Origin of the sequence: Sphingopyxis sp., from assembly GCF_016704835.1 — a bacterium.
GTDB lineage: Bacteria > Pseudomonadota > Alphaproteobacteria > Sphingomonadales > Sphingomonadaceae > Sphingopyxis.
Genome location: NZ_JADIZJ010000021.1, coordinates 681,746 through 737,866, shown reverse-complemented (window position 1 = coordinate 737,866; position 56,121 = coordinate 681,746). Strand labels below are relative to the sequence as shown.

Annotated in this window: 54 protein-coding genes, 3 tRNA genes and 2 pseudogenes (2 of these 59 only partly in view); 30 read left to right on the top strand and 29 right to left on the bottom strand. The window is 62.6% G+C overall.

What is annotated here, in order from left to right; all coding sequences use genetic code 11:
• The 4 genes and pseudogenes from rpsA to aroA all read right to left on the bottom strand — a co-directional run.
• Positions 1–265, bottom strand: a pseudogene (gene rpsA / locus IPF76_RS18690) (30S ribosomal protein S1) (it extends 1,450 nt beyond the left edge of the window).
• Between the two features lie 275 nt (positions 266–540).
• Positions 541–1,170, bottom strand: a complete 630-nt coding sequence (locus IPF76_RS18685) for a d(CMP) kinase (RefSeq protein ID WP_293847030.1) — start codon at positions 1,168–1,170, stop codon at positions 541–543.
• The gene (locus IPF76_RS18680; protein ID WP_293847028.1) at positions 1,170–1,709 is read right to left on the bottom strand and encodes a hypothetical protein; all 540 of its coding nucleotides are present in this window, start codon (positions 1,707–1,709) and stop codon (positions 1,170–1,172) included. The genes IPF76_RS18685 and IPF76_RS18680 overlap by 1 nt, the downstream gene beginning before the upstream one ends.
• Positions 1,630–3,033 carry a 3-phosphoshikimate 1-carboxyvinyltransferase gene (aroA, locus tag IPF76_RS18675; protein WP_293847026.1) on the bottom strand — a complete coding sequence of 468 codons (1,404 nt, stop codon included), beginning with the start codon at positions 3,031–3,033 and terminating at the stop codon, positions 1,630–1,632. The genes IPF76_RS18680 and aroA overlap by 80 nt, the downstream gene beginning before the upstream one ends.
• 124 nt (positions 3,034–3,157) lie before the next feature.
• Between aroA and IPF76_RS18670 the strand changes: the two genes are divergently transcribed.
• A complete protein-coding gene (locus tag IPF76_RS18670; protein WP_293847024.1) occupies positions 3,158–3,481 on the top strand; it encodes a TIGR02300 family protein in 324 nt (107 codons plus the stop codon).
• A 128-nt stretch (positions 3,482–3,609) separates the two neighbouring features.
• Positions 3,610–3,685, top strand: a tRNA-Ala gene (locus IPF76_RS18665).
• Between the two features lie 5 nt (positions 3,686–3,690).
• Here the strand turns inward: IPF76_RS18665 and IPF76_RS18660 are convergent.
• Positions 3,691–4,290, bottom strand: a complete 600-nt coding sequence (locus tag IPF76_RS18660) for a hypothetical protein (protein ID WP_293847022.1) — start codon at positions 4,288–4,290, stop codon at positions 3,691–3,693.
• Between the two features lie 30 nt (positions 4,291–4,320).
• Positions 4,321–4,767 carry an Rrf2 family transcriptional regulator gene (locus tag IPF76_RS18655; protein WP_293847020.1) on the bottom strand — a complete coding sequence of 149 codons (447 nt, stop codon included), beginning with the start codon at positions 4,765–4,767 and terminating at the stop codon, positions 4,321–4,323.
• Between the two features lie 149 nt (positions 4,768–4,916).
• Between IPF76_RS18655 and IPF76_RS18650 the strand changes: the two genes are divergently transcribed.
• From IPF76_RS18650 to IPF76_RS18640, 3 genes are read left to right on the top strand one after another with little or no spacing between them, the layout of a single operon-like run.
• Positions 4,917–5,477, top strand: coding sequence for a hypothetical protein (locus tag IPF76_RS18650; protein ID WP_293847018.1), 561 nt, complete (start codon positions 4,917–4,919; stop codon positions 5,475–5,477).
• On the top strand, positions 5,461–6,177 hold the full coding sequence (locus tag IPF76_RS18645; RefSeq protein WP_293847016.1) for a hypothetical protein: 717 nt from the start codon (positions 5,461–5,463) through the stop codon (positions 6,175–6,177). The genes IPF76_RS18650 and IPF76_RS18645 overlap by 17 nt, the downstream gene beginning before the upstream one ends.
• Positions 6,178–6,210: 33 nt before the next feature.
• Positions 6,211–6,813, top strand: coding sequence for an HD domain-containing protein (locus tag IPF76_RS18640; RefSeq protein WP_293847014.1), 603 nt, complete (start codon positions 6,211–6,213; stop codon positions 6,811–6,813).
• A 108-nt stretch (positions 6,814–6,921) separates the two neighbouring features.
• Here IPF76_RS18640 and IPF76_RS18635 read toward each other — a convergent pair whose 3' ends face one another.
• The 3 genes from IPF76_RS18635 to IPF76_RS18625 form a co-directional block, all read right to left on the bottom strand.
• A complete protein-coding gene (locus IPF76_RS18635) occupies positions 6,922–7,725 on the bottom strand; it encodes an enoyl-CoA hydratase-related protein (protein ID WP_293847012.1) in 804 nt (267 codons plus the stop codon).
• A gap of 128 nt (positions 7,726–7,853) precedes the next feature.
• Positions 7,854–8,309 (bottom strand): hypothetical protein, encoded by a 456-nt coding sequence (locus tag IPF76_RS18630; protein ID WP_293847010.1) that lies wholly within the window; start codon positions 8,307–8,309, stop codon positions 7,854–7,856.
• A gap of 118 nt (positions 8,310–8,427) precedes the next feature.
• The gene (locus IPF76_RS18625; RefSeq protein ID WP_293847008.1) at positions 8,428–9,066 is read right to left on the bottom strand and encodes a hypothetical protein; all 639 of its coding nucleotides are present in this window, start codon (positions 9,064–9,066) and stop codon (positions 8,428–8,430) included.
• Between the two features lie 76 nt (positions 9,067–9,142).
• On the opposite strand from IPF76_RS18625, the gene IPF76_RS18620 reads away from it, so the two are divergent.
• The 3 genes from IPF76_RS18620 to IPF76_RS18610 all read left to right on the top strand — a co-directional run bounded on the left by IPF76_RS18620 (position 9,143) and on the right by IPF76_RS18610 (position 11,276).
• The gene (locus tag IPF76_RS18620) at positions 9,143–10,741 is read left to right on the top strand and encodes a peptide chain release factor 3 (RefSeq protein ID WP_293847405.1); all 1,599 of its coding nucleotides are present in this window, start codon (positions 9,143–9,145) and stop codon (positions 10,739–10,741) included.
• 70 nt (positions 10,742–10,811) lie between these two features.
• Positions 10,812–11,090 (top strand): hypothetical protein, encoded by a 279-nt coding sequence (locus IPF76_RS18615; protein ID WP_293847006.1) that lies wholly within the window; start codon positions 10,812–10,814, stop codon positions 11,088–11,090.
• Between the two features lie 48 nt (positions 11,091–11,138).
• Complete coding sequence (locus IPF76_RS18610) at positions 11,139–11,276, top strand: hypothetical protein (protein ID WP_293847004.1); 138 nt, start codon at positions 11,139–11,141, stop codon at positions 11,274–11,276.
• Here the strand turns inward: IPF76_RS18610 and dinB are convergent.
• Positions 11,269–12,402, bottom strand: coding sequence for a DNA polymerase IV (gene dinB / locus IPF76_RS18605; protein WP_293847002.1), 1,134 nt, complete (start codon positions 12,400–12,402; stop codon positions 11,269–11,271). The two genes, IPF76_RS18610 and dinB, sit on opposite strands and share 8 nt — an antisense overlap.
• A 99-nt stretch (positions 12,403–12,501) precedes the next feature.
• Here dinB and IPF76_RS18600 point away from each other — a divergent pair.
• Positions 12,502–12,575: transfer RNA gene (locus tag IPF76_RS18600), tRNA-Gly, on the top strand.
• 14 nt (positions 12,576–12,589) lie between these two features.
• On the opposite strand, the gene IPF76_RS18595 is transcribed toward IPF76_RS18600, so the two are convergent.
• A complete protein-coding gene (locus IPF76_RS18595) occupies positions 12,590–13,081 on the bottom strand; it encodes an FKBP-type peptidyl-prolyl cis-trans isomerase (protein ID WP_293847000.1) in 492 nt (163 codons plus the stop codon).
• A 191-nt stretch (positions 13,082–13,272) separates the two neighbouring features.
• On the opposite strand from IPF76_RS18595, the gene IPF76_RS18590 reads away from it, so the two are divergent.
• The 4 genes from IPF76_RS18590 to IPF76_RS18575 all read left to right on the top strand — a co-directional run bounded on the left by IPF76_RS18590 (position 13,273) and on the right by IPF76_RS18575 (position 16,550).
• Positions 13,273–13,494, top strand: coding sequence for a hypothetical protein (locus IPF76_RS18590; protein ID WP_293846998.1), 222 nt, complete (start codon positions 13,273–13,275; stop codon positions 13,492–13,494).
• 231 nt (positions 13,495–13,725) lie between these two features.
• Entirely contained in the window at positions 13,726–14,334 is a 609-nt protein-coding gene (locus tag IPF76_RS18585; protein WP_293846996.1) for a hypothetical protein, read from the top strand.
• Between the two features lie 135 nt (positions 14,335–14,469).
• On the top strand, positions 14,470–15,204 hold the full coding sequence (locus IPF76_RS18580) for a response regulator (RefSeq protein WP_293846994.1): 735 nt from the start codon (positions 14,470–14,472) through the stop codon (positions 15,202–15,204).
• Positions 15,201–16,550: a HAMP domain-containing sensor histidine kinase gene (locus tag IPF76_RS18575; RefSeq protein ID WP_293846992.1), complete on the top strand. Its 1,350-nt coding sequence runs from the start codon at positions 15,201–15,203 to the stop codon at positions 16,548–16,550. The genes IPF76_RS18580 and IPF76_RS18575 overlap by 4 nt, the downstream gene beginning before the upstream one ends.
• Here IPF76_RS18575 and IPF76_RS18570 read toward each other — a convergent pair.
• The 7 genes from IPF76_RS18570 to IPF76_RS18540 all read right to left on the bottom strand — a co-directional run bounded on the left by IPF76_RS18570 (position 16,547) and on the right by IPF76_RS18540 (position 21,479).
• Positions 16,547–17,347 carry a thioesterase family protein gene (locus IPF76_RS18570; protein ID WP_293846990.1) on the bottom strand — a complete coding sequence of 267 codons (801 nt, stop codon included), beginning with the start codon at positions 17,345–17,347 and terminating at the stop codon, positions 16,547–16,549. The two genes, IPF76_RS18575 and IPF76_RS18570, sit on opposite strands and share 4 nt — an antisense overlap.
• Before the next feature lie 7 nt (positions 17,348–17,354).
• Positions 17,355–18,524, bottom strand: coding sequence for a saccharopine dehydrogenase NADP-binding domain-containing protein (locus tag IPF76_RS18565; RefSeq protein WP_293846988.1), 1,170 nt, complete (start codon positions 18,522–18,524; stop codon positions 17,355–17,357).
• 69 nt (positions 18,525–18,593) lie between these two features.
• Positions 18,594–19,109 carry a DoxX family protein gene (locus IPF76_RS18560; RefSeq protein WP_293846986.1) on the bottom strand — a complete coding sequence of 172 codons (516 nt, stop codon included), beginning with the start codon at positions 19,107–19,109 and terminating at the stop codon, positions 18,594–18,596.
• An 89-nt stretch (positions 19,110–19,198) separates the two neighbouring features.
• A complete protein-coding gene (dcd, locus tag IPF76_RS18555) occupies positions 19,199–19,735 on the bottom strand; it encodes a dCTP deaminase (RefSeq protein WP_293846984.1) in 537 nt (178 codons plus the stop codon).
• 38 nt (positions 19,736–19,773) lie between these two features.
• Complete coding sequence (locus IPF76_RS18550) at positions 19,774–20,226, bottom strand: cytidine deaminase (protein WP_293846982.1); 453 nt, start codon at positions 20,224–20,226, stop codon at positions 19,774–19,776.
• The gene (locus IPF76_RS18545) at positions 20,223–20,978 is read right to left on the bottom strand and encodes a GH25 family lysozyme (protein WP_293846980.1); all 756 of its coding nucleotides are present in this window, start codon (positions 20,976–20,978) and stop codon (positions 20,223–20,225) included. The genes IPF76_RS18550 and IPF76_RS18545 overlap by 4 nt, the downstream gene beginning before the upstream one ends.
• 3 nt (positions 20,979–20,981) lie before the next feature.
• A complete protein-coding gene (locus IPF76_RS18540; RefSeq protein WP_293846978.1) occupies positions 20,982–21,479 on the bottom strand; it encodes a UPF0262 family protein in 498 nt (165 codons plus the stop codon).
• A gap of 127 nt (positions 21,480–21,606) precedes the next feature.
• Here IPF76_RS18540 and IPF76_RS18535 point away from each other — a divergent pair, with 127 nt between their 5' ends.
• A complete protein-coding gene (locus tag IPF76_RS18535; protein ID WP_293847404.1) occupies positions 21,607–23,118 on the top strand; it encodes a replicative DNA helicase in 1,512 nt (503 codons plus the stop codon).
• A gap of 119 nt (positions 23,119–23,237) precedes the next feature.
• On the opposite strand, the gene IPF76_RS18530 is transcribed toward IPF76_RS18535, so the two are convergent.
• From IPF76_RS18530 to astD, 6 genes are all read right to left on the bottom strand, one after another.
• Positions 23,238–24,041 carry a phosphoadenylyl-sulfate reductase gene (locus IPF76_RS18530; RefSeq protein ID WP_293846976.1) on the bottom strand — a complete coding sequence of 268 codons (804 nt, stop codon included), beginning with the start codon at positions 24,039–24,041 and terminating at the stop codon, positions 23,238–23,240.
• Positions 24,034–24,447 (bottom strand): DUF934 domain-containing protein, encoded by a 414-nt coding sequence (locus IPF76_RS18525; RefSeq protein ID WP_293846975.1) that lies wholly within the window; start codon positions 24,445–24,447, stop codon positions 24,034–24,036. Before IPF76_RS18525 ends, IPF76_RS18530 begins: the two co-directional genes overlap by 8 nt.
• Positions 24,440–26,071, bottom strand: a complete 1,632-nt coding sequence (locus tag IPF76_RS18520) for a nitrite/sulfite reductase (RefSeq protein WP_293846973.1) — start codon at positions 26,069–26,071, stop codon at positions 24,440–24,442. The genes IPF76_RS18525 and IPF76_RS18520 overlap by 8 nt, the downstream gene beginning before the upstream one ends.
• Position 26,072: 1 nt before the next feature.
• Positions 26,073–26,369 carry a DUF2849 domain-containing protein gene (locus IPF76_RS18515; RefSeq protein ID WP_293846971.1) on the bottom strand — a complete coding sequence of 99 codons (297 nt, stop codon included), beginning with the start codon at positions 26,367–26,369 and terminating at the stop codon, positions 26,073–26,075.
• Positions 26,366–27,154, bottom strand: a complete 789-nt coding sequence (gene cobA / locus IPF76_RS18510) for a uroporphyrinogen-III C-methyltransferase (protein WP_293846969.1) — start codon at positions 27,152–27,154, stop codon at positions 26,366–26,368. The genes IPF76_RS18515 and cobA overlap by 4 nt, the downstream gene beginning before the upstream one ends.
• A gap of 163 nt (positions 27,155–27,317) precedes the next feature.
• Positions 27,318–28,763 (bottom strand): succinylglutamate-semialdehyde dehydrogenase, encoded by a 1,446-nt coding sequence (gene astD / locus IPF76_RS18505; RefSeq protein WP_293846967.1) that lies wholly within the window; start codon positions 28,761–28,763, stop codon positions 27,318–27,320.
• A gap of 124 nt (positions 28,764–28,887) precedes the next feature.
• On the opposite strand from astD, the gene IPF76_RS18500 reads away from it, so the two are divergent.
• The 3 genes from IPF76_RS18500 to IPF76_RS18490 all read left to right on the top strand — a co-directional run bounded on the left by IPF76_RS18500 (position 28,888) and on the right by IPF76_RS18490 (position 32,468).
• Positions 28,888–29,823, top strand: coding sequence for an alpha/beta hydrolase (locus tag IPF76_RS18500; protein WP_293846966.1), 936 nt, complete (start codon positions 28,888–28,890; stop codon positions 29,821–29,823).
• Positions 29,820–30,962, top strand: a complete 1,143-nt coding sequence (locus IPF76_RS18495) for a glycosyltransferase family 4 protein (RefSeq protein ID WP_293846965.1) — start codon at positions 29,820–29,822, stop codon at positions 30,960–30,962. Before IPF76_RS18500 ends, IPF76_RS18495 begins: the two co-directional genes overlap by 4 nt.
• A 102-nt stretch (positions 30,963–31,064) precedes the next feature.
• Positions 31,065–32,468: a nitronate monooxygenase gene (locus IPF76_RS18490; protein ID WP_293846963.1), complete on the top strand. Its 1,404-nt coding sequence runs from the start codon at positions 31,065–31,067 to the stop codon at positions 32,466–32,468.
• Positions 32,469–32,566: 98 nt separating this feature from the next.
• Here the strand turns inward: IPF76_RS18490 and IPF76_RS18485 are convergent, their stop codons facing one another.
• A complete protein-coding gene (locus IPF76_RS18485; RefSeq protein ID WP_293846961.1) occupies positions 32,567–33,565 on the bottom strand; it encodes a D-glycerate dehydrogenase in 999 nt (332 codons plus the stop codon).
• A gap of 136 nt (positions 33,566–33,701) precedes the next feature.
• On the opposite strand from IPF76_RS18485, the gene IPF76_RS18480 reads away from it, so the two are divergent.
• On the top strand, positions 33,702–34,163 hold the full coding sequence (locus IPF76_RS18480; protein WP_293846959.1) for an SH3 domain-containing protein: 462 nt from the start codon (positions 33,702–33,704) through the stop codon (positions 34,161–34,163).
• Positions 34,164–34,197: 34 nt separating this feature from the next.
• Here the strand turns inward: IPF76_RS18480 and IPF76_RS18475 are convergent, their stop codons facing one another.
• The 3 genes from IPF76_RS18475 to IPF76_RS18465 all read right to left on the bottom strand — a co-directional run bounded on the left by IPF76_RS18475 (position 34,198) and on the right by IPF76_RS18465 (position 36,575).
• A complete protein-coding gene (locus IPF76_RS18475) occupies positions 34,198–34,593 on the bottom strand; it encodes a hypothetical protein (protein WP_293846957.1) in 396 nt (131 codons plus the stop codon).
• Positions 34,594–34,726: 133 nt separating this feature from the next.
• Positions 34,727–35,197 (bottom strand): DUF1090 family protein, encoded by a 471-nt coding sequence (locus IPF76_RS18470; RefSeq protein ID WP_293846955.1) that lies wholly within the window; start codon positions 35,195–35,197, stop codon positions 34,727–34,729.
• Between the two features lie 190 nt (positions 35,198–35,387).
• Entirely contained in the window at positions 35,388–36,575 is a 1,188-nt protein-coding gene (locus IPF76_RS18465) for an acetyl-CoA C-acyltransferase (RefSeq protein WP_293846953.1), read from the bottom strand.
• Between the two features lie 156 nt (positions 36,576–36,731).
• Between IPF76_RS18465 and IPF76_RS18460 the strand changes: the two genes are divergently transcribed.
• Positions 36,732–38,183, top strand: coding sequence for a coniferyl aldehyde dehydrogenase (locus IPF76_RS18460; protein WP_293846951.1), 1,452 nt, complete (start codon positions 36,732–36,734; stop codon positions 38,181–38,183).
• 64 nt (positions 38,184–38,247) lie between these two features.
• On the opposite strand, the gene IPF76_RS18455 is transcribed toward IPF76_RS18460, so the two are convergent.
• The gene (locus IPF76_RS18455; protein ID WP_293846949.1) at positions 38,248–39,360 is read right to left on the bottom strand and encodes an AI-2E family transporter; all 1,113 of its coding nucleotides are present in this window, start codon (positions 39,358–39,360) and stop codon (positions 38,248–38,250) included.
• 270 nt (positions 39,361–39,630) lie between these two features.
• On the opposite strand from IPF76_RS18455, the gene IPF76_RS18450 reads away from it, so the two are divergent.
• From IPF76_RS18450 to IPF76_RS18395, 11 genes and pseudogenes are all read left to right on the top strand, one after another.
• Complete coding sequence (locus IPF76_RS18450; RefSeq protein WP_293846947.1) at positions 39,631–40,917, top strand: site-specific integrase; 1,287 nt, start codon at positions 39,631–39,633, stop codon at positions 40,915–40,917.
• 61 nt (positions 40,918–40,978) lie between these two features.
• Positions 40,979–41,063, top strand: a tRNA-Leu gene (locus IPF76_RS18445).
• A gap of 254 nt (positions 41,064–41,317) precedes the next feature.
• Positions 41,318–41,986, top strand: coding sequence for a hypothetical protein (locus IPF76_RS18440; RefSeq protein WP_293846945.1), 669 nt, complete (start codon positions 41,318–41,320; stop codon positions 41,984–41,986).
• Positions 41,987–42,722: 736 nt separating this feature from the next.
• Positions 42,723–43,844, top strand: a complete 1,122-nt coding sequence (locus IPF76_RS18435) for a Fic family protein (RefSeq protein ID WP_293846943.1) — start codon at positions 42,723–42,725, stop codon at positions 43,842–43,844.
• 57 nt (positions 43,845–43,901) lie between these two features.
• Positions 43,902–44,555, top strand: a pseudogene (locus IPF76_RS21010) (type IIL restriction-modification enzyme MmeI); the annotation flags it as partial.
• A 78-nt stretch (positions 44,556–44,633) separates the two neighbouring features.
• A complete protein-coding gene (locus IPF76_RS18420; RefSeq protein ID WP_293846937.1) occupies positions 44,634–47,372 on the top strand; it encodes a DNA methyltransferase in 2,739 nt (912 codons plus the stop codon).
• Positions 47,369–52,786: an AAA domain-containing protein gene (locus IPF76_RS18415; RefSeq protein ID WP_293846935.1), complete on the top strand. Its 5,418-nt coding sequence runs from the start codon at positions 47,369–47,371 to the stop codon at positions 52,784–52,786. The genes IPF76_RS18420 and IPF76_RS18415 overlap by 4 nt, the downstream gene beginning before the upstream one ends.
• Positions 52,787–52,789: 3 nt before the next feature.
• On the top strand, positions 52,790–53,995 hold the full coding sequence (locus tag IPF76_RS18410) for a DUF262 domain-containing protein (RefSeq protein ID WP_293846933.1): 1,206 nt from the start codon (positions 52,790–52,792) through the stop codon (positions 53,993–53,995).
• On the top strand, positions 53,908–54,534 hold the full coding sequence (locus IPF76_RS18405; protein ID WP_293846931.1) for a hypothetical protein: 627 nt from the start codon (positions 53,908–53,910) through the stop codon (positions 54,532–54,534). The genes IPF76_RS18410 and IPF76_RS18405 overlap by 88 nt, the downstream gene beginning before the upstream one ends.
• A complete protein-coding gene (locus tag IPF76_RS18400) occupies positions 54,416–54,811 on the top strand; it encodes an ATP-binding protein (protein ID WP_366499743.1) in 396 nt (131 codons plus the stop codon). The genes IPF76_RS18405 and IPF76_RS18400 overlap by 119 nt, the downstream gene beginning before the upstream one ends.
• A gap of 557 nt (positions 54,812–55,368) precedes the next feature.
• On the top strand, positions 55,369–56,121 hold the 5' portion of the coding sequence (locus IPF76_RS18395; RefSeq protein ID WP_366499742.1) for an ArdC-like ssDNA-binding domain-containing protein. Its footprint extends 51 nt past the window's final position; only the first 753 of its 804 coding nucleotides appear in the window; the start codon lies at positions 55,369–55,371; its stop codon lies off the right edge, out of view.

Here is a 56,121-nt window from a genome sequence, read left to right as displayed (position 1 = left end):
CGCCATTGGCGTTTTCGACGCGGTCGACATAGACTTCGACTTCGTCACCGACCTTGATGTCGGCCTTCTGGCCCGGCATGGCGAATTCGCGCAGCGGCACGCGGCCTTCGCTCTTCAAACCAATGTCGATGACTGCCAGGTCGTTTTCGATCGCGGTGACGGTGCCCTTGACGACGCGGCCTTCAAAGCCGCCGTCAGCACCACCAAGCGATTCGTCGAGCATCGCGGCGAAATCGTCGCGCGTCGGGAAAGCCGTAGTGGCCATAGAGATAATTTCCTTACTTCATTTGTTCCGGCCAAGCGGTTGGTTCCGCTGGTCTTAATGGCCGATCTGTCCTGCGCGCCGGATGCGATGCAGAACATCCTTCGGACCAGTTCGGGCGGGGCAGGGGCAAAGCAGAAAGGGCGCGACGAGATTGCCTCGCCACGCCCGACGCCCGGTTGCGGGCGGCGGTTGTCCGTGCCTCGACCGGCTGAAAGGCCCGTCGGACCGGGCGCCTATAGTCGGCAAACCCCACAAACGCAAGGCGGAAAGCCCGTTCAGCTGCGGCGGTTTCGCCGCGCTTCGGCAAACGCAATCGCCGCGGCAATCGCGGCGTCGCGAGGCATGTCGCTGTTGTCGAGCAGCATCGCGTCGGGCGCGCGCAGCAGCGGCGCGTCGGCGCGGCCAGTGTCGCGGGCATCGCGAGCGTGGACGTCGGCAAGCACGGCGTCAAAGGTCACGTCGACGCCGCGCGACAGCATTTCGGCATGGCGGCGCTGCGCGCGCACGTCAGGACTGGCGGTGACGAACAACTTGGCGTCGGCGTGCGGCGCGATGACGGTGCCGATGTCGCGCCCATCAAGGATGGCGCCGCCAGGTTGGTTGGCAAAATCGACCTGCCGCTGAAACAGCGCGGCGCGGACCGACGGGTGGACCGACACCCGGCTGGCGAGACCGCCGGTTGTTTCGTAGCGGAGCGCGGGATCGTCGAGCAGGCTGTCCGGAAAATCGCAGGCGGCAAGGGCATCTGCCGCGTTGTCGGCATCGCCATGATTGAGCTGCGTCTGATAGCCGACGGCGCGGTACAGCAGCCCGGTGTCGAGGACGGGCAGGCCGAAATGATCGGCGAGCGCGCGGGCAATGGTGCCTTTTCCCGATGCGGTCGGGCCATCGACGGCGATAATCATCAGTTTATCTGAAACGCATCGTTGCGAGCGCTGGTCAGCCGATTGTCGGGTCCGAACAACAATTTGATCCAGCCACCGTTTTCGAACGAGCCGCCGCATGACGCGATGGCCTCGCCTTCGCCGGCCTGTCCGGGAGCGGGGCAGTCGATCGAAATTTCGGGCAGAAAAGCGCGCACATTGGCAAGCACGTCGCCGCGGTTTCGCGCCGACCCGATCCCGAGCGCGCCGAAATCGCGTCCATCGGCGACGGAAAGCTCCATCAGCTTGATCGCCAGCACGTTGCCAGCGAATACATGGACGACGGCGGCATCATCCTGCCATTCGCACGGGATGCCGTCATCGTCGTTGCAGACGTCACCGTTGGTCAGTCGACCGATCGCCTGAGGGTCGGCGGGCTGGTTGAGCGGAACGGGCGAGAAGCTGGAATCGGCGCGAGCGAACGGATCGGCGATGGCGGATTTAGCGTGCGCGCCCACGGCGCCGATCAGCAACGCTACGGCAGCGAAGGCGGTTGCGGCGGCGTTGCGGCGGATCGTCATGACTGCAATTCTCCCAACAGGGTCTCGAAATTGGGAAGCTTGTCGCCACCGGACCCATATCGTCAATCGTCACCGATGACCCGGTGACAAGTCCGGCGATCGCAAAGCTCATGCAGATGCGGTGGTCGAGATGCCCCGCGACGGTGGCCCCGCCGGGCAGCGGATCGCCGCCCGTGCCTTCGATGATCAGGCCGTCCTCGGTCTCGATCACCCGCGCGCCGATGGCCCTCAGGCCAGTCGACATCACCGCGAGCCGATCGCTTTCCTTGACGCGCAGTTCGTCGAGACCGGTCGTCGTCGTGCGGCCCTGCGCCAGCGCCGCGGCGACGAACAGGATTGGGAATTCATCGATCATGCTGGGTGTGACGGCGGGATCGACCGTAATGCCGCTCAGCGCGCTGTGACGCACGCGGAGGTCGGCAACGGGCTCGCCGCCGACTTCGCGCGGGTCGATCAGTTCGATGTCGCCGCCCATCTGGCGCAGCACATCAATCAGCCCGGCGCGCGTCGGGTTGAGTCCGACATTGGTGATGGTGACGTCCGAACCGGGGACGAGGAGCGCCGCGACGATGAAAAACGCCGCCGACGACGGATCACCGGGGACGACAATCGTCTGCGGTTTGAGCTCGGCCTCGCCCATGATGCAAATATGGCGGGTGCCGTCGGCATCGGCCTCGACGGTCAGGTCGGCGCCAAAACCGCGCAACATTCGCTCGCTATGATCGCGTGTCGGCACCGGCTCGATAACTTCGGTTACCCCGCCGGTGTTGAGCCCGGCGAGTAGCACCGCACTCTTCACCTGCGCCGACGCGACCGGCAGGCGGTAGGAAATCGGGATGGCGGGGGCGAGGCCGCGGACCATCAGCGGCAGGCGGCCCCCCGGCGACGAGGTGATGTCGGCGCCCATCTGCGCCAGCGGATCGATGACGCGGCCCATCGGGCGGCCCGACAGGCTGGCGTCACCGACGAAGGTCGCGGTGATCGGGTGACTGGCGATCAGTCCCATCAGGAGGCGGGTCGAGGTGCCGCTGTTGCCCATGTCGAGCGCTTCGCGTGGCTGGAGCAGCCCACCGACGCCAACGCCGTTGATGCGCCACTCGCCGTCGGTGCGGCGTTCGATGGTGGCGCCCATCGCGCGCATCGCGGCGGCGGTGGCGAGCACGTCATGGCCTTCGAGCAGCCCGGTGACGCGGCTTTCGCCAACTGCGAGCGCCGACAGCATCAGCGCGCGGTGCGAGATGCTTTTGTCGCCTGGAATCGCGATCCGGCCCTTGAGCGGAACGGAAGCGGAAAAGCTGCGCGGGCGGGCGTTTTGATCGGTCATGGCGAGCGGCTTTTGACAGCGGCCTTCCAATCTGGCAAGGCGCACGCCGATTTGATGGGCGCCGCACAGGTGGCCGTCGCTTTCCAGACATTTTATTCTGTTTCCAGAAGGTTACGAGGCATATATGGTAAAGGCTGAATGGGGCACGAAACGCAGCTGCCCGAAATGCGCCACGCGATTCTATGATTTGACCAAGGATGATCCGGTCAACTGCATCAATTGCGGTTACAACTGGATTCCGGAATCGGTGCTGAAATCGAAACAGTCGACTCCGTTCGAAGTCGAAAAGCCCGGCAAGGTCGCCAAGGAAGAGGTCGTCGTCGACGAGGATCTGGATCTGGACGTCGATGTCGATGAGGACAATGATTCGCCCGACAATGACGTCGATCTGGGCGGCGACGACGATCTCGGCGTCGCGACGGCGGATGACGACGACGTCGAAACCTGATTTGTTTCGTGAGGGGCCAAAAAGGCATCGTCCGATGCATTTGGCCCCTTGCATCAGCCGCCCGCACTGTTAAAGGCGGCACCCCGGTCGCAGCAGCCACGATGGCGAGAGCGATCCGGTGAAGATGTGGGGCCTTAGCTCAGCTGGGAGAGCGCCTGCATGGCATGCAGGAGGTCAGCGGTTCGATCCCGCTAGGCTCCACCACTTCTTCACGGCGCCAGCCGGATGTCACCGAATATATCCTTGAGCAGCGCTTCCGCGTTCGCCAGCGCGATCGGCGGTGGCTTGTTCGCAAAGGGCTTGCCGCGCACCGCATAGTTGAGGGTGTAAATCGTGTCGCTGTCGCGGAAGATCAGGATGAAGTCCTGTTCACCCGCGCCCGCCAGAGCCTTGGGATAGGCGCCGGGCGGCAACGACGCGCAGCCGTTGAGAACCAGGGTGCGTTTGAGCCCACCCGCGAGCGAGCTTTCCCCATTGTCCTGATAGATCAGCCCGACCTTGCACGCCGCTGGATAGAAGGCTTGGCGCGCAATCTGAGCCGTCGGCAATGGAGAGGTGCCGAGTCCGCGATACGCCTGGATCGTCACCAACCGCGTCCAGTTCGCGAGTGTTTCGCCGCGCGGCACATATTCAATCAGCCGATTGGTGCCATTATCCTTGTCGTTCGCGCGGATCATGTCGGGGGGCAGGGTGAAGGTCAGCGTGCGGCCATAGAGTGGAACCGCTTGCGGAGTGCCCTTGGCAGCGACGCCGCTGGGCAGCATCATCGCAGTCAGGAAAAGTGCTGATCCGACAATGATCCGCTTCATTGCTTGCTCCTGCTGGCCACGAAGGAAGAATTATTGCGCTGCTTCCTCGGTTTCGAACAGCGGCTCGAGCGCGATCGGGTCGGCGAGCGTGATGCGATCGAGGATCGATGCGGTGTCGTCGCGGACCTTCAGCATCAAACTGCGCATCCGGCATTCGGATTCGGGCAGACAATTCTTGCAATGTTCGTGCGCATTGCGCGCCGCGCATGGAACGAGCGCGAGCGACCCGCGGGTCAGCCGGACCAGGTCGCCATAGCTGATGTCGATCGGCGAAATGGCCAGTTGATAACCACCATCGCGCCCGCGCTGCGAAATGAGCAGACCTTCGCGCGCCATTTCGGACAGGATCACGGTCAGGAATTTGGGCGGAATATTCTGCGCCTCAGCAATATCCGCCAGCTGGACCTGCCCCTTGCCCCAATGGTCGGCAAGATGCTGGAACGCGCGGATCGTGTAGCGGGTCTTTTGCGAGAGCATGGCGGGGTTACTGTGACATATTCAGGCTTAATTCAACCTGTCTGGATGAGATTTCGCCAAGAGTTGATGAAAATCACAGCGGGTGGCATGAACGCAGGCTATAAGCACCGCGATGCTGCCGGTTGCAGCAATGATTTGGGGTAGAGCGGATGATGCGGAAATTCCTGGGTGTTCCGGCGGTGCTGGCGGCATGCATGCTGGCGGTGACCCCCGCGCAGGCGCAATTTGGCGGGCTTCTGCGCAAGGTGACGACGCCCGCGCCAAAGCCGAGCAGCAACGACAATGGCGGCTGTCCGAAGGGCAAGAAGGGCAGCAGCATCGGCCGCAACATCCTGGGCAATGTGCTGAACGATGCCGTCGGCGATGCGGCGAGCAAGGCGGGCGTGTACAGCTATGTGCCGATCGGCGAGGTCAGCGGGACGTTGACCGACGCCATAGCCTGCCGCCTCGATCCCGCCGAGCAGGTGCAAGCAGCTGCCGCCACCGAAGAGGTGACGCGCGGCGAAGCGGTTGGTGCCACCGCGAACTGGACCAGCGCGACGCGGCCCGAGGTCAGCGGATCGTCGACCGTCGCGGCGCGCAACGATCTGGCGGACGGAACCCGCTGCATGAACGTCACCGACATCGTCATCGTCGAGGGTGAGGAAACGCGGGTCAGCAAGCGCATGTGCAAGGAACCAGGTGCATCACGCTATGTCCTTGCCGCCTAAGGTCGTCCGGATCGCGCTGGCCGCGGGCTTGCTCACCAGCCTGACCGGCGCTGCGAAGGTCAAGATGGACCCGGCGAACCCGTCTTGCCCGCTGACCCCCGACTGGTCGGCCAACCCGACGATGAAGCTTACCCCCGTGGTCAAGGGGGGCGCGAAGGTGCTGCTCGCCGAGGGGCGGATCGATGCGGGACTGCCCGACCGATTGAAGGCCGCGCTGGCGACGAATCCTGATGTGGGCGAGGTTTGGTTACGCTCGCCCGGCGGCGATGCGCGCGCCGGCAACGCCGCGGGGCGGATCATCCGCTCGAACTTTGGCCTGACGACGCGCATCCCGGCGGGGTGGGCGTGTTTCAGCGCGTGCAATTTCATCTTCATGGGCGGGCAGCCGCGGGTGATCGATCCCGGCGGGCTGTTCATCGTCCATATGTTCACGCGCACCGGCGACCGCAGCACGATCGACATGAGCGTCGCGATGGGTACCGATGCAACGCGCGAGCTGATCGGCGATATCGAGCAGGATGCGGCGCTGCTCGCCAGCGAGGACAATGATTTCCTGATCCGCATGGGCGTATCGCGCAAATTGCTGACTGAGGTGATGTATCAGCAAAAGGCGCTGGCGAACGCTGACGACAAATCGACGCGGCGCTGCCTGACGCAAGCCGAGGTCAAATCCTATAATGTTGCAAACAACAACGAGTAGGATAGGCTCACCCTCAAAATAGGAGAGGCTGCCATGAACGAGATGACGCACGACCATGCGACCTTCCGGTCGATGATCGACGGAACGCAGGAAGACTGGGACATTATCGCGCGCGAACAGAAGGAATTCGCGCCGCAGAATGGCAAGCGCATCCTCGATCATCTCAAGCTGCTCGGCGGCGATTATGGCGGCTTTCCGGTCGACCGGCTGGAGCATTGCCTGCAAACCGCGACGCGCGCGCACCGTGATGGCCGCGACGAGGAATATGTCGTGATGGCGCTGCTCCACGACATCGGCGACACGCTCGGCGCGTTTAACCACCCCGACGTCGCGGCGGCGATCCTGAAGCCGTTCCTGTCAGAGGAAAATCTGTGGATCGTCCAGCATCACGGCATTTTCCAGGGCCATTATTTCTTCCACTACATCGGCCTCGACCGCGACATGCGCGACGAGTTCAAGGGCAGCCCGCACTATGCAGCGTGCGCCCATTTCTGCGAAGCCTATGACGCGCCGGCGTTTGATCCCGATTACGACAGCGAGCCGCTAGAGTTTTTCGAGCCGATGGTGATGCGGATCTGTTCCTATCCGAAAACCAGCATTTACAAGAAGGTGATGGTTGAGGAAGCGGCGGAGTAGCTTTCGACAGCCGTGAGCCACAGTTCAGTTTCCGTTCGTGTCGAGCGAAGTCGAGACACCCCTCGATAGGTGTCTCGACTGCGCTCGACACGAACGGTTTAGGTCGAGCTACTTCCCCTTAAATTCGGTCTTCCGCTTCTGAACAAAAGCCATGATGCCCTCGACCGCATCGGCGCTGTTCCCCGCAATAAACTGACCTTTCGCCTCGGCGTCGAGCGTTTCGGCATAGCTTTGCGACAGGCCGTCGCGCAGCACCTTACGCATCGTACCAAGGGAAACCGTCGGCCCGTTGGCGAGGCGCGCCGCCAGCGCGCGCGCTTCGGTCATCAATTCGGTATCCTCGACGCATTTATAGACCATGCCCCAACCGGCGGCCTGTTCGCCCGAAATCTTCTCACCCAGCATCATCATCTGCGTCGCGCGGGGCAGGCCGATCAGGCGCGGGAGCAGCCACGACGAACCGCCGTCGGGGACGAGCCCAATGTTGACGAAGGCCTGGAGGAAATAGGCGCTCTTGCCTGCGATGGTGAAGTCGCCCGACAGCGCAAAGCTGCACCCGACGCCCGCCGCGGGTCCATTGACCGCAGTAACAATGGGAATGTCGAGATTGGCAAGCGCGAGCAGCATCGGGTTATAATGGTTGCGCAGCGCTTTGCGGCTGTTCGCCCCGCCGCCAACAGCCGACGAAGTGCGATCGCCGCTCAGATCGGCCCCCGAACAAAAACCGCGACCTTCGCCAGTAATCAGCAGCGCGCGCGCGCCGAGCAGCGGCAGGTAATCGAGCGCGCCGCGGATGTCGTCGGCCATTGTGGGCGGCATGGAATTGAGTCGATCGGGGCGGTTGAGCGTGATCGTCGCGACATTGTCGGCGATGTCCAGCTTGATCGTGTCGAAGGTGGGGATGTCGGTCATGGGGAAGAATCCTCTCGCAGGCGCTTTACCTTTACGTTCACGTAAAGGTGTGGCTCATTTGGCGAGCGAGTGCAAGAGGCAAGGGTGGGGCGCGGGCGACCGCTACCGGCCAACTTCGGCCTCTGCGGCTACCTGCGTATATCGAGCTTCAAAGAGCGTTCAACCATCGGGTCGGCCGCAGATGCTGCCTGCAAAGGGTAGCTCGCCCACACCAGTTGGCCGCGTTCCGGGTGCTTCCAGAAATACACAGCCCATTTCTCGCCGGGTTGGGCAAGCGGGTGTCCACCATCGCACGCGGAACTGCCCCAACCTCGCTCAAATGTCAGCGTTTTTGGTTCAAGTGATCCCAGTAATAGTTGGTCCACGTTTGCTGTCGCCGACCATGGGTGGGCGTCGGAAATGCCTGGCTGCGTATGTTTTGCCTCGACAATCGTCACAATAGCGACCGATGAGAAAATTCCCTTTTCGTAAGCTCCGCGCAAGTTTTCCTCGGCAGATAAACGAACGCGGCAAGCCTGAGCTGGCACGCTGGCCAATGCAAGGGCACACCCCATCGTTGAAGCGAACCGAACGTATCGCATCATCGCTCTTCCCAACATTCCGACGCTTTGACTTTTGTGATACGTTGGTTTCCCTTAAGGGTCGCTTTCCACACGGTGACGACGAGAGCTGCCTGTCAGGATTCCCACCCCAAAGCCGCCGTTATTCGCCGCCCAACCTGACAAATCGCAAATCGCCTTCGGCACGGTGGAGCGTTACGCCGCGCTCGGTCTTCTCTGCGCAGGCGCCGTCGAAATCGACCACGCCGATATCGTTCGGCACGATCGTCGCGCGCAGCTTGCCGCCGTCGGCCTCAGTCAAAATGAAGCGCGGCGCTGTGATGCCGTATATGGGTTCGCGCAGCTCGACCCAGCGCGGAATACGCTTTTCGTCGTCGGGTAGCGTCCAGCCGTAAACCTGGGTGTAATCTTCCACCGGGTCGCCGTTGTCGAAACCGATGGTGAAATCGACGCCGGGAATGCCTCGCCCGTTGGGCCAGGTGACGAGAAGCGTCGGAACTTCGCCCTCGACTTCGAGCAGCTCACCTTTCTCCAGTGCGGGCGGAACGGGCTTGGGATCGGTGGTGAGGCAGACGGTGTCGCCGCGCGCGTCCCAGCGGCCTTCGGCGCGTTCGTCGAGCGCCCCTGCGGCGAGCATATATTTGAAGCGTCCGTCGCCCCGGATCAGCAGCCCACCGCCCACGTCAGGGCCTTCGGCCAGGCTATATTCGCCAACGAAGGGCGACTGCTGCGCCGCGGCGGGGGTGGCGATCAGGGCCGCGATGAGGAGAAGGGTTCGCATGGGTCTGTCATGCGACCACGGCGGCGGGCATGCCAGCCCTTTCCACATCTGGCGCCACCTGCTAACCGCCCGCGCCATGTCCCAGAAGCATCCCGACCGCCGCACCTTTGCGATCATCTCGCACCCCGACGCGGGTAAAACGACGCTGACCGAGAAATTGCTCGTCGCCGGCGGCGCGATCCATATCGCGGGTGAGGTCAAGGCGCGCGGGCAGGCGCGGCGGGCGCGGTCCGACTGGATGAAGATCGAACAGCAGCGCGGGATTTCGGTCACCTCGTCAGTGATGACATTCGAGCATGCGGGGCTGGTGTTCAACCTGCTCGACACCCCGGGGCACGAAGATTTCAGCGAGGATACCTATCGCACCCTGACCGCGGTCGACAGCGCGGTGATGGTGATCGACGCCGCGAAGGGCATCGAACCGCAGACGCTCAAGCTGTTCGAAGTGTGCCGTCTGCGTTCGGTGCCGATCATCACCTTTATCAACAAGGTCGACCGCGAAGGGCTGCCACCGTTCGAATTGCTCGACGAGGTCGCCGACCGACTCGCGCTCGACGTCTGCCCGATGAACTGGCCGGCGGGCATGGGCGGGCAGTTTGAAGGGATCTACGATCTCGTCGACCCTGCGATCATGAAACCCAGCGGCGATGCGTCGCGGATGTATGAGGGCCACCGCGCCAAGGTGGCGGGGCTCGATGATCCGGTGCTCGCGGCCGAGATCAGCGCCGATGCACTCGCGCATCTGAAGGAAGAGACCGAGCTGGCGTCGGCTTGCTATGCGGATTTCGACGCGGCGGCGTATCGGGGTGGCGACCTGACGCCGGTCTATTTCGGATCGGCGCTGAAGGAGTTCGGCATCGTCGACCTGCTTGCCGCGCTGGCGCAGCATGCACCCGGGCCGCAGCCGCAACCCGCCGAACCCGCGCCGGTGCAGCCGGACGACGATGCCGTCACCGGTTTTGTGTTCAAGGTGCAGGCGAATATGAACCCCGCGCACCGCGACCGCATCGCGTTCATGCGGCTGTGTTCGGGCAAATTCGAGCGCGGGATGCGCTTGATGCAGGGCGGGACGGGCAAGGCGATCGCGATCAGCCGCCCGATGCTGTTCCTGGCCCAGGACCGCGAAATGGCCGAAGAAGCTTTTCCCGGTGACATCATCGGCATCCCGAACCACGGCACGCTGCGCGTCGGCGATACCTTGTCCGAACGCACCGACATTACGATCACCGGGCTGCCGAACTTTGCCCCCGAACTGCTGCGCCGCGTCGCGCTTATCGATCCGACTCAGACCAAGAAATTGCGCAAGGCGCTCGACGACATGGCGGAAGAGGGGATCATCCAGGTCTTTTACCCTGAAATTGGCGCGAACATGATCGTCGGCGTCGTCGGCCAGTTGCAGCTCGAAGTGCTGATCAGTCGCCTCGACGCCGAATATAAGGTCGAGGCGAAGCTCGAGCAGTCGCCGTGGGAAACCGCGCGCTGGATCGCGTCGGACGACCCTGCGAAGCTCAAGGCGTTCCAGTCCGAACACCGCGGCGCCAGCGCCACCGATCGCGACGGCGCGCCGGTGTTCATGGCCAAGGACGGCTGGGAAGTCGGTTACATCACTCAGCGCAATCCCGACATCCGCTTCACCGCGACCAAGGAGCGGCGGCTCGGCGCGATGGCGGACTGATCGCTCGGGGTTGATTGTGCTGCCGAACGGGACCACCATTCCGCCGGGTCGGGCAGGGATGGGGGTATCGATGCGGGGATGGAAATTATCGCTTGCCGCAGTGCTGTTGCTGAACGCGTCGCCGTCGCTGGCGCAGAACCCGATTAGCCTGCCGATCGCGCAGGGTCTCTGGATCAACGCCGCCAGCAAATGCGCGACCGTCACCAACGGTTATATCTTCGACGGCACGCGCTGGGGCGCGGTCTATTATTACGGACCGAACGGCAGCATGGGGCCGGTCGCCGAGTTGGAAACGATCGGCCGCACGACGCTGCGAAAGGACGGCTTCACCAATATGCAGCTCGGCTAAACCGAAGGCGTCGGATATTTCCATGTGAAGTCTTTAGCGCCCGGGCGCATGATCCTGCGCACCGGAGCGCCCGGTCCTGAAGGGATTCAGGTGATGGACGATACGCTGATGCGTTGCAGTTTTGGAGTGCTTTCGCCAAAAATGAAGGCAGCGATTAAGCGTTTCGCGCCCGGGCTAGCTAAATAAGGCTCAGCAGGTCGGCAGGCGCACCGCTATCCGCCCCATCCCCGTCATCTTCTTCGCCCTCGAACTTGCTCAAGGTCAAACCGAGTAAACGGATTCCCTGCTCGGTTGGCAGCAGCGGCGCCAATATCGCTTCGCCTGCGGCGAGTAGCGATGCGCCATCGACGATTGGGGAGGGCACCGACTTTGCCCGCGTGATCGTCCGGAAATCGGCGTAGCGCAGCTTCAGAGTCACCGTCCGACCCCGCGCGCCCTTTTTGGCGGCGCGGTCCCATACCACCGAGCAGACATGCGCCAGCGCCTCACGAATTTCGGTATCGGTGATCAAATCGTTGAAAAAGGTCCGCTCGCCGCCGAGCGATTTCAGCGGGCGGTTTGATTTGACGCGGCGATGGTCGATCCCGCGCGCCAGATTATACAGCCATTCGGCGCTGTTGCCGAAGTTTTCGGCGAGCCACAGCGGGTCTTTGCCCGCGAGGTCGGCACCCGAAAACACGCCCAGCCCCTCCATCTTCGCCGCCGTCACCGGGCCGATGCCGTGAAAACGGCGGATTGACAGTGCCTGGACGAAATCGGCGCCCCTGCCCGGCGGGATGACGGTAAGCCCGTCGGGCTTGTTCTGGTCCGACGCCAGCTTGGCGATGAACTTGTTGTACGAAACCCCGGCGGAGGCGGTGAGGCCGGTTTCCTCGCGGATGCGGCGGCGGATCAGTCTTGCAGTGGCGGTCGCGCTGCCGAGGCGCGCCTTGTCGGCGCTGACGTCCAGATAGGCTTCATCGAGCGACAGCGGCTCGACTTCGTCGGCATAGTCTTGGAAAATTGCGCGGATCAGGTGCGAGACCTCGCGATAGGCGTCGAAGCGCGGGGGGACGAAGATGAGGTCGGGGCATTGGCGCTTGGCGGTGATGCTCGGCATGGCCGACCGCACCCCGAACTTGCGTGCTTCATAGCTTGCCGCGGCGACGACTCCGCGCCGCGACGAGCCGCCGACCGCGACGGGCTTGCCGCGTAGTGCCGGATCGTCGCGCTGTTCCACCGACGCATAAAAGGCGTCCATGTCGACATGGATGATCTTGCGGATCGGGACGTCCGCTGGCGTGTCGGGAGCGGGATCTGCAAGGTATTCCACGCGCGCAGCCTAGCATGTTGCCACGATGTTCTCAATGGCGGGCGCAACGCGGACTTGACGCGGATGGGCCAAAATGGCAATCGCCGCCGACCTTGGTGAGCGGGTATAGCATAGTGGTAATGCTCTAGCCTTCCAAGCTAGCTAGGCGGGTTCGATTCCCGCTACCCGCTCCAGGTCTTTCCCGATCTTATCCCGCCGGCTCAATGTCAAGCAGCTCGACCGTGAACAGCAACGTCGCGGCGCCGGGGATCGGGCCTTTGCCTTCGGCGCCATAAGCAAGCTGGTAGGGGATCGCGAGCTCGACCTTGTCGCCGACGCCCATCAGCGCGACGCCTTCCTGCCAGCCCTTGATCACGCGATTGAGCGGAAAGCTGGTCGGTTCGCCGCGCTTGATCGAGCTGTCGAATTCGGTGCCGTCGGCGAGGGTGCCGGCATAGTGGACGGTGACGACATCGGTCGGGCCGGGGCGCGCGCCGCTGCCGTCGCCTGCGACACGGCGCCAGCGCAGTCCGCTGGGCGTCACGTGCCAGCCTTCGGCGCCGTGGCGCTCGGCGAGGGCGGCCATCTGGCGGTTCAACCACGCGGTTCCTTGCGTCGGTTCGGCGGCGAGCGCGGCGGGCAGGAAAAGGCCGAGGCTGGCGGTCGTTAGTAGCAGGCGATGGGAAAGGGATGCGGGCATAGTCACTCCTGTTGTCATGCCGCCGCATAAACGCGGACGCGCGCGCGTGCGCAATCCCCTTTTGCACAGCGGTGCTCTGCCGACCCGTCCGAATAACGCGACGAACACCGCGGCGACCGGGATCAATCGGCGCCGCCCGGTCGTTGTCTGGGTTCCCCCCTTCTGCTCAATCGATGGAGAATGATATGCACATGGCCAAAAAGCTTGTGATCGCCCTGGCGGCAACGTCCGCCGTGTTGGCGCCGGTCGCGGCGTCTGCCGCCGTTGGCGCGCGGGCCGCGTCGTCGGTCGCTGGCGAGAGCGAACTCGAAGGTAATTCGAGCTGGATCATCGGTCTGGTCGGTCTTCTGGCAGGTATTACCGCGATCGTCCTGATTTCCGAGGATGACGAGGATTCGCCGGTCAGTCCGTAATTCGCTGGGTTGTGATCAGAACGGGTGCGAGCACGGCCTAGTGTTCGCACCCGTTCGTTTGACGGTGCGGGAAGCGCCCGCGCTTTGCGTCAGGATGAACGGCGCCCCCGATCTGCGACATTTCGCGACAATTTCGCGCCGATCCGGCAATTGACTGGGACAAATGGCGCCTAAAACCTCCTCATCGGGATCCGGTCCTTCCCCGGATCGTCCCCTGGAGGAGTTCGTACCATGAACAAGAAGATCTCGCTTTTCGCATTGGGCGCCGCGTTGATCGCCGTCCCCGTCCTTGCCGCTCCCGGCGGCGCCAAAGCCGACACCGACGGCAACGGCACGCTGACCCGTACCGAAGCGCAGGCCCATGCCGCGCAGATGTTTGCCAAGCTGGACTTTAACAGGGACGGCAAGATCGACGCGGCCGATCGCACCGCCAAGCACTCCGAGATGCACGCCAAGAAATTCGCCAGCCTCGACGCCGACGGCAACGGCAGTATCAGCCAGGCCGAGTGGAATGCCCACGGCGCTGATCGCGCCGCGAAACGCGCTGAGCGCGGTGGCAAGCGCGCCGATGCGGGCGACGCATCCGAAGGCAAACGCCATGGCATGCGCGGTCCCGGCAAGCGCGGCGGTCACGATGGCATGCGCGGTGGCATGATGGGCAAAGCCGACACCAATGGTGACAAGGCAATCAGCCAAGCCGAATTCCAGACAGCGGCGCTCGCGCGTTTCGATGCGTCCGACGCCAACAAGGATGGTCAGGTGACCGCCGAGGAACGCCAGGCCCAGCGCGGCGAATGGCGCGCCAAGCGTGCGGCGCCGACCGCTCCCGCCAGCCAATGAGCATTTGGCAGGGATCGGCGGCGACGGGCAGGCTTTCTTCCCCCTCCCGGCATTGCCTTTGCCGCTGGTCCCTGCCAGCTATCGCCCATCGGTCTTCCGACCGGTGGGCGAACTAGCGTTTTCAGCGGATTAAAAATGATCGACAATAATTCTCCGCGCATTCTGCTGATCGACGACGAACCGTCGATCCGCGAGCCGCTGACCGAATATCTGATCGCGCAGGGCTTTGCGGTGACCGCCGCCGCGAGCGCTGCGGAGGCGCGGTCGGTGCTGCGCGCGCAGTCGATCGATCTGGTCGTCAGTGACATCATGATGCCGGGCGAGGATGGCCTGTCGCTGACCCGCCATTTGCGCGAGACGAGCGCGATCCCGGTCATCCTGCTGACCGCCCGGGCAGAGGATACCGAACGGATCATCGGGCTGGAGATCGGCGCTGACGATTATGTCGTCAAACCATTCAACCCGCGCGAACTTGTCGCGCGGATCCGCACCGTGTTGCGCCGCACCCAGCAAGGCGGCCGGGCGCTCGATCCCGGCGGAACCAGCTACGCCTTTGCTGAATGGGTGTTGCGCGAGGTTGAGCGCGTGCTTGTCGATAGCGAAGGCAACGAGGTTTCACTGTCGTCGGGCGAATATCATCTGCTCCACGCGCTGGTGCGTCACCCGCGACAGGTGATGAGCCGCGACCGGCTGCTAGATCTGGTGCGCGGGCGCGAGGCGGAGATTTTCGACCGTGCCATCGACAACCTGGTCAGCCGCTTGCGCAAGAAGATCGAGGTTGATGCGGCGCACCCACAGATCGTCAAGACGGTGTGGGGCGGCGGTTATACGCTGGCATGCGAAGTGAAGCGGATGGGACCGGCGGCGTGAAGTTCCGTTTGTGGCCGCGCAGCCTGATCGGCCAGCTTGTCTTTGCGGTCGCGCTGATGTTGTTCGTGGCGCAAGCGATCAATTTTGCGTTGCTGGTGCGCGGGCAGCATCAGCAAACGATGGCACATGGCGGCGGCATGGCGGTGGCGCGGATTATCGACGCAGTCGATCGCGATCGGCGCGGCGATTTCCGCGAACGGTCGGGCGAGCGTCGTGGTGGGCCGGATGAGCGCGAAAATCCCAAGAAACTGGTGATTTCGGATCGCCCCATTGCCGTAGCGACCGGCGCGGTGCGCCTGCCCGACCTGGCCGACTATGTGGCCGATCTGTTGCACGAAGCCGACATGCAACCGCAGGCCGTTGCGGCCTGGGCGCTACCGCAGCGGCCACGGCTTCGGGCGAATTTCCCCGGCCGGACGGTGATTGTATCGGCGCAGATCGATGGCCGCTATTATGCGGTGCGCAGCCGGATCCAGAGCGGCGGCAATCGGTTGCAGGGCTTTCTGGTCTGGCAAACACTGTCGCTCTACCTGCTGCTGCTTGTGCCGATCATGGTCATCGCTTGGCGCGCCGCGGCCCCATTGCGCGACTTGACCCGCGCCGCGCGCGCCAACCCGGCCCTGCGCGACACTACTCCACTGGAGGAAGAGGGGCCGTCGGACGTCCGCGACCTGATCATCGCCTTCAATGCCTATCGCGGGCGGATTGCGGCGATGCTGTCCGACAAGGATCGGATGTTGGGCGCGGTCGGCCATGACCTGCGGACGCCGCTCGCCAGCCTGCGCGTGCGGGTCGAGCAGGTCGATGACGATGCGTTGCGCGACAAGATGATCGCGTCGATCGAGGAAATGGCGGCGATGCTCACCGATATCCTCGCGCTGGCGCGATCGGGGGCGGGGACCGAGGGGCGCGAGGCGGTGGCGCTGCGTGGGCTGGTCGAAGAACTCGCCGCCGATTATCGTGAACGCGGCAAGGATGTGACGGTCGCCGCCGCCGCGGATGCTGCGGTCATGGCGCGCCCGTTGTTGCTGCGCCGCGCGCTACGCAACCTGATCGACAATGCCTCCACTTATGGGACGCGCGCGCGTCTGTCGGTCGAACGCGTGCCGAGCGAGGTGCGGATCATCGTTTCGGATGACGGACCGGGTCTGACCGCAGAGCAGATCCGGACGCTGATCGAACCCTTTGCGCGTGGCGAACAATCGCGCAACCGCGCGACCGGCGGGTCGGGGCTGGGCCTGTCGATCGCGCGCGACATCGCCGAGGGCGAGGGCGGGACGCTGACACTGGTCAATCGCGACGGCGGCGGGCTGGACGCGATGATGACGTTGCCGACCGCGACCTAAGCATAAATCGCAATCGCCTGGCTGCCGCTGAGTACGGGTTCGCCGGCGCGGTTCCACAGCATCATGTCCTGAACCGACAGGCCGTGGCGGGCATAGCCGGTCTTTGCCGATAGCAGCCACCAGCCGTCGTCGGTTTTCGGATCGCCCGTCAGCATGTTGACCGTCCAGTTCATTGAGCTGATCGGCCCGAATTCGCTGAACAGTGCCATCGCCGCGGGGGGCAGGGCATCGCCCATCGCGAGCAGCGCGACCGCGGGATGGCAAGCAGGTTCTTCGACAAAACGCACCCAGGTCAGATATTCGCCGACCTCGCTTTTCCACGCGAAGCGCGGGCCGGTGGTCGGCCGCATGTCGAAATGGCGGACGAAAGACGGGCGCGCATGATGGTCGGGCACCGGTTCGAGCGTCTCGGGCGCCGGGCAGTCGGGCTTCGCCAGGCGATTATGGTCGAGGTGGCTCTTGCGGTCGGGAGAAAAGGCAAACACCGCCGCGGTGCCGAACCCCGCGTCGCTCGACACCCCGGCATCGACGAACAGCGACGATTTCGACTGACGCAGTACGCGTGTGTTCACGGTGCAATCGCCGCCAACCGGGCCGACAAAGCTGATCTGGGCATAGCGCAGCGGGGCGTCGGTCGGATGGAGCGCCATCGTACCCGCGAGCGCGACCGCCGAGCTGATCCCGCCATAAGCGGTGCGGCCCTGCATCCAGCCGTCGTCGATATGCGCCGTGGCCACGCCCTCCTTGGTGCGCAGCGTCGAAAGCAGCGCGTCAAGCGCGCTGGGGGAGGTCGTCATCTTGCGGTTATTCCTCGATCTGGAAAGTCAGTCCGGCATGCTCGGTCAGCCGCGCGATCAGCGCATCGCCAAGCAGCGCGCCCGGGGTCCACACCCCGCCCTCGCCCTTGTTGGCGAGCAGCGCGATGCCGGTTTCCGCCAGCATCTTCGACGTCGAACCATAGCCCGGGTCGCGGTCGCCCTGAACGCTCGCGCGGACGGTCGTGCCATCGGGATATTCGCCGATGAACAGGATGTCGTAAAAGCCGTTCTCGCGGTCTTCCTTGCTGGGACCTTCGCCGGGTTTGAGTTTCGATTCGCCGAACGGGTTCGCCTTGGCCAGTGCTTCGGCCATCGCCTTGCCGGCGTCGCCGATCGTCGTCATCACCATCTCGTCATAGACCAGATCGGCGCCCCACGCGTGGCCGAGCAGGAAATTGGTACGGTGGACGTTCTTGGTGTTGATCGGTGCCATGACGAACGGTGCGGTCCACGTACCGGTGGCGCTGTCATATTCGGGGAACAGCCCGGTCGGCTGCGACGGTCCCTCGAACCCCGGGGTCAGCGCAAAGCTGGATTTGAGCAGCAGCGCCAGCGAGGGCTTCTTTGCGACCGCTTTCAACGTCTCGGTCAGGCTGGCAATCGTACCACCCGATGCGCCGCCTGCCATCTTGCGGACGCGGCCCTTCACGCGCGGCGCGGGCTTGCCGTGGCGCTTGACCGCTTCGGCTTGCAGGAAATGGACGCCGAGGTCGAAGGGGATCGAATCGAACCCGCAGCTGAAGGTGATGCGGGCGCCCGACGCTTTCGCAGCAGCTTCATGCTCGTCAATCATTTCGCGCATCCAGCCGGGTTCGCCGCACAAATCGGCATAGGCGGTACCCGCCTTGACGCAGGCGGCGACCAGTTCATTGCCGTAAAGCTGATATGGGCCCACGGTGGTCAGGATGACCGTGGCGCGCGCGGCCATCACGTCGAGCGTCGCAGGATCGCTGGCGTCGGCGACGACCAGCGGCGTGTCCGCAGGTGCGCCGATCAGGTCGCGTACCTCGGCGAGCTTGGCGGCGCTGCGCCCTGCCATCGCCCATTTTGGCGCGTCCTTGCGGCCCGCATAATGCTGCGTCAGATATTCGGCGACGAGCCGACCGGTAAATCCGGTCGCGCCATAAACGATGATGTCAAATTCGCGGCTGGCCATGAAAGCCTCCCCTTACGTAAACGTAAAGGGAGGCTAGCGTAGCGCGAGGCCGATGCCAAGTGCGAAGCGTCAACGGCGCCAGAAGGGGCGTTTTTGAACGACGACGGGCTCGCCAACGACGGCTTCCGCCCGACCCTCGGCGCGCGCGGCGCGAACCTCGGCTTCGGTGGCGCGGAGCTGCGCGTCGCGGGTGGCGATTTCGTCGCGGCGGCGCGGGCGGAGCGCATCATAGCTCCAGCGCGTATGGCCATAACCGAACAGGCAAAGCAGGCCGCCCGCAATCGCGAGATTCTTCATCGCCGCCATCGCCTGCATCGGGTCGGTGAATTCGCGGTGGAAGAACAGGATCGTTGCGAGGACAAAACCCGCGAGCAGGATCGACCACAGCCGCACCGCGATCCCGAGCGCGATGCACACCCCCGCGATCAGTTCGAACAAACCGGTCGGAATGGCGAGCCCGGCGGGGAGGCCGACAGCGGTGATCATGGCGTTGGTGTCGTTGACGTGGATCAGCTTGTTGATCCCCGAAACGATGAAAATAACGGCAATGAAAAGACGCCCGATAAAGACAGCGATCATGGACATGCGTCGATCCTCCAAACGATGCCCCCGCCGCTTGTGCTTTCAGGACGCGCGGCGCGGTTGGAGGTTCCGACGTTACAGCTTGGGCAGCGTCACGCCCTTTTGCCCCATATATTTGCCCGCCCGGTCGGCGTAGCTGATCTCGCACGGTTCGTTGCCCTGCAGAAACAGGAATTGGCACGCGCCTTCATTGGCGTAGATCTTGGCGGGCAGGGGGTGGTGTTCGAAAACTCCAGCGTCACATGCCCCTCCCAGCCGGGTTCGAGCGGGGTGACGTTGACGATGATCCCGCACCGCGCATAGGTCGATTTGCCGAGGCAGATGACCAGTACGTCACGCGGGATGCGGAAATATTCGACTGTGCGGGCGAGCGCGAAGCTGTTCGGCGGAATGATGCAGACGTCGGTTTCGCGATCGACGAAATTCTTCGGATTGAAGTCCTTGGGATCGACGATTGTCGAATCGACATTGGTGAAAATCTTGAACTCGGGCGCGACGCGCGCGTCATAGCCGTAGGAGGAGAGGCCGTAGCTGATGCAGCCGTCGCGGCGCTGCGCCTCGACAAAGGGTTCGATCATGCCCTGCGTTTGGGCGGCTTCGCGAATCCAGCGGTCGGAAAGAATGGCCATGCCGCTATTTGTCGAGCGCGGCGCGAATGCGCAAGCGGTCAGTCGCGGATCAAGCCCAGATCTTTCGGGCCGAAGGCTGCGGGTAGCAGCTCACTGAGTTTGTAGGTCTTGATCGTCACGCCGTCGCCTGATGCGCAATGGACGAGAATATCGGTCTGCGAACGCTCGGCGGCTTCGTTCAATATCTGGCGGCACCGCCCGCACGGGTTGACCGGATCGCTCCCCAGCAGCGCATCGCCTTCGGGGCGGCCGCCAATGATCGCGACCTCGGCGAGCTCGCCGATCCAGCCCTCGTTGGCGATTTTCGCCACCGCCGCCGTCTCGGCGCAGAGCGTCAGGCCGTAGCTAGCGTTCTCGACATTGGCGCCGGTGACCACGTCGCCGTTCTTGAGCAGCAAAGCAGCTCCGACGTGAAATCCGGAATAGGGCGCGTAAGCGCGGCTCGCGGCGTCGCGCGCGGCGGCGATCAGTTCGTCACGGGGTTCGGTCACGGCGTTTCTCCTTGCGCGCGCAGCACGTTCCAGCCGACGGTGCCATCGGCCCCCGACAGGCGCACATAATCATTCGCCTGCCACATCGCCCAGGGATGCGCGGCGTAATCGGGCTCAAAGAAATCGCGGCGGAGCCAGATGGTGCGCGCGATGCCTCTGGTCACCTGATAGTCGCTTTCAAACGCCGGGCCGGGGGCGATCAGGCTGCGCTTGCCCATATGCGCCTCGATCTGCGCCAAAAAGGTCGCGAGTTCGGACAGAAGCAGCGCGCGGGTCGGGCGGTCGGGGCAGCGATCGTCATAGTCGAGCCACACGACGGCGGGCAGCGCGTCGGCGCGGCGTGGGACGTGGCGGATGAAATTGGCCGCCTGATCGGTGGCGAGCTGGCACAGGCTGTAGCGGTGGATCGCGCCGGTCTGCACGCCTGCTTCGCGCGCCGCGACCATGTTGCGGGTGAATTTGGCGTCGATGCCGCGTGTCCCATCGGTCCCCATCACATAAGCGAAATCGGCGCCCGCGGCCTTGATCGATCCCCATTGGACGTCGCCATTGGATGCGTCGATCGTGACCCCCTGTGTCGGATAGATCGCGCGGTCTGGGGTCCAGCGCGCCGCCCACCAAAGCGCGAGGCCGGTCACCAGCAAAAGTAGCACGATCGCTGCGCCGATGCGCCGTAGCAGGCGCGTGATCGCGCCGCGCCAATTGCCGCCGGGGCTAGCCGGACCTTTGCGCTTGATTGCCCCAGTCGCCACGCTTCAACCCTTGATGTGAAGAACGCAGATCAGCGTGAACAGCCGCCGCGCGGTGTCGAAATCGACCGCGATCTTGCCGTCGAGCCGGTCCATCAGCATCTCGGCGGCTTCGTTGTGCAGCCCGCGGCGCGCCATATCGACCGTTTCGATCTGCTGCGCGGTCGATGTCTTGATCGCCTGATAGTAGCTGTCGCAGATCGCAAAATAGTCGCGGATCGGGCGGCGGAAACGCCCGAGCCCCAAGATGATCGCCTCAAGCGGCGAGCCGTCCTCGCGCGAGATTTCAAAGATCAGCCGACCTTCCTCGACGCGCAGCATCAGGCGGTAGGGGCCGGCATAGCCGTCGGGGTGGCCGCGCTGCGGAACAAATTTATTATCTTCGATCAGGTCGAAGATCGCGACGCGGCGTTCCTGTTCGACATCGGGATTGCGCCAGACGATCGAGCCCTCGTCGAGTTCGACCGAAATGATGCGCTGTTTGGAGGGGTCTGCGTCGGCCATGCTGCCTGTGCTTCTACTTGGCGCGGGGCGAAGGGCAAGCCGACTTATTCACAGCATTCCACAGTTATGATAGGCTGATCGACATCGCCGGTTGCGCCCCATCGGGCACCGGCCCATGAAGGCGCCGATGCCAGAGCTAGCCATTTTCCCGACCCCGGTCGCCACCGGTAACGACCGCCAATTGCCGCGCAATATCGAGGCTGAAGCCGCGTTTCTCGGCGCGATCCTGATCGACAATCGAGTCGTCGAAGATCTGCCGGTCGCGCTGACCCCCGATCATTTTTTCGAGCCGCTGCACGGACGCATTTTCCAGCAGACGATGGCGCTGATCGAGCGCAACAGCATCGCGACGCCGGTGACGTTAAAACCCTATTTCGAAGCCGACGAGGCGATGAAGGCGGTCGGCGGTCCAGGCTATCTGGCACAGCTGACCGGCAGCGGTGCGGGTCTGATCGGCGCGCGCGACTTTGCCAAGCAGATTTACGACTTGGCCTTGCTGCGCGAACTGGCAGGCGTCGGGCGCGTGCTGGTCGAAAATGCGCTCGACACCAGCGAACGCGTCGATCCGCAGGCACAGATCGAAGAAGCCGAAACCGCGCTGTATCGCGTCGCGGGTGGCGAGGCCGAAATGGGTTCGGTCAAAAGCTTCAGCCAGGCGAGCCTTACCGCCTTGCAGGCCGCCGAACGCGCGCTCAATTCGGGTGGCCACCTGTCGGGTATTACCACCGGCATCTCGAGCATGAACGCCAAGATCGGTGGCATGCACAATTCGGATCTGATGATCCTTGCCGGGCGTCCCGGCATGGGCAAAACCTCGCTCGCCACCAACATCGCTTATAATGCCGCCGAACGCTTTCGCCGCGACGAGGATGACGGGATTCCGCCCGAAAAAAATATGGGCGCGAAGGTCGCCTTTTTCAGCCTCGAAATGTCCGCCGACCAGCTCGCGACGCGCGTCCTCGCCGAACAGTCGGGGGTGTCGGGGGAGGCGCTGCGCATGGGCAAGATCAGCAAGGAACAGTTCCAGCAGCTCAGTCGTGCGGCGCAGACCTTGCAGACGCTGCCGCTGTACATCGACGACACGCCCGGGCTGACCATCGCAGGCCTGCGCACGCGGGCGCGGCGGTTGCAGCGACGTCATGGCATCGGCTTTATCGTCGTCGACTATCTGCAATTGTTGCAGGGATCATCGAAAAGCGGTGACAATCGTGTGCAGGAAATTTCTGAAATTTCGCGCGGTTTGAAGACGCTGGCGAAAGAACTTCATGTGCCGGTGATGGCGCTGTCGCAGCTCAGCCGCGCGGTCGAACAGCGTGAAGACAAAAGGCCGATGCTGTCCGATCTACGCGAATCGGGGTCCATCGAGCAGGACGCGGACATGGTGCTGTTCGTGTTTCGCGAGGATTATTATGTCGGTTCGCGCGAGCCCAAACGTCCGATGGAGGGCGATGATGTGAAGATCCACGCGGCGCACGAGGAGTGGGCGGCCGAGATGGAGCGCGTTTTTGGCCTCGCCGAAGTGATCGTTGCAAAGTCACGTCACGGCTCGACCGGCAAGATCCGCCTGCACTTCGAGGCGAAGACAACGAAATTCAGCGACCTCGCCGACGAAAGTCAGGCGTTTGGGGATTATGAGTAGATAGCGCGTGTCGTGCCCTGCGAAGGCAGGGGCCCATCACGAGGTCCCCAAATCGAAAGGCGCGCTTTGTTGCGCGGGTTGGAGATGAGCCCCTGCCTTCGCAGGGGCACAGACGCCGTTCAGAAAGCCGGATCGTTCGCCGGGTCATCACCGATTGGTGACACCGCTTCGTGGATGCCGCATTCGGTCTTGTCCCAGCCGCGCCAGCGGCCCGAGCGCGGGTCTTCGCCGGGCAGGACCTTTGACGTGCAGGGCGAGCAGCCGATCGACGGGTAGCCTTGCGATTCGAGCGGATGCCGCGGCAGGTCGTGCGCTGTAAAATAGGCGTCGAGATCGGCGCGCGTCCAGTTGGCGAGCGGATTGAATTTCAGCCTGCCGCTGCTGCCGTCGAGTTCGAAGCGCGGCAAGCCCTGACGGGTCGAGGATTGGAAGCCTTTGCGTCCGGTAAGCGACGCATCGAAACCGGCCATCGCCTTTTCGAGCGGCTTCACCTTGCGGATTTCGCAGCAGCCGTCGGGGTCATAGGACCAGCGCAGTTCGGTGGAATCCTTTGCCGCCAGATCCTCGGCATCGGGGGTCAGGTTAACGATGTTGAGCCCGAGCTGTGCCGCAAGCGCGTCGCGATAAGCCAGCGTTTCGGGGAAATGCTTGCCGGTGTCGAGGAACAGTACTGGCATATCGGGCGCGACCTGGACCACTAAATGCAGCAGCACCGCGCTTTCGGCGCCAAAGCTGGAGACGATCGCGGTGTCGCCGAGCAGCCCCGCGCCGATGACGCTGGCGACCACCTCGGCGGCGTCCTGGCCGCGGAACAGGTTGTTCAGGCGGATCACGTCGGCGTCGGTAAAACGCGGCGCGACGTCGATGCGGTCGCGGATGCGATCCTGGCGACCGTCGGAGGGAGAGGTCTTCACGTCAGCCATGCCTCAGCTTCCAGATCGGCACTGCGCCGTCGGCGGCGCCCTGATAATGTTCGGGCCAGCGCGAGAGTGCCGCCTCGACATCGGCAGGATTGAGCGTCTTTTCGGGCGCGAAGCTGTCGAAGCCGCAGCGCTTCAGATAGGCGATCTGATCGACGAGGACGTCGCCCTGCGCGCGGAGTTCGCCGGTGAAGCCGGCTTCGCGCAGGATACGCCCCGACGAATAACCGCGGCCGTCGCGGAACTTGGGAAATGCAACCTCGATCAGCTTGAGCCGATCGAGAAAGGGGATCAGCGCGCGCGCATCCTCATCCGATTCGAGCCGCACCGCGGTCGCGTTCGACTGGTCGAGGAAGGCGTCGAGGGTAACGCAGGGTTCCTCGCCATCGGCTTGCAGATGCTCAACCATAGATCGCCTCCTTGAATGGCGCCATGCCGACGCGCCGATAGGTGTCGACGAAGCGTTCACCGTCGGCGCGCTCGGCCAGATACTTATCCGTGACGCGCTCAATCGCATCGACGATGCCGTCCTCGTCGAAACCGGGGCCGGTGATCGTGCCGAGCGACACATCCTCCGCGCCCGATCCGCCGAGCAGGAGCTGGTAATTTTCGGTACCTTTGCGATCGACGCCAAGGATGCCGATATGCCCGGCATGATGGTGGCCGCAGGCGTTGATGCAGCCCGAAATCTTGAGCTTCAGCTCACCCAGATCGCGCTGGCGCGCCGGATCGGCGAAGCGCTGCGCGATCTTTTGGGCGACCGGAATCGAGCGCGCGTTGGCGAGGCTGCAATAGTCGAGCCCAGGGCAGGCGATGATATCGCTGATCAGGTCGAGGTTCGGTGTTGCAAGCCCGGCAGCGTCAAGCGCCTGCCAGATCGCAAACAGATCGGCCTTGCGGACATGCGGCAGGACGATGTTTTGCGCGTGGGTGACGCGCAGTTCGTCGTGGCTGTAGCGTTCGGCGAGGTCGGCCATCAGGTCGATCTGCGCCGAGCTGGCATCGCCGGGGATGCCGCCAAGCGGTTTCAGGCTGATGTTGACGATCGCATGGCCCGCCACCTTGTGCGCGGCGACATTCTGGTCGACCCAGACCGCGAAATCGGGGTCGCCGCGATCGATGGCGTCGGGCGCCGACGCGTCGAGCGGCGGCATCGCGAATTGCGCGGCGATGCGGTCGAACTCGGCCTTGGGCGGATCGATACCGAGCGACTTTACATGCGCAAATTCTTCCTCGACCTGGCGGCGATATTCGTCGGCCCCCAGTTCGTGGATCAGGATCTTGATCCGCGCCTTGTAGATATTGTCGCGGCGACCGTAGCGGTTGTACACGCGCAGGCACGCTTCGGTGTAGCTGAGCAGATCGTCGAGCGGCACGAAATCCTTGATCAGCGGCGCGATCATCGGGGTGCGGCCCATGCCGCCGCCGACATAGAAAGCGGCGCCGTGGACGCCATCCTTCTCGACGATCTGGATGCCGATGTCGTGCAGTCGCATCGCGGCGCGATCTTCCTCGGCCGCAATCACGGCGATCTTGAACTTGCGTGGCAAATAGCTGAATTCGGGATGGAAGCTCGACCACTGGCGCAGCAATTCGGCCCACGGGCGCGGGTCGGTCAGTTCGTCGGCGGCAGCACCCGCCCACTGGTCCGAACTGATGTTACGGATGCAATTACCGCTGGTCTGGATCGCGTGCATCTCGACCGACGCGAGATCGGCGAGGATCGCGGGGGCATCCTCCAGCTTGATCCAGTTATACTGGATATTCTGGCGGGTGGTGAAATGGCCGTAATCGCGGTCGTATTTGCGTGCGATGTGCGCGAGCATCCGCATCTGGCGGCTTTCGAGCGTACCATAGGGTACGGCGACGCGCAGCATATAGGCGTGCAGCTGGAGATAGAGGCCGTTCATCAAGCGCAGCGGCTTGAACTGATCCTCGGTGATCTCGCCCGCCAGGCGGCGCTTCACCTGATCGGCGAATTCAGCGACCCGGGCGTCGACCATTTGCTGGTCATATTCGTCATATTTATACATGTCAGATCACCCAGTCGCCGGCCGCGGGATCGGCGGGTTTTAATGTCAGATCGGGGCGCACCGTCGGGCCGAGCGCGCGGATGCGGTCCTTGATGTGTGCGGGGCGCGGGCCGTCGGGCGTCTGCTCCCCGGCAATGATATAGGGCGCATTGACGCGGCGCGCGGCTTCCTCGACGGCCAGGATCGCCTCGCCCGCCTCGCCGACGTCGGCGGCGTCCTCGATGTGCAGCGACCAGTCGGCGCCGGTCCACCAGGTCACAAACCCTGTTTTCAGGTCGTTGCCGGTCAACAGCTTCATGCAAAATTCCCCAATTTTTCGGCAACGCCCGGAGCGCCGAAACAGTCGAGCGCATCGGCGCGCGCCGCCACTTTGCCCACGATGATCAACGCCGGGCTTCTTACCGCCTCGCGCGCGACGAGATCGCCGAGGTCGGTGAGCAGAGTGCGCAGGACGCGAGCGTCAGCGGTGGTGCCACGCTCAATCACCGCGACGGGCAGATCGGGCGACACGCCGTCGGCGATCAGCTTGTCGGCGATGGCGGTCGCGGTGGCGATGCCCATGTAAATGACGAGGGTGCGGCCGTGGCCCGCGAGGCCCGACCAGTCCTGATCGCTCAGATCCTTGCACTGGCCGGCGACAAAGCTGACCGCGCTGGCGTCTTCGCGGTGGGTGAGGGGGAGGCCGGCCTGCGCGGCGCAGCCTGCGGCGGCGGTGATACCGGGGACAACTTCGCAGGTGACGCCGGCTTTGCGCGCAGCATCGAGTTCCTCGCCGCCGCGCCCGAAGATGAACGGATCGCCGCCCTTGAGCCGCACGACCTGTTTCCCGGCCAGCGTTTCGCGGACGAGCAGTTCGTTGATCAGTTCCTGCTTCATTGTGTGGCGGCTGCGCTGCTTGGCGACGCTGATGCGCTCGGCATGCGGCGGGATCAGCGCAAGCACGCCGTCGCCGACCAGCCCGTCATGAACGACCAGATCGGCGCTGGCCAGCAGCCGCGCGGCGCGCAACGTCAGCAGATCGGGGTCGCCGGGACCGGCGCCGACCAGCCAAAGTTTGCCGACGGGGGGGGGAGTCTTTTCCATGCACGATAGATGATGGCGCGCCCGCCGAATGGCAAAGCAGGCTTTATTGACGCTGATGAAGGTAAAATTGCCCCTCTCGATCGTCCGCCCGGCCTTGATCCGGGGTCCATGCCGTCACCGCAGGAATGGATGCCGGATCATATCCGGCATGACGAAGGAACGTTTAATTGTAGCTTTTGGGGATCAGGCGCGACCCTTCGGGATCGCGCAATCCGACGCCGATCGACGCGCGCAGCGCGTCACTTTCCGCGCTCGCGACAGGATAGGCGCAATAATCTGCGGCGTAGAACGCGCTGGGACGATGGTTGCCCGAGAGGCCGATGCCGCCAAAGGGCGCGGCGGACGAGGCGCCGTTGGTCGGGCGGTTCCAGTTGATCACTCCGGCGCGGGCGTTGGCCCAGAACTGGTCGTACAGCTGCGGCGTGCCGCCGACGAGCGCCGCCGACAGGCCAAAAGCGGTGTTGTTTGCTTCGGCAATCGCCGCTTCAAACGTCTCGACGCGGACGACCTGAAGCAGCGGTCCGAACAACTCGATGTCGGGCCGCTCTGGCATCGACGTCACGTCGATGATGCCGGGGGTCAGGAAAGGGCGACCCGGGACCGGGCGCGTCATGTGGCGGATCACCTGGCCGCCGTTCGACATCAGGATCAGGAAGCTTTCGGTCAGATGATCGGCGGCTTCATTGTCGATCACCGGTCCCATATAGGGCGCCGGGTCGGCGTGCGGATGATCGACGATCAGGCGGTTTGTCAGCGCCTTGACCTCTTCGATCAGCGCGTCGGCCAGTGTGTCGCGCATGATCAGTCGCCGTGCATTGCTGCATCGCTGTCCGGCGCTGAGGAACGCCGACTGAACGACGATGATCGCGGCGGTGCGAATGTCGGCAGTGTCCCACACGACGATCGGATTGTTGCCGCCCATTTCGAGCGCGAGCATCTTGCCGGGCTGGTCGGCGAATTGGCGGTTGAGCGCGAGCCCCGTTCGCGCCGAGCCGGTGAACAGCAGGCCGTCGATGCCCGCGTGTCCAGCGAGCGCCTTGCCCGTTTCGGGACCCCCCACGATCAGGCGCAGCACCTCTTGCGGCACGCCGGCGCTGTGAAACAGCTCAACGAGCTTGGCGCCGACCGCGGGGGTCTTTTCGGACGGCTTGAACAGCACCGAATTGCCCGCGATCAGCGCCGGCACAATATGTCCGTTCGGCAAATGCGCGGGGAAATTATAAGGGCCAAGCACCGCGAGCGCGCCGTGGGGTTTGTGGCGTACCGCGTTGCGCAGCCCCATGGCGCCCTCGATCCGGCGGTTGGGGGTGCGTTCGCCGTAAGATTTCACCGAAATATCGACCTTGGCCGCCACCGATTCGACCTCGGTGCGCGCTTCCCACAAGGGCTTGCCGGTTTCGCGTGCGATCAGGTCGGCGAGCACTTCGCCCTCGGCTTTAACGCGGTCGGCGAAGCGGCGCAGCGTTTCGGTACGAAAGGTGACGGGCTTGGCTGCCCATTCGGGCCAGGCGCGCCGCGCGATAGCGACCTCGTCGTCGACATTGCTGACCGCGCCGCGCCACAGCTCTTCGCCGGTTGCGGGTTCGAAGGAAAGCAGAGGTTCGCTCATGGTTGAGACGGTCTTATCGGTGAAAGACCGTGGCGGCAACCTGCGCTGGGGTCTGGTGCGACGGATTGCTTGCACCGCGCGGCTGGGTTGGCGATAGACGCAATTGGGTTCCGCGCGCCGGGACATGCCAGGACACGAACCAAGGGGATCCGCCATTTTGGCCAAGCAGGAGGCAAAGCAGGACGCGCGCCGCGACTGGCAGGACCAATATTGGTGGTCGGGCGACGGCGTGCGGTTGCATGCGCGCGTCTATCCGGGGCCGGATGGGGCCGAAACGGCGCCGCCGGTGCTGTGCCTGCCGGGTCTGGCGCGTAACGCGCGCGATTTCGAGCTGCTCGCGCCGCATGTCGCGCGGCAGCGCAAGACGATCGTCATCGAATTTCGCGGTCGCGGCGACAGCGCCTATGCCAAGGATCCGATGACCTATGTCCCGCTGACTTATGTGCAGGATGTCGTCGCGCTGCTCGACGAACTGGGCATCGATCGCTTTGCGACGATCGGCACCTCGCTGGGCGGGCTTGTGTCGATGCTAATGGCCGCGACGCTGCCCGGGCGGATGATCGGCGCAGCGCTCAACGACGTTGGCCCCGAGCTCCAGACCAGCGGGTTGGAGCGCATCCGCGATTATATCGGTGCGGGGGGCAGTCAGCCGACATGGATGCATGCGGCGCGAGCCTATGCCGAGCTGAACGCCGCGATTTATCCCGGCTATGAAATCCACGACTGGCTGCGGCTGACCAAGCGCACCCACCGGCTGACCCCAGAAGGCCGCATCGTCACCGACTATGACAAGCAGATCGCGGCGCCGTTGCGCGTGACCGGCGGCGAAGCGGCGTTCGATATGTGGCCGGTCTATCGCGCGCTCGGCACCGTCCCGTTGCTGATCCTGCGCGGTGAGCTATCGGACATTTTGGCGCGGTCGGCGGGTGAAAAGATGGTTGCTGCACTGCCACATGCCACACTGATCGAGGTGCAAGGTGTCGGCCACGCACCAACGCTCGACGAGCCCGAAGCTGTTGCGGCGATCGACGCCTGGCTGGCCGAACTGCCGACCGCGTGACGGGTGTAGAATCTCCGGCACGGCTGCTCCACCTCCATTCCAGCTTTTCGCTGGGGGGCAAGGAAGCCCGCGCGGTGCGGCTGATGAATTTGATGGGACCGCGCGCGCGGCACACGATCTTGTCGGCCGTACCCGAGGCGATGAGCGCACGCGACGCGATCGATCCCGCTGTCGATGTCGAATTTCCTGCCGATACGCCGCCGCTGCATGGCAAGCCGGGGCTGGCGCGCTATCGCGATCTTGCCGCCTATATGCAGCAGTTTGATCTGGTGCTCAGCTATAATTGGGGGTCGATGGACGGGGTGATGGCGCACCGCGTCTTTGCACCGTTCCGCGACCTGCCGCCGCTGGTCCACCACGAGGATGGGTTCAACGAGGATGAGAGCGTCCGGCGCAACTGGAAGCGTAACGGCTTTCGCCGTCTCGCGCTGCCGACTGCCGACGCGCTGGCCGTGCCTTCGACGCTGCTCGAGCGGATCGCCGCGGACGAATGGCGCGCGCGGCGGCGCACGGTACTGATCAGCAACGGGATCGACACCGCGGCTTATGGAGCCAAGGCGTCCGTCGCGATTCCGGGTTTGGAGCGGCGCGAAGGCGAGGTTGTTATCGGGACCGTTGCCGGGCTGCGCAAGGTCAAGGATTTACCGCGCCTCGTCCATGCGGTCGCCAATTTGCCCGCGAACGTCCGGCTGGTCATCGTCGGAGATGGGCCGGAACGCGCGGCGATCGCCGCCGAGGCCGCCGCTTGCGGGATCGCCGACCGGCTGGTGATGCCCGGCTTCATGGCCGAGCCCGCACGCTGGATCGGTCATTTCGACCTGTTCGCGCTGTCCTCGCAGAGCGAGCAGGCGCCGATTGCGGTGATCGAGGCGATGGCGGCGGGCTTGCCGGTCGTGAGCCCCGATGTTGGCGATGTTGCCGCGATGGTCGCGCCCGACAACCGGCACTTTATCGCCGACGACGAAAGGGGCTTTCACGCCGCATTGGCCGAACTGACCGCCGATCGCGACCTGCGCGCGCGGATTGGTGCCGCGAACCGGCGGATCGCGATCGACAGGTTCGACGAATCGACGATGGTCGCGGCCTATGAAAATCTCTATGGTCGCGCGCTTAAAGGCCGCCGCCTCTTTGGGGGCTAGCCCGCCGCGGAACCATTGACTTTCGCCGCGCGCTTCCGCTTACGGAACCGAAACGGGGACTGGCCGGGAAGTGGACGGCCGGTGGACAGAAAGAGATCGAAAATGTTCAAAGGATTGAAGCCCATCCTTTACGGCGGACGTGAAGTCTGGCCGTTGGTCGAGGGCGGCAAGGGCGTGTCGGCGACCAACCATATGTCGAGCGGAGCCTGGGCTGCGGCGGGCGGCATCGGCACCGTGTCGGCGGTCAACGCCGACAGCTATGACGCCGAGGGCAAGATCGTCCCGCAGGTTTACAAGTCGCTGACCCGCAAGGAACGCCACGAAGAACTGATCCATTACGGCATCGAAGGCGCGGTGGCGCAGGTCGAGCGCGCTTACGAGGTGTCGGGCGGCAAGGGTGCGATCAACATCAACGTGCTGTGGGAAATGGGCGGCGCGCAGCAGATCCTCGAAGGCGTGCTGGCCCGCACCAAGGGCATGGTCGCCGGGGTTACCTGCGGCGCCGGGATGCCGTACAAGCTCAGCGAAATCGCCGAGCGCCACAATGTCATGTATCTGCCAATCATCAGCTCGGCACGCGCGTTTCGCGCGCTGTGGAAGCGTGCCTACCACAAGGTGCCGCATCTGCTCGGCGCGGTGGTGTATGAGGATCCCTGGCTGGCGGGCGGTCACAACGGCCTGTCGAACGCCGAAGATCCGCTGGTACCGCAGGATCCGTATCCGCGCGTGAAAGCGCTGCGCGACGTCATGACGGCGGAAGGGATTGCCGACAGTGTGCCGATCGTGATGGCGGGCGGCGTCTGGTATCTTCGCGACTGGGAAAACTGGATCGACAACCCCGAGCTCGGCCAGATCGTTTTCCAGTACGGCACCCGGCCGCTGCTGACCGAAGAAAGCCCGATCCCGCAGGCGTGGAAAGATCGTCTTCGCACCCTCGACGACGGTGACGTGCTGCTCCACCGCTTTTCGCCGACCGGCTTTTATTCCAGCGCGGTGCGCACCCCCTTCCTGCGCGATCTCGAAGCGCGCTCGGAGCGCCAGATTCCTTATTCAAAGCAGGAAGCGGGCGATCACATCGTCCAGCTCGACGTAGGAGTGAAGGGCAAGAATTTCTGGGTCACCCCGCATGATCGGGCAAGGGCGCGCGACTGGGCCGCCGAGGGTTATACCGAAGCGCTGAAGACCCCCGACAATACGGTTGTTTTCGTGACCGACAGCGACAAGGCGGTGATCCGCAAGGACCAGACCGATTGCATGGGCTGCCTGTCGCATTGCGGCTTTTCGTCGTGGAAGGACCATGACGATTACACCACCGGCTACCTCGCCGACCCGCGCAGCTTCTGCATCCAGAAAACGCTGCAGGACATCGCGCACGGCGGCGATCCCGAGCAAAATCTGATGTTTGCGGGGCACGCCGCGTTCAATTTCAAGACCGATCCCTTCTATTCGAACAACTTCACCCCGACGGTGAAACAGTTGGTGGACCGGATTTTGACGGGGGATTGATTAGGGTCGCCCCCGCGAAGGCGGGGGCCGCTACGGCGTTGCGCCAAGGTGCTGCATAAACCAAGAGCGGCCCCCGCCTGCGCGGGGGCGACGGCCTGTTACGCCCATCCCTCCAGCACCTGATCCTGCGGGCGATGCCCGTCGCACCAAGCGCGGATGTTGGCGATGACCTTTTCGCCCGATGCCTCGCGGCCCTCGATCGTTGCCGAGCCCAGGTGCGGGAGCAGTACGACATTGTCGAGCGCGAGCAGGGCCGGGTCGACTGCGGGTTCGTGGGTGTACACGTCGAGCCCGGCGCCCGCGATGCGCCCGGTCTGGAGCGCCGCGATCAGCGCCCTTTCGTCGACGATTTCGCCGCGGGCGGTGTTGATCAGATACGCGGTCGGCTTCATCGATCCGATCCGCGCTGCATTGACCATCTCATGCGTCTCAGCGGTATGCGGGCAGTGAAGCGTCACGATGTCGCTGATCCGCAGCAATGTATCGACGCTGGCGTGATAGCTCGCGCCCAGTTCCTCTTCGATCGCTTCGGGTAGGCGCTTGCGGTTGTGATAATGGATCGACAGGCCGAAAGCACGCGCGCGGCGCGCGACCGCCAGCCCGATGCGCCCCATGCCGATGATGCCGAGCAATTTACCGCCAACGCGGTGGCCGAGCATCGCGCTCGGTGCCCAACCCGCCCACTGGCCCGACCGCATCAGTTTCTCGCCCTCGGCGAGGCGCCGCGGCACCGACAGGATCAGCGCCATCGTCATGTCGGCAGTATCTTCGGTAAAGACCCCAGGCGTGTTCGACACCATGATGCCCTTGGCGCGCGCCGCCGCCAGGTCGATATGGTCGACCCCGGCGCCGAAATTGGCAATCAGTTTCAGGCGTTCGCCCGCCGCCGCCAGCACCTCGGCGTCAATCTCATCGGTCACCGTCGGGACGAAGACGTCGCAATCGGCGACCGCGGCCTTCAATTCGTCTTTGGTAAACGCCTGATCGTTCGCCGAGAGCGCGACGTCGAACAATTCGGCCATGCGCGCCTCGACATGCGGCATCAACTGGCGGGTAACGATGACGCGCGGGCGTTTTGGGCGGGATGAATCGGGCATGGCCGCCGATAGAGCGCGCCGCCGCGCGCCGGTCAAGAGCATGCACCCGAAAGACACGCGAAAAGACCGGGGATGAACGCAGCCTTTTGCGCGGCGAACGGTTGAACATCCGACCCGAATTTGACAAGGCAATATAATGACCAGCCGCCTGATATTCGCAGCCACAGCGCTGTTCGCCGTCGTGGGACCGGCATCCGCGCAATCCGACCCCATCAAGCTGCCCTATTGGGCGTCGATCAGCGTCGATGAGGCGCGGATGCGCAAGGGGCCATCGCCCGACGTGCCGGTGATTTGGGAATATCGGCGCAAGGATTTGCCCGTCAAAGTCGTCGCGCGTTTTGAAACCTGGCGCAAGATCGAGGATCCCGACGGCACGCAAGGGTGGATGGCCGCGCGCCTGCTCAGCCGCACGCGCACCGCGATCGTCACCGGCGAGATCCGCCCGCTGCGCGAGGCGGCCAGCGCTTCGGCCGCCGTCGCTTACCGCGCCGAACCCGGCGTCGTCGGGCGGATCACCGAATGCGCCGACGGCTGGTGTCGGTTCGACGTGAAGGGTCGTAGCGGCTGGATCCAGACCGACCATATCTGGGGAGATTGACCCCGCAGCGAGGATTGGCGTCAGGCCGGAGAGGTTATTTCTTCCTGGGCGTGACCGTGACCACTGTGCCTTCGGGCGAGGTGGCAGTGAAGCTGCCGTCGGCTCCGGGCTGCGTGATGTCCCAGCATCCGCCCAACGCGTCGCCTTCGGGATCGAAACAATCCTTGCCGTCCTTGCGCGCATAAAGACCTTTGACAATCTCGCCCTTCGCGCTGGTATCGACATAGGTGCCGTCGGCATTGATCACCGTTGTGGCCATCGTGCCGTCGGCCATTTTGACGTCATAGGTCCCGGGTTGGGTTCCCGAGTCGGTCGCAGGCGCGGGCGTTACCGCCTCGTTCGGTGCGGCAGCCGTTTCTTCCGATTCTTCAGTCTTTTGCGAACAAGCCGACAGCGCCGTGAGCGCGGTCAGCAAAAGCAGCTTTTTCATGTCATTGTCTCCCCACAAGAACGCGCGCAGGCTATGCCCTTGATGAGGGCGCAGCAACGACAATCGCCACGCAATAAAAAAGGGCCGATGGTTGCCCATCGACCCTTCTCGGTTACCCGACGTCAGCTAGCGTTTAACGGCGCCAGTTGAAGTGATTGCGGTAAACCTTCACCACCCGGCCGTTGCGCTCGTTGACGAGCAGCAGGTCGTTGTAGTGACGCACATAGGTCAGGTTGCGACCGGCGCGCGGCACACCCCAGCGGCTGTCATAGCTCGGACGATACGACGGGGCGTAGTAGTTCGAGCGCAAGGTCGCTCCGACGCGGAACTGCTGATATTTGAACGGCGCGCGATAGCTCTGATAGCGGCGATCCTGACGCCAGTCGCGCTTGTCTTCGCGCAACTCCTGACGCGCATCGCGTACGTCGCGGCGCTCTTCGCGGACATCACCACGATCACCGTAACGCTGGGCCTCACGCAGCTCGCGCTGCTCTTCGCGAACGTCCTGGCGGCTGTCACGAACTTCGCCGCGGGTCTGCGCCGAGGCGACGCCGGGAACCATCATCGCGGCAATCAGGCCGACAGTAAGAAATTTGGTCTTCATTGGTCTATCCTTTCAATCCGTCAGGGGGAGGGGACTGCCCGATGACAAATGGAGGATTAGCCGAGTCGAATTGAACGGAGCCGGAATGCGCCGTTTATTTTCAGGACATTAGTGTCGCAATTTGTCGCCGCCAAACGACGAAACGGCGCCGTCTTGCGACGACGCCGTGCAACCTTTGTTAATTGGGGGATTAGGTCAGCTCGATCGCCACCGCGGTAGCCTCGCCACCGCCGATGCACAGGCTTGCAATGCCCCGCGTCTTGCCGTGGCGCTGGAGCGCCGCGATCAGCGTCGTGATGATGCGCGTGCCGCTGGCGCCGATCGGGTGGCCGAGCGCGGTCGCGCCGCCGTGGACGTTGATCTTGTCGTGCGGAATGCCGAGGTCGTGCATCGCGAACATCGCGACGCAGGCAAAGGCTTCGTTGACTTCGAACAGGTCGACGTCGCCGATGGTCCAGCCGGCCTTGGCCAGCACCTTGTTGATCGCGCCGACCGGGGCGATCGTGAAATCCTTGGGTTCCTGCGCGTGCGCGGCGTGCGCGACGAGGCGCGCGACGGCCTTGGCACCCTTGGCATCGGCGACCGACTGGCGGGTCAACACGACCGCGGCGGCGCCGTCCGAAATCGACGAGCTGGTCGCCGCAGTGATCGTGCCGTCCTTGGCAAAGGCGGGTTTCAGCGTCGGGATCTTGTCGGGCATCGCCTTGCTCGGTGCTTCGTCGGTATCGACAACGATATCGCCCTTGCGGCCCGCGATCGTCACGGGCGCGATTTCGGCGGCAAAGGCGCCTTCGGTGATCGCGGCTTTGGCGCGGCTCAGCGACGTCAGCGTGTAATCGTCCTGCGCCTGACGGCTGAGCTGATAGGCATCGGCGGTATCCTGCGCAAAGGTACCCATCGCGCGACCCGCTTCATAGGCGTCTTCCAGCCCGTCGAGGAACATATGGTCATAAGCGGTGTCATGGCCGATGCGCGCGCCGCCGCGGTGCTTTTTGAGCAGATACGGCGCGTTGGTCATCGATTCCATGCCGCCTGCGACGATCAGGTCGACGCTGCCCGCGGCGAGCGCTTCGGCGCCCATGATCACGGTCTGCATGCCCGAACCGCACACTTTGTTGACGGTGGTTGCCTGCACCGATTTGGGCAGGCCCGCCTTGATCGCAGCCTGCCGCGCCGGCGCCTGGCCGAGCCCGGCGGGAAGGACGCAGCCCATGTATATGCGTTCGATATCGTCACCGCTGACGCCCGCGCGCTCGACAGCCGCCTTCACCGCAGTCGCACCGAGGTCGGTCGCGCTCGCGTCCGACAGGCTGCCCTGCATGCTGCCCATCGGGGTGCGGGCGTAGGACAGGAAGACGACGGGATCGGTGGCGGTCATGGGACAAGACTCCGTAAGGGAAAACAGGTTCGGCGGGTCGAATAGCGGATATGCTGCAACTGCGAAAGGGGCTGAACCGAGATAGGTAGCCGGTTTCATCTTGCAACCCGCCGCGGCTCATGATCAAACAGGCGCAACAAAACAGGGAGACGGGCAATGGCGACGGTCGCAACGAACATCACCGGCGAAACGCAGCGGATGAGTCAGGTGCTCGCGGCGCAAAAGGCGAGCTTTACCGCGGCGATGTCCGAAAGCCTTGCGGTACGGACCGATCGCATCGACCGTGCGATCGCGCTGCTCATTGATCATGCCGAGGACTTCGCGAAGGCCGTGAGTGAGGATTTTGGTCATCGCAGCCGCGAACAGACGCTGATGACCGACATCATGCCGTCGGTGAGCGCGCTCAAACATGCGAAAAAACATCTGGCGAGCTGGTCGAAGGGCGAGAAGCGCAAGCCCACTTTCCCGCTCGGGCTGCTTGGCGCCAAGGCCGAGGTTGTCTATCAGCCGAAAGGCGTCGTCGGCGTCGTCGCGCCGTGGAATTTCCCGGTCGGCATGGTGTTCGTGCCGATGGCGGGCATTCTCGCAGCAGGCAACCGCGCGATGATCAAGCCGAGCGAGTTCACCGAAAATGTGTCGGCGCTGATGGCCCGGCTGGTCACCGAATATTTCGACGAAAGCGAAATGGCGGTGTTCACCGGCGACGCCGACGTCGGCGTCGCTTTCTCGAAGCTCGCTTTCGATCATATGATCTTCACCGGCGCGACGAGCGTTGGACGGCACATCATGCGCGCCGCGGCGGACAATCTTGTCCCCGTGACGCTTGAGCTCGGCGGCAAGTCGCCGACCTTTATCGGGCGCAGCGCGAACAAGGATCTCGTCGGCCAGCGCGTCGCACTCGGCAAGATGATGAACGCCGGGCAGATCTGCCTTGCGCCCGATTACCTGCTCGTCGCCGACGATCAGGAAGGCGCGGTGATCGATAGCGTGACGAAAGGTGCGGCTGCGCTCTACCCGACCTTGCTCGCCAACGACGATTACACCTCGGTGGTAAACACGCGCAATTATGACCGGCTGCAATCCTATCTGACCGACGCGCGCGAAAAGGGAGCCGAGGTGATCGAGGTCAATCCGGGCGGCGAAGATTTCGCCAGTTCGAACGGCCACAAGATGCCGCTCCACATCGTCCGCAATCCGACCGACGACATGAAGGTGATGCAGGAAGAAATTTTTGGCCCGATCCTGCCGGTCAAGACGTACAAGACGATCGACGACGCGATCGATTATGTGAATGCCAACGATCGCCCGCTGGGGCTCTATTATTTCGGGCAGGACAAGAGCGAGGAGGACCGTGTGCTGACGCGGACGATCTCGGGCGGTGTAACCGTCAACGACGTTCTGTTCCACAATGCGATGGAGGATTTGCCGTTCGGCGGGGTCGGGCCGTCGGGCATGGGCAATTACCACGGCGTCGACGGCTTCCGCACCTTCAGTCACGCCCGCGCGGTGTATCGCCAGCCGAAGCTGGATGTCGCCGGGCTGGCGGGCTTCAAGCCGCCCTATGGCAAGGCGACGGCGAAGACGCTGGCGAAGGAATTGAAGAAGTAGGGAAAGACACCTTGCCTCGTGATTGTGAGGAGCGAGGCGATGACGTGGTATTAGGCGGCGGGCCTCAATCCTGCCCGGCGATCTTGATGTCCTTACCCAGCAAAGTCTTCACATACACCCGCTGCACGAGCACATAGACCACCACCGTCAGCGGCGCGGCGAGCAGCACGCCGAGGAAGCCGAACAGCACCCCCGCCGCGACCACCGCGAACAGCAGCACCGCGGGCGGGACGTCGACCGCCTGCTTCTGGATCATCGGTTGCAGGAAATTGCCCTGCAACTGCTGGATCACCAGGAACAGCACCAGCGTCCACAGCGCGGTGGCAGGCGATACGGTGAAGGCGAGCAGCACCGCGGGGATGCCTGCGATGATCGGGCCGATCATCGGGATGACGTCGAGCAGCCCGGCGATCAGGCCGAGCCCGCCCGCGGCCGGTACCCCGAGCAGCGCCAGCCCGCCGCCGGTCAGCGCCACAACGACGAGCGATGACACGGCTTGTCCGACCATCCAGCCCTTCAGCCCGCGCGCGGCGTCGTCGAGCGCGAGCGATGCGGTTGCTTCGGCCTTGGCGGGCATCAGCAGCAACAGGCCGCGGCGATAGGTGGCGGGGTCGCTGGCGAGAAAGATCGCGGCGACCAGCACCAGCACAAAATCGGCGATGCCGCTGCCCGCCGCCAGCGCATATCCACCGGCTTGCGACACGAGCTGCGAGATATCCTTGCCGCCAACCTCGGCGAGTTCGCGCACGCGGGTGCCCAGCCCGTAACGATCGAGAAACGCCTCGACCCCTTGCAGCGCCCGCGGCACCTGCTCGCGGATCGTATCGACTTCGCTCGCGAGCTGCGATCCGAACAGCACGAAGGCACCGGCAAAGATCGCAATAATCCCTACGACCGAACCGGCGAGCGCAAAGCCGCGCTTCATTCCGGTTCGGCGGACAAGCCAGCTGGCGATCGCGTCGAAGATCGCGCCCAGCACGATCGCGGCGAACACCAGCATAAAAAAGCGGGTCAGCGTGATCGCCAGCCAGGCGACCCCGATGATCGCGATGACGGTCACCGCCGCCATTGCGATCCGGCCGGCCGTGAAGGTCGGCGTGGTGGTGTCGGGCTTGGCGCGGGTCGATGGCGCGGGACGGATCGATGGGGCAGCGGCTGCCTTGGGCTTGTCGGTCATGGCACCGTCTTATGCACGATGCCGCTTATCCACTAGACTAAAACCACCTTTCTGTGGCAACGGCTGCTCCGCATCGGTCGTCCGGCGGGAATCAGTTCCGGCCAGACCGCCGTCCACGGGCCCCTGTGGTGAAATTGGTAGACGCGCCGCACTCAAAATCGCCTTCTACCTAAAAAAATTAGCCAAAAACCCCGTAAAACCAACGGTTTGAGCAAGGCCAAGACTCCGAAAAAGACTTACACAAGTCTTACACACTTTGGAGTTTTCACAATGCCCGTTGAGAGCCATATTTTGATGGACGGCGCGCTCCACGTCTATCGGCGTGTGGGGAGCCGTTTCTGGCAATGCTCGACCTACCTCGGCAGCCGCAATCACCGGCAGACGACCAAGGAGGAGAGCCTTGCCGCCGCCAAGGATTTCGCGCGCGACTGGTATATGGAGCGCTGCGTCGAAGACCGTCAGCGCCGTCGCGGCGGCGTCTCTCTGTTAAGCGGTTCCGCCCAGCCTGTTGCCGCCGAGCCGGGCGCGGTTGTGGAAGGCCGTCGTCGTCCAAAGCCGATTGGCCCCAGCTTCGAGGATGCTGCCAAGGCGTTTGCCAGTGAGTTCGAGGTGATCACAATGGGCGAGCGCAATGCCGGCTATGTGAAATCGAAGTCCGACATCATCCGCGTTCACCTGATGCCCTTCTTTGGCAATACCCCCTTGGAGGAAATCACGGCGGGTAAGGTTCAGGAATATCGCGCGCACCGCCAATCGTCGCGGCTCGACGCCAAGACCGGCAAGCCGAAGAAACCGGCTCGCGCGACCTTGCACCACGAGATCGTCACGCTCCGGCAGATATTGAAGACTGCCAATCGCAAGGATTGGATCGCGGCGATCCCGGATATGTCCGCACCCTACAAGACGTCTGGCAAAGTGGAGCATCGCGCCTGGTTCTCGCCCGAGGAATACAAGCTGCTCTACGAGGCGACGCGCGAGCGGGCGAAGAACCCGCCCAAGCCGCGCTGGCGCGAAGTCTGCGAGACCTTTCACGACTATGTGCTGTTCATGGGGAACACTGGGCTTCGGCCCGATGAGGCATCGCGCCTTGAGCTGCGCGACGTCAAGATCGTGAATGACGAATCGACCGGCGAGCGCATCCTGGAAATCGAGGTGCGCGGTAAGCGTGGCGTCGGCTTCTGCAAGTCGATGCCGGGTGCGATTATGCCTTTCGAGCGGGTTCGCAAGCGTAAGGGACTCAAGCCGACCGACCGAATTTTTGGGAAATCGCCGCGCGAGTTGATGAACACCGTACTCGACGAGCTTAACCTGAAATTTGACCGCGATGGTCATATCCGCACCTGCTACAGTCTGCGGCATACTTACATCTGCCTTCGCTTGCTCGAAGGTGCGGACATCTATCAGGTCGCCAAAAACTGCCGCACCAGCGTCGAGATGATCGAGAAATATTACGGACGGCATTTGAAGAACAACATTGACGCCTCGGCAGTCAATGTTCGCAAAGTGCGCCCCAAACCCGTTGCGACTGCTAAGAAGGTAGCGAAGTCAACGAAATAAGCTGCATAGTTCGCTTTTGACGTTGCGCATTTTGATCGCGGCGCTATAGGGCTGTCGCAACGCGGGCGTGGTGGAATTGGTAGACGCGCGGGATTCAAAATCCCGTTCCGCAAGGAGTGTGGGTTCGATTCCCACCGCCCGCACCAGCCCTCTCGGCATGATCCATTTACGACACCGCACGGTGGCGGGATCATGCCCGAGCGGGGTATGGCGGCCCATACGGGCCGCGCCCCGCGTCAGGCGAAATGACAATCGAACGGCATTGTCATGCTGGCCATTGGAATCCCGGACGGGATTCGGCCATCGCCCACATCGGCTCCGCGAAGCGCTATCTGAACTCCAAGATAGTTTGGGTCAGCAATCCCTGTGCAGACGGACCAGATCGGGTTAACTATCCACCATGGATGAAAAGTTTCTCAGCCTGCCCTTGGAGATTCAAGTTGCCCTTGGGAGCGGCTATCTCGCATATGCTCTCGCTTATCTCGGTATAAAAGACCATCATAAGCCAATAGACACCGCGTTTCGGACCGTTGCTTTTGGTCTTTGCGCTACTTCTGTCCTCGCCTTGCTCCCCGCGACTTATGGAGTCTGGCGTATCGCTGCGGCCATTTTGGCCTCGCTGATCGGGGGCGCGCTGTGGCGATACTGGATCGCTGACGGTGTGCAGTGGCTGATCCGTAAAGGCGATTTATCGTGGTCCGACGAAACGCCCAGCGCGTGGTCGAAAATAACGCTGCATAATAGCCGAACCTATGTGAGTCAGATAAGCATCCAGCTTGATGACGATAGCTGGCTGTTCTGTGATGACACCCGGAAATTCGCCCAAGCGCCTTACGGGCCGTGTGTGCTCGGCCCAAATGGCGACGTGGCGATCTATGCCACTCACAAATGCCGACCAGGCGAAGATTTTGTCGAAGACGCCGATGTCCACGACCTCCATCATGGGGATAAGCTGACTTATGTTCCGGCAAACAAAATCCGCCGCGTTTCGTTGCGAATGCTGAAAGGCGCTAAACCTTCGGCGGCGGGGGTGGAGGCGTCTCCGGCGGTGGAGGCGGCGGTGCCTTAGGCGATTGGGACCGCTTTTCCGTTTCCTGATCTGATCTAAGACGGTCCATGAAAGTCACTTGCTCGGCGGTGGGGGCGGAGGTGCTGGCGCAGGCTGTGGTGGGGGCGCTTTGGGCGTATTTGCCTTTTCCAAGCTATCGGAATCTTCTTTTCCGGCCATGTCATTTACTCGGCTTAGGGGGTGGTGGACGTTGGGACGTCGTTTGTGTCGGCGGCTTTGGCTGTGCCGAATCTTGAGCCATTGTCCCAGGTCGAGATGTGTTTCGCTTAGTCATTTGCTAGGCTTTGGCGGCGGAGGTGGCGGCTTTGGCTGTGTCGGTGGAGCTTTAGGTTGCGTCGAAGTGCCTGGATTTGGTCGGTTGCTATCGTTCATCCTAACCTCACATGTCGTAACTCCGATCAGCACTTCCTCAACGTATGAAGGAGGGGCTTTCGGTTGCGCCGAACAGGGAGCCGTGTCTTCGCCGGGCAAGCAAACGCCAAAAGCAATTCTTTCGTCGCTCATGTTTCCATCCCGTGCCCAGTTGCCGACATGCTGCGCGGCTCGCACGGCAAAAGTCTTAGCTGTTGCAATCGAGAACGTAAAGGGAACTGAGGTATTGTTCTGTGGGTAGTGTGCGGTATGTAGGCGAGCGGCTTTTCGTCTATCTGAATGAGGCAACTCTGATCGATTGGCTATCGCTTTATCAATCATTTTTATGCTACATCGTGATTGATAGAAAGGCATCCTGTCGATCATGCGCTGGAACTGGCAACTTCCCGACTGGCCCGATTTCCGCTTCGACGCGGATCGCATCCGTGTGTCGGAAGAGCAATTCCTGAAAGGGTCCGGTGTCGTCATTGGGGCGTTGCATCACCTTGACGCCGATGAGCGCGATGGGCTGACCATCGAACTCATCTCGCAGGAGATCGTCGATAGCTCCGCCATAGAGGGTGAAATTCTCGACCGCGCGAGCGTACAGTCGTCGCTCGCGCGGCATCTGGGCTTTGCCGCCGATCAGCGTCGCGCCAGTGCGGCCGAGGCCGGTGCCGCCGAACTCATGGCCGATGTCTATCGCAACCACGCCGTGCCGCTTGCTGACCAGACTCTGTTCGCGTGGCACGCCATGCTGATGAACGGTCGCCGCGACATTGCCGATGTCGGGCGCTACCGGACGCATGAAGACGCCATGCAGATTGTCTCAGGCGCGCTTCACGCCCCCCGTGTGCATTTCGAGGCACCGCCGTCCGCTACCGTCCCGCTGGAAATGGCCCGGTTCATCGCGTGGTTCAACGACAGCGCGCCATCGTCACCGAATCCGCTACCCGCGATCACCCGCGCCGCGATCTCGCACCTGTGGTTCGAGAGCATCCATCCCTTCGAGGATGGCAATGGCCGGATCGGACGCGCGATTGCGGAAAAGGCCTTGGCTCAAAACCTCGCAACCCCGACGCTGACGGCACTCGCGGAGACGATCAATCGCCACCGCAAGGCCTATTACGCCGCGCTCCAGCTCGGCAGCCAGAGCAACGACATCGACGCCTGGCTGACATGGTTTGCCGATATTGTCATCCAGGCGCAGGCACGGACGATCACCCGCATCCGCTTCCTGATCGACAAGACCCGGCTGCTCGATCGTTTGCGCGGGCAAATCAACGAACGGCAGGAAAAGGCGCTGCTTCGCTTGTTCCGCGAAGGGCCGGACGGATTTGTGGGCGGGTTGAGCGCCGGGAATTACCGGACGATCACCGGGGCTAGCCTTGCCACCGCGACCCGCGATCTGGTGGATCTTGTCGGGAAGGGTGCGCTGATCCGGGCTGGTGAGCGTCGCTATGCACGTTATCGGCTTGCTATCGATACCGAAGTTCAAGGCAAATGAATGCGATGCCTGCTTTGTCGATTGCGAGTAATCGCCCACGACGTCTAAAGACAATCCGTGTCAGATAACGATCAAATCGAATCCTTCATTGCCGAATGGGCGCCAACCGGCGGTTCCGAACTCGCGAACACGCAAAGTTTCGTCAACGGTCTTTGCGCGCTGATCGGCGTCGATCCGCCCAAGGGAAGTCGCACCGATGACACCCACAACGATTATGTGTTCGAGCGTCGCGTGTTCCAGAAGGAAGCCGACGGCACCGAAAGTTTCGGCCGGATAGACGCCTACAAGCGCCACTGCTTCGTTCTCGAAGCCAAGCAGGGCAGCGACGCTGACCGCAAGGCCGCCGAACAAGGCGAAGCCGACCTCGACATTTTCGGCCAGACCGCTGCCGTGCGCTTCAAGCGCGGCACCGCCAGGCGCGGCACACCCACCTGGTCAAAGGCGATGGTCGAGGCGCGCGGGCAGGCCGAACGCTATGCAAAGGCGCTGCCGATCGATCACGGTTGGCCGCCCTTCCTGCTCGTCACCGATGTCGGCCACTGCATCGATGTCTATGCCGATTTCAGCGGCACGGGTAAGCAATACACCCAGTTCCCCGATGCTGCCCGCTTCCGCATCGCGCTCGACGATTTGCGGAGTGAAGATGTCCGCGCCCGCCTTGGCACGATCTGGACCGACCCGCTCAGCCTCGACCCGTCGAAGGAAGCCGCGCGCGTCACCCGCGAGATTGCCGGGCATCTGGCAGAACTTTCCAAGCGACTCGAAAAGCGCGAGCAGAACCCTACGCGCGTGGCCGATTTCCTGATGCGCTGCCTGTTCACGATGTTTGCCGAAGATGTGCAGTTGATCCCGGAAGGCAGCTTCACAAACTTCCTTACCCGGATGAAGAAGCGCCCGGAGAATTTCGCGCCGAACCTGTCATCGCTGTGGCAGGCGATGGACAAGGGCGGACTGGCCGGGGTGCTGGGCGAGGCGGGCGAAACCGTACTGCGCTTCAACGGCTATCTGTTCAAGGATACCACCGCCATCGCGCTCAATGCCGATGAAATCGGCCTGCTGATCGAGGCGGCGACGCACAAGTGGAACCATGTCGAACCGGCGATCTTCGGCACACTGCTTGAGCGCGCGCTCGACGGCAAGGAGCGCGCTAAATTGGGCGCGCATTACACGCCCCGCGCCTATGTCGAACGGCTGGTGATGCCGACGATCATGGAACCGCTGCGCGCAGATTGGGCCGGCGTGCAGGCCGCCGCCGGTCAGTTGATCGAGGCGGGCAAGGCGAATGAAGCCCATGCCGTGATTGAGAAGTTTCATGCCCAGCTCGCGCAGGTCAAGGTGCTTGATCCTGCCTGCGGCACCGGAAATTTCCTCTATGTCGCGCTCGCCCGGATGAAGGAGCTGGAGGGCGAAGTCATTGGGCGGCTGGCCGAACTCGAACCCGAAGGTGAGAAACAGGCGGTGGCCGAGCTGAGCGGGCACACCATAACGCCCGAGAACTTCCTGGGGATCGAGATCAACCCGCGTGCAGCGGCGATTGCCCAGCTCGTGCTGTGGATCGGCTATCTGCAATGGCATTTCCGGGTGAATGGCGAAGGCAAGGTGCCGCCCGAACCGGTGCTGCGCGACGTGAAGACCATCGAAAACCGTGATGCTTTGCTGACTTGGGACAAGAAGGTTCTGGAGCGGGACGAACATGGGAAGCCGCTTACCCGCTGGGATGGCGAGACGATGAAGGTTCATCCGGTGACGGGCAAGAATGTCCCTGACGAGGATGCGCGGGTGGAGGTGGAGCGTTACGTCAAGCCGAAACAGGCCAAATGGCCAAGGGTCAATTTCATTGTAGGGAATCCACCGTTTATCGGGAGCAAGAAAATTCGAGACCGTCTTGGAGACGGATATTTTGAAGCACTTCGCAATTCTTTCGACAACCTGCCGGGTGACAGCGATTTTGTGTCCTATTGGTGGGCCAAGGCGGCGGAGCTAGCCGGTCAAAGGCTCATTCGTCGGTCTGGATTGATAACGACAAATTCGCTCAGCCAATCGGCAGGTCAGGCCATGATCGCGTCTGCCTTTGGAAGTGCAGATCCAATTTCCATCGTGTTTGTTGTGGCAGATCATCCGTGGCGAGATCCCGAGACAGACGCCGCAGTTCGCGTCGCAATGACGGTTGTTTCCGCTGGCGTCCATGAAGGTCGCCGATTGGCGGTATCGGATGATGGCAAAGCTTTGATCAGTGCCGAAGAACGCGGCTACATCAATCCTGATCTTTCTGTTGGCGTAGCGGCATTTGCATCTGCCGCTCTGAAGGCCAACCAAGATATGTGCTTCATGGGCGTAAAGCTCGCGGGTGACGGGTTTCGCCTGACAGCAGCCGAACGCGAAGAGTTCGTTACGGCTGGCGCAAACCCGAAGCTGCTTCCCGGCCTCATCGCAGGAAACGACATTACGCGCCGCCTGCAAAACAGATACGTTATTGATGTATTCGGTTATTCGGAAATGAAGCTGAAGGCCGAACAACCAGCGCTCTATCAGCGTCTTTTCAACACTGTTCTACCTTCTCGGAAGGAATTGAAGCGGAAGAGCTATCGCGACAACTGGTGGATTTTCGCCGAACCGCGCCCAGCGATGCGCAAGGCAATCTCTGGCCTATCGCGAGTCATCGCAACGTCCGAGGTTTCCAAGCACGCAACATTCGTTTTTGCTGACCCAATCGCCAATCAATTTGACGGGTCTGTGATCGTGTTCAGCACTTCCGATGCTTTCCATTTGGGAGTTCTGAGTTCGCGAGCGCATGTCGTTTGGAAACTGAACCTTGGTGGCACCCTTGAGAACAGGCCGCGATACCAAAGCTATCGCTGCTTCGACCCTTTTCCCTTCCCGGACGAAGTCCCCGAGCCGCTCAAAGCCCGCGTTCGTGCCGAGGCCGAGGCGCTCGACGGCTTGCGCAAGCAGGTGCTTGAGCGTCACGACGACCTAACCCTAACCGGGCTATACAATGTGCTGGAGGCGCTGCGCGCCAATGACGGGAAGGGCCGCACGCTGACTGAAAAGGAACGCGACATCCATGATCGCGGTCTGGTGACGCTGGTTCGTCAGCATCACGATGCGATCGACGCGGCAGTGGCCGAAGCCTATGGCTGGCCCTCCGATCTCTCGGACGAAGACATCCTCACCCGGCTCGTGGCGCTCAACAAGATCCGCGCCGCCGAGGAGGCTAAGGGTCTGATCCGCTGGCTCCGCCCTGAGTTTCAGGCCCCCGGCGCTGTCGCGCCGCAGGTCAACGCCACGCTCGATCTCGGCGATGCTCCCGCCGCCGCTACCGCGACGATCATCCCCTGGCCCAAGACGCTGGCCGAGCAGGTCAGCACCGTTGCCGCGATCCTCGCCGCATCGCAGGCACCCAAACATCCCAGCGAAATCGCCCGCGCTATCAAGGGCACCAACGCCAAGGGCGTTACCCCAGTGCTGGACGCGCTCACCGCCATCGGCCAGGCGCGGAAGTTGGCTGACGGGCGGTTTGCTGCGTGAGCAAGTCACGGCCCCATTTCCAGGATTCGATTGCCCAGCTTGAGCAACGTGTCGAAGAGCATCGCTCTGATCGGCAGCGGCTGGAGATCATCGCCGCCGAGTTGCAGCATCGCGAGACGGATCGTGCTCTTCGCCTCCGCGCCAAGATAACGGCCATTCTCGATGGATTGGAGTTGGGTTTATCCCTGCAACCAACATCCCCCTCAGCTTTGCCGGACACGCCGCGCCCGGATTCGGGCCATGCACATCCGCGAATCCATCGCCGAAATCGCCTGGAAGCCATTCGAGCCAAATTGGAGATCGAACCGGAGCCAGCGGCTCAGGCTCGCGCTCCCGTCGCGCCGCTAGATATTCAAGAACCGCCTGCATCCGAATTGACGGAGCCGACAGTTCAGATTGACCGGAGTCCCATGCACGCCGCCACGCCCCGAACTGCCGATGCGGAAGATCCACTGATCCTGGCGCGAATGCTGGACCTGATCGACTATGTAATCGCGGTCGAAAAGGACAAGCTCAAGCTCGTTACCGATGTCGCCGATCATCGCGCACTCCACCGCACGCATGACGAATTGGCGGCACTTCCAGGCATCGCCTTCAACCGGGTGTCGGGCGAAGATGTCGCGTTTCTGACCGTTGATCGCCTGAATCGAAAACCGCCGCCGGAACCTGCCGACCAGCGCCTCAAGGCCTGGTTGGTCCTGTCAGATGACCCTGCCCGCGAGCCGCGCTTGCGCGAGCGGCTGACAGCAGCCGAATGTCAGGCAGCCGAAATTGTACGGGATGACGAAGCAGCCGGCCTCGACCTGGATGACTACGCCGAAACCGACGCAGTGCGTGACAGACTGGCTGCCTATGTCGCCGGGCCGTGGGCCGACTGGGTCAACGCCGAAGTGCCCCGCCGCAAGACGATTGCTTTTTACGGCGCGCTCTTCGCCTTGCGACAGGCTCTGGCTGCACCCGATGGCATCCCACAAGAACTGGTTTGCGGCTTGGGCTATGCCACGCTCGTCCGCAGCGGCAAGTGGCTGCTCTATCCGTTGCTAACTATTCCGCTGGACATCGAACTCGATCCAATCAGCCACGTCATTGCCCTCGTTCCGAGGGCCGAAGCCCGACCCGGAGTGGAGGCTGACCCGCTCGACGCCTTGGGACTTGCCCAAGTGGACGTCTGGCGAAGGCAGGCGGTGCGCCACATCGAGGAGCTGGAGGACGATGCCCTCTCGCCCTATATTCGCGCTACGTTCGAGCCGATCCTGCAGAATGCCGCCGCCTTGCTCGATCCGGGCGCGAGTTATGCCAGCGGTGAGGATGGCAGCCCCTTACCCTTGCCTCTTCCGGGGCCAGAACTGCGCATCACAGATGGCTTTGCCTTCCTGCAGCGCGAGCGGCGAGCAACCCAGCTGATGGCTGACCTGCTGGCGTTTCGTGATTTGCTCGAAAACAGCGAAGGCAACATAGCGATCCCGCCCGCCATCGCGGCGCTGTTTACCGATCCGTCGCGCGATTTGCAGGACGAAAATTTTCCGACGTTCCGGGGCATCAACAGCATTCCTGGCGCTACGTCCTCTGATGGCAGCGGCGAAGAGCTCTTTTTCCCGAAGCCGTTCAATGCCGAGCAGGTCCAGATTGCGCAGCGTCTTGCGGTGCGCGATGGGGTTGTCGTGCAGGGTCCCCCCGGAACCGGTAAAACCCACACGATTGCCAATATCATCAGCCACTATCTGGCGACAGGGCGGCGGGTGCTGGTGACTTCGCAGAAGTCGCCCGCCCTGCGCGTGCTACAGGACCAGCTTCCCCCGCAAATCCGCCCATTGGCGGTAAGCTTGCTCGACAGCGACCGTGAAGGCCTCCGCCAGTTTCGCGGATCAGTCGATCTTATTTCGGAACGGCTCCAGCACCTGCGCAAATCCGAACTCGACGCTGAAATCGCCAGCCTGGAAGCCAAGATCGACGGTTTGCATCGCCAGCTCGCCGGGAATGATCGTGAAACCGAACAGATCGGCCGAACGGCACTATCGAAGCTGGAACTGGACGGGCAACGGATCGAATCACTCGACGCCGCGCGCGAAGTGCTGGCCGCTGGGGAGGATGCGACCTGGTTGCCAGACGCGATCGGTCCGGCAGCGCAGTTCGACCTGCGCTTTGGCGATGAAGACATCGCCGCCCTGCGCGTCGCGCGGCAAGCCGTTGGCGATGACCTGTCCTATCTTGGCAAGACGCTGCCACCGGTCGACTTGCTGGCCGACGTCGATGCCATTCTGGCTGCGCATGACAGCCTCCAGAAGGCGGCGAGCATAGAGCAGACGATAGCGGATGGTGCGGTGTGGCGATTGCTGGATACCCAGCCTGAAACGATAACGCTGACAGAAACAATCGAGCAGCAACTTACCAAGTGGAATCAACGCCACCTGGACCTTACCAATTCTGTCGGTGCGCTCGACACAGCCCTTTCGGAACTGATGAGTTATGCGGGTGACCCGATCCGCGAAGCCTTGTTCCAGCTTCGCGATGAGGCCAGCGGGCTTGAGGAGGATCAGCGCTTCTTTCTCACCAGGCCTGTCGGGCTCCCGGAATCCTGTCTCGACGATCCGCGTTTTCGCACAAGCGTCGCCGACTTGGCCGAAGGCGGCACAGGTCTCGGCACCATTGCCGGTCTATTCGCACGTACGACCAAGACCCATATTGCGGCGGTCAGACTCAAGGGCATGGCTCCCTCGGCGGCCAGCGATTGGGACGCAATCGCGCGATACATTGATGCGACCGACCGGGCGCAGGGTTTCGTTCAGAGCTGGAATCATGCTTGCTCAGGCACAGGCTTGCCCCCGATCACGGTGACCGGTCCGGCAGCGGGCCGAGAAGCCCTGAACCTGCTTGACCGCCTCGATGCGCTGTCATCGCTTGAAAGCGAAGCCGAGCATCTGACACACGTAGTTCGCGCCCTACTGCCGCGCTGGCGCGGGCCGATCAGCCGTCACACCGATCCGGGTGACGTTCTCGACTGTCTCCACATTCACCTCGAACTGGCCCGGTTGCAGGCCGCGCGTTCAGTGCGAAAATCGCTGCTTCAGGCAATTGGTCGCGGCGATAGTCCTGTCCATGACGATGTCCGGACATTGGCTGCTCGAATTGGTGATGAAGCCCTTCCCAGGCCGGATCTGGCGACAGATGTCGCGCGCTGCTCGGCGCAGATCGCCCATTTGCATGGGCTTCAACAAGATTGGGAAGCGATCCGGTCCGTGACTGGCCAGATCAATGAAAGCGGCGCTCCACTGTGGGCCGAGCAACTGTTATCAATTCCGCCGGGCGCTATCGATCCACTTTGCCCTGGCGATTGGCGGCAGCGCTGGCGACTGCGACGCCTTGACCGTTGGCTGGACGATTCCAACCAATCGGCCCGATTGCGTCAACTGCATAAAGAACGTGAGCAAGCGGAAGCCGATCTTTCCAAGACTTACATCCGTACGATCGAACAGCGGACCTGGCGGGCGCTCAAGGAAAAGGCCTCTCCAAGCGTGATGCAGGCCTTAGCCGCCTATGCGGTTGCCGTTGGCAAGATCGGGCGCGGAACTGGCAAGAGCGCAAATCGTCACCGCAAAACCGCGCGCAACGCCGCCGACGCCGTGAAAAGTGCCTTGCCTTGCTGGATTATGCCGCACAGCCGCGTGTCGGAATCCCTGCCTGCCGAACTGGGCATCTTCGATTTGGTCATTGTTGATGAGGCCTCGCAGTCGACCTTGTCCGCGCTCCCCGCGCTCTTCCGCGCAAAACAGATTCTCGTTGTTGGCGATGACAAACAGGTCAGCCCAGACAATGTCGGCTTGAACATGGAGCAGTCCAACACGCTCGCACTTCGGCATCTTTCGGCACAAGTTCCCTTGTTCATTGAGCCGATGCGGCAGGAAAGTTCACTATACGACCTCGCGAGCGTCATTTTCGGTGCGGATCGCTTCATGTTGCGCGAGCATTTTCGCTGCGCCGCCCCCATCATCGAGTTTTCGAAGCGGCAATTTTATCGCAACGAACTGTGCCCTCTGCGTCTCTCAAAGGCATCGGAGCGGCTCGATCCTGTGTTGTCAGATGTTCTAGTTGTCGATGGATATCGCAAAGGGCGCGGCAAAACCAATCCGCCAGAAGCCGACTATATTATCGAGGAATTGCAGCGCATCGCAGGCGACCCATCATTCGATGGGCGCACCATTGGTGTAACGACCCTGCTGGGAACCGAGCAGGCGGCATTGATCTACAGCCGGATCGAAAACGAGCTCGGAATTCCCTTCATCGAGAAATACCGGGTCAGGGTGGGCGACCCTGCAACTTTTCAGGGCGACGAACGCGATATCATGTTCCTTTCCATGGTCGCGACGCCAGGCAATGCCGCGGCTTTAAGCGGTCTACCTTTTGAACAACGATTCAACGTCGCAGCGTCCCGAGCGCGGGAGAGGATGATCCTCGTCCGTTCAATCGAATTGGATCAACTTAGCCCCAGCGACAAATTGCGCCGGGCATTGCTTGAACATTTTCGCTCTCCATTTCCCAATGATACCGAAGAGGCTGCCGACGCCCGGCTGCGCTGCGAATCCGATTTTGAGCGCGAGGTCTTCGATGCCTTGCACGATCGGGGATATGCCCTCGACACGCAGGTGCGTGTCGGTCAGCATCGCATCGACATCGTGGTTGAAGGTGATGATGATCGCCGCCTCGCGATCGAATGCGACGGTGACCGCTATCATGGGCCCGAGCAATGGCCCGCAGACATGCTGCGCCAGAGAACCCTTGAGCGGGCCGGATGGCGATTTTGGCGCTGCTTTGCATCGCGCTTCGTTCGTGAACGGCAGGCAGTTCTCGAAGAACTATGCAGGCTCTTGGACTCGCTGGACATCAAACCCAGAGCTGCCGATCGGCGATCCACCGTTTACACCGAATATAAAGAATGGCGCTCTGACGATTCTGCGGAGGAACCCGCCAAAATGGATAGGGATGAGCAAGATCCGCCAAACGCGGACGTCAGTGAGGCATCGCCAGAATCGTCCATTCACCTGCCATTGATCAATGACACTCCTGTCGCCGAAGATAGCCTCACGCCAGATCCTAAGATTGCGCCAGCAATTGAAAGATTGCGAACGACGGAAGGGCAGATACAGGAGGTCATCCTCCAGCTCATGAGCGATGGGAAAATTTGGACCAATGCGCAATTGAAGCAGAGGATTCCCGAAATAGTGCTGCTGACACCGGGCGATCGGCAGCGTTCTCCGTCCCGTCCTCGGGAGGAAAAATGGGAAGAGCTCGTCAACAACGCGCTGACCCGAACGGGCCGCAGCAACTCCCTGTATGCGCGCGGCCTGGTGGAAAATGTGGGTGTTGGGCAGCATCGACGCATCGGCGATGAGCAGCAGGCACAGGAATTGAAGGAATAACCGGTGAAGATTTCTCAGGCACTCGACAAGATCGACGAAAAACAGCTCTTTGTTCCGGCCTTTCAGCGAGAATATGTCTGGAAGCGCGATGATGCCAAGCAACTCGTCGACTCACTGATCAAGGAATATCCGACCGGCACCATGCTGACCTGGGAAACCAACACGCCGCCGGAATTGAAGGGGTCGCATAAATACAACGAGAAGCAGGGTGCCGTCCGCATTTTGCTCGACGGCCAGCAAAGGCTGACCACACTTTACATGCTCATTCGCGGCGACTTGCCGCCCTATTACACCGCCCCGGAAATCCTCAATGACACGCGCGGCCTTTATGTGAACGTCGAAACGCGGGAGCTGGAATATTACAAGAAACTCAAGATGGAGAATGATCCGCGTTGGCAGAACCTGACCGACATTTTCCAGCGCAAGGTCCGGGCCAAGGATGTTGTTCGCTCCTTGGAGGACAGGGGCGAGGAGGTCCCTCGTGAGCGCGACGACCTGATCGACGACAATGTGAAGTCCATCGAGAACATCCTAGACCGGGAATTTCCCGAGCAGACTATCCCGGTGAAGGCGAGCATCCGCGAAGCCATCGACATCTTTTACAAGGTGAACGCCAGCGGCGTTTCGCTGACCGAGGCGGAGTTGGCCCTGGCGCAGATTTCCGGATACTGGCCGCAGGCTCGCGACATTTTCAAGGCGAAGCTGACCGAACTGGAGAAACGCGGATACACCTTCAAGCTCGATTTCATCGTCTATGCCTTGCTTGCCTGCCTGTATCACTCCGGCTCGAACATGCACTTCCTGCATGATCAGAAGAATGACGGGCCGATTCAAGAGGCATGGAAGAAGCTGGGATCCCAGACGCTCGATTATGTCGCCAACATCATGCAATCCCACGCCTTCATCGATCACACCGACGAGGTGAACTCGATTTACGCGCTGGTCCCGATCATTGCCTATTGCTTCCAGCAGGACGGGCATCTGACCGGCTTGCAGATCAAGAAACTGGTCAAGTGGTTCTACTACGCGCAAATCCGGACGCGATACGTCAGCCAGCTTCCGCAAAAGCTTGATCGCGACCTCAAGGTTGTGAAGGATCAGCCCAACCGTTCGATGACCTGTTGCAGATCATCAAGGACGAGCGGACCCTTGAAATCAGCCCGGACGAGTTCGTCGGCCGGGCGATTTCGCACCCACTTTACCCGATGATGCGCTGGTATTTCAAAAGCAAGGGAGCGACTTGCTTCACGACCGGCATCAAGCTCTCGCAGTCGATGGGTAAGAAATATGCGCTTGAGAACGATCATATTTTCCCGTTCTCGAAGCTCAAGGCTGCCGGATACGGGACCGACAACCGCATCAAATATGCGCTCGCACAGGAAATCACCAACAGGGCAATTCTGACGCAGATAGCCAATCGCACGAAGAGCGCGACCAACGCGGAGGATTACCTCGCCGAAATCGCCGACAAGAATCCGGACTCGCTGGCGCGTCAGTGCATCCCTGACGATCCCGAGCTTTGGAAGCTGGAAAACTATGAACGCTTCCTGGAGAAGCGGCGCGAACAAGCAAACCCTGCGCTGGGACGTGAACGAAGGCCGGGTCAACATATAACTCGTAACGGTGGTCGTGAAGACCATTGCGGCCTTCGGCAACAGCTTCGATGGCGGAACCTTGCTCATCGGTGTGGCCGACAGCGGCGACGCAGTGGGGCTGGAGCAGGATTTCGCGTGCCTCGGCGACGCTGACAGGGATCGCTTTGAGATCCATTTGCGCAATCTGTTCGCCCACGCCTTCGGCCAGAACTTCACGGCTGGAAAATTGAAGATCAGCTTCCCCGAGGTTGCGGGTGTCGAAATCTGTCAGATCGAGGTTCGTCCGTCCGATGCGGCAATCATCGTGTCCGGCAAAGACAAGAATGGCGTCGGTTACGAGAGGCTGTATGTTCGCAGCGGCAATTCGTCGCCAGAGATGCCATTAAGCGAAATCCCGGCCTTCCTGTCGAAGAGATTCAAGGCTGCTTAGATTTGTCGAGTTGCGGCTTCGTTGCGCTGCCTTTCGGCAACCCGCTCTATTCGCTAGCGCGAACCAAGCCTGTAGTCTTGGCCCTTCGGGTGACGATCGGGAGCGCGGGCAAATGAGCGGGATTTTCTAAGGACGCACTCTGTCCCGCGCTGCGCGCTCCTGAGGGTGCGGCGTTTTTTGGCTGACCCGCAGGCACTCTTGCCTCACTCCTGGCCGGACGCCCGCTGGCCCACAGGCCCGGGCGCAGGACGTCCGGCTGGCGTCGCATCGTGCAAGGGTGCCGCTTTTTGTTAGGCCGCTGCGCGGCGATATTCTTTCAATGATATTCGACTGATTGCGGACGGCGCGGGTGCGCCGGCGCTTTTGTGGCCGTCCCCGAAGAGGGGGATGGGCGGCGCTTCCGGCTAGGCCCGTCGCGCTCAGGCGCAACCCGCAAGCGGGTCTTTCACTCTGTTACAGCCTTACAGGTGCGCCTGATCGCGGCGGGCCTCTTGGTCGCTCTTTGCCGCCCACCCCCCTCTCCGGGGGCGGTGTGGTTTTGGGGCGAGGAGGCTGTGATGGCGGTTGGCAATCGGAAACGTGGCTTTGGTGGCCCAGCTACAAAGAAGACCAAGGCGGGGCTGCGCGCCGCGCGCGGGGGCGATACGCTCCGCGCTTCGCTTTACGACGAGGTGACGGCGAAGATCATCGCCCAGCTTGAGGCGGGCCTGTTCCCTTGGGCGCAGCCGTGGAACTCGGCGGCAGCGGTGCCCGGTCTTCCCCGTAACGCGGTTTCGGGGCGTCCCTATTCGGGCGTCAATGTTCTCATTCTGTGGGGCGCGGTCATTGAAGGCTGCTACCCGTCGCAAGATTGGTTGACCTTCCGGCAGGCGCTGGCCGCTGGCGGACGCGTCCGCAAAGGTGAGCGCGGGCATACGATATTCTACGCCGACCGCTTCACCCCCGACGATGGGCGCGAGCGGGGCGAAGGTGCAGAGGGTGAACCCCGTTCCATTCCGTTCCTCAAACGCTTTGTCGTATTCAATGCCGCGCAGTGTGACGGACTGCCGGAGCGGCTGACAGCCGACCCCACACCGTTACCGCCCCGCGAACAGCATGACAGCGCGGAGGCATTGATTGCCGCGACGGGCGCAGATTTCCGCATCGGCGGGGCGCAGGCCTATTATGACATTGGCGGCGATTATGTGCAGGTGCCGCCGCAACCAGCGTTCACCCATCAAATCGACTTCTACCGCACGGCCCTGCATGAGGTATGTAACATCGCAAGTGTCCTCATTTCGAGGACAGTCGATGGCCTTTGCGCGCTGCTG

What these genes read in the sequence shown, in the direction of transcription:
- IPF76_RS18685 (WP_293847030.1), bottom strand. Translation starts at nt 1,170, where the DNA reads ATGATTATCGCCGTCGATGGCCCGACCGCATCGGGAAAAGGCACCATT.
- IPF76_RS18680 (WP_293847028.1), bottom strand. Translation starts at nt 1,709, where the DNA reads ATGACGATCCGCCGCAACGCCGCCGCAACCGCCTTCGCTGCCGTAGCG.
- aroA (WP_293847026.1), bottom strand. Translation starts at nt 3,033, where the DNA reads ATGACCGATCAAAACGCCCGCCCGCGCAGCTTTTCCGCTTCCGTTCCG.
- IPF76_RS18670 (WP_293847024.1), top strand. Translation starts at nt 3,158, where the DNA reads ATGGTAAAGGCTGAATGGGGCACGAAACGCAGCTGCCCGAAATGCGCC.
- IPF76_RS18660 (WP_293847022.1), bottom strand. Translation starts at nt 4,290, where the DNA reads ATGAAGCGGATCATTGTCGGATCAGCACTTTTCCTGACTGCGATGATG.
- IPF76_RS18655 (WP_293847020.1), bottom strand. Translation starts at nt 4,767, where the DNA reads ATGCTCTCGCAAAAGACCCGCTACACGATCCGCGCGTTCCAGCATCTT.
- IPF76_RS18650 (WP_293847018.1), top strand. Translation starts at nt 4,917, where the DNA reads ATGATGCGGAAATTCCTGGGTGTTCCGGCGGTGCTGGCGGCATGCATG.
- IPF76_RS18645 (WP_293847016.1), top strand. Translation starts at nt 5,461, where the DNA reads ATGTCCTTGCCGCCTAAGGTCGTCCGGATCGCGCTGGCCGCGGGCTTG.
- IPF76_RS18640 (WP_293847014.1), top strand. Translation starts at nt 6,211, where the DNA reads ATGAACGAGATGACGCACGACCATGCGACCTTCCGGTCGATGATCGAC.
- IPF76_RS18635 (WP_293847012.1), bottom strand. Translation starts at nt 7,725, where the DNA reads ATGACCGACATCCCCACCTTCGACACGATCAAGCTGGACATCGCCGAC.
- IPF76_RS18630 (WP_293847010.1), bottom strand. Translation starts at nt 8,309, where the DNA reads ATGATGCGATACGTTCGGTTCGCTTCAACGATGGGGTGTGCCCTTGCA.
- IPF76_RS18625 (WP_293847008.1), bottom strand. Translation starts at nt 9,066, where the DNA reads ATGCGAACCCTTCTCCTCATCGCGGCCCTGATCGCCACCCCCGCCGCG.
- IPF76_RS18620 (WP_293847405.1), top strand. Translation starts at nt 9,143, where the DNA reads ATGTCCCAGAAGCATCCCGACCGCCGCACCTTTGCGATCATCTCGCAC.
- IPF76_RS18615 (WP_293847006.1), top strand. Translation starts at nt 10,812, where the DNA reads ATGCGGGGATGGAAATTATCGCTTGCCGCAGTGCTGTTGCTGAACGCG.
- IPF76_RS18610 (WP_293847004.1), top strand. Translation starts at nt 11,139, where the DNA reads ATGATCCTGCGCACCGGAGCGCCCGGTCCTGAAGGGATTCAGGTGATG.
- IPF76_RS18595 (WP_293847000.1), bottom strand. Translation starts at nt 13,081, where the DNA reads ATGCCCGCATCCCTTTCCCATCGCCTGCTACTAACGACCGCCAGCCTC.
- IPF76_RS18590 (WP_293846998.1), top strand. Translation starts at nt 13,273, where the DNA reads ATGGCCAAAAAGCTTGTGATCGCCCTGGCGGCAACGTCCGCCGTGTTG.
- IPF76_RS18585 (WP_293846996.1), top strand. Translation starts at nt 13,726, where the DNA reads ATGAACAAGAAGATCTCGCTTTTCGCATTGGGCGCCGCGTTGATCGCC.
- IPF76_RS18580 (WP_293846994.1), top strand. Translation starts at nt 14,470, where the DNA reads ATGATCGACAATAATTCTCCGCGCATTCTGCTGATCGACGACGAACCG.
- IPF76_RS18570 (WP_293846990.1), bottom strand. Translation starts at nt 17,347, where the DNA reads ATGACGACCTCCCCCAGCGCGCTTGACGCGCTGCTTTCGACGCTGCGC.
- IPF76_RS18565 (WP_293846988.1), bottom strand. Translation starts at nt 18,524, where the DNA reads ATGGCCAGCCGCGAATTTGACATCATCGTTTATGGCGCGACCGGATTT.
- IPF76_RS18560 (WP_293846986.1), bottom strand. Translation starts at nt 19,109, where the DNA reads ATGTCCATGATCGCTGTCTTTATCGGGCGTCTTTTCATTGCCGTTATT.
- dcd (WP_293846984.1), bottom strand. Translation starts at nt 19,735, where the DNA reads ATGGCCATTCTTTCCGACCGCTGGATTCGCGAAGCCGCCCAAACGCAG.
- IPF76_RS18540 (WP_293846978.1), bottom strand. Translation starts at nt 21,479, where the DNA reads ATGGCCGACGCAGACCCCTCCAAACAGCGCATCATTTCGGTCGAACTC.
- IPF76_RS18535 (WP_293847404.1), top strand. Translation starts at nt 21,607, where the DNA reads ATGCCAGAGCTAGCCATTTTCCCGACCCCGGTCGCCACCGGTAACGAC.
- IPF76_RS18530 (WP_293846976.1), bottom strand. Translation starts at nt 24,041, where the DNA reads ATGGCTGACGTGAAGACCTCTCCCTCCGACGGTCGCCAGGATCGCATC.
- IPF76_RS18525 (WP_293846975.1), bottom strand. Translation starts at nt 24,447, where the DNA reads ATGGTTGAGCATCTGCAAGCCGATGGCGAGGAACCCTGCGTTACCCTC.
- IPF76_RS18520 (WP_293846973.1), bottom strand. Translation starts at nt 26,071, where the DNA reads ATGTATAAATATGACGAATATGACCAGCAAATGGTCGACGCCCGGGTC.
- IPF76_RS18515 (WP_293846971.1), bottom strand. Translation starts at nt 26,369, where the DNA reads ATGAAGCTGTTGACCGGCAACGACCTGAAAACAGGGTTTGTGACCTGG.
- cobA (WP_293846969.1), bottom strand. Translation starts at nt 27,154, where the DNA reads ATGGAAAAGACTCCCCCCCCCGTCGGCAAACTTTGGCTGGTCGGCGCC.
- astD (WP_293846967.1), bottom strand. Translation starts at nt 28,763, where the DNA reads ATGAGCGAACCTCTGCTTTCCTTCGAACCCGCAACCGGCGAAGAGCTG.
- IPF76_RS18500 (WP_293846966.1), top strand. Translation starts at nt 28,888, where the DNA reads ATGCCAGGACACGAACCAAGGGGATCCGCCATTTTGGCCAAGCAGGAG.
- IPF76_RS18490 (WP_293846963.1), top strand. Translation starts at nt 31,065, where the DNA reads ATGTTCAAAGGATTGAAGCCCATCCTTTACGGCGGACGTGAAGTCTGG.
- IPF76_RS18485 (WP_293846961.1), bottom strand. Translation starts at nt 33,565, where the DNA reads ATGCCCGATTCATCCCGCCCAAAACGCCCGCGCGTCATCGTTACCCGC.
- IPF76_RS18480 (WP_293846959.1), top strand. Translation starts at nt 33,702, where the DNA reads ATGACCAGCCGCCTGATATTCGCAGCCACAGCGCTGTTCGCCGTCGTG.
- IPF76_RS18475 (WP_293846957.1), bottom strand. Translation starts at nt 34,593, where the DNA reads ATGAAAAAGCTGCTTTTGCTGACCGCGCTCACGGCGCTGTCGGCTTGT.
- IPF76_RS18470 (WP_293846955.1), bottom strand. Translation starts at nt 35,197, where the DNA reads ATGAAGACCAAATTTCTTACTGTCGGCCTGATTGCCGCGATGATGGTT.
- IPF76_RS18465 (WP_293846953.1), bottom strand. Translation starts at nt 36,575, where the DNA reads ATGACCGCCACCGATCCCGTCGTCTTCCTGTCCTACGCCCGCACCCCG.
- IPF76_RS18460 (WP_293846951.1), top strand. Translation starts at nt 36,732, where the DNA reads ATGGCGACGGTCGCAACGAACATCACCGGCGAAACGCAGCGGATGAGT.
- IPF76_RS18455 (WP_293846949.1), bottom strand. Translation starts at nt 39,360, where the DNA reads ATGACCGACAAGCCCAAGGCAGCCGCTGCCCCATCGATCCGTCCCGCG.
- IPF76_RS18450 (WP_293846947.1), top strand. Translation starts at nt 39,631, where the DNA reads ATGCCCGTTGAGAGCCATATTTTGATGGACGGCGCGCTCCACGTCTAT.
- IPF76_RS18440 (WP_293846945.1), top strand. Translation starts at nt 41,318, where the DNA reads ATGGATGAAAAGTTTCTCAGCCTGCCCTTGGAGATTCAAGTTGCCCTT.
- IPF76_RS18435 (WP_293846943.1), top strand. Translation starts at nt 42,723, where the DNA reads ATGCGCTGGAACTGGCAACTTCCCGACTGGCCCGATTTCCGCTTCGAC.